Raw genomic sequence first — 48,567 nt, 5'->3', positions numbered from 1 at the left:
AACCATACGAAAAGTGCTCCATTCGAGCCGGGCGAACAAGACTTAGACACTCTCATTCTCCCTGCTCAGGAGCACTTTTCGTCTTACTGACACACCCTCACCCCAAGATCACCGTGAAAAGACAGGGCTAGGTTGTGCTCAGCAAACCAGCGCTCCGGATCGACGTCAGCCCTATCGACGCTCACCTGTCCTGTTGGTGAAGTGATCGTCGTCGCAGCATCGCCGAGTTCGTCGACTGTGATCACGGCCGTCACATCCGGGCGATAGCCCACCGCTCCTCCGATGTCACCTAGCAGAAGTCCGTGCGTGTCTTGTCAGGGAGTGCTCGGCGACCGCACACGGGCCCGGCCTCATGCACCGACCCGAAGCTCGGCGTCGGCTTTCCTGCCGTCGACGAAGGGGGCGACGAACTTCGCCATTTGTGCGGCGAACTTCGGGTACGCCCGCAGTTGCGGCCGTTCCCCATCAGCCAGTCGACAGCGCAGTGTCGACCACGCCGAGTCCGCTGCACCACCGCGACGGGTACCGATCCCGGAGGAAACGGCCGAAGACCTGGACCGATGCCAGGATCGTCGAGTGGCACACCGGCTACGAGACCCGGCTGGCAGCGGCCCGCAAGTGTGCGCCGAACGCGTCCGCATTCAAGTTGTGGCGTGAATACTGCGCGAGCACCTCAACCGGCGAGCCGAGCTTCGCTCCGAACGTGGCAGCGCCTGGACTGAGACGCCGTATGTGTTCACACGCGAGGACGGCTCGATCCTGGATCCGGAGCAGGTTCCGATGCCTTCGAGCGGGGCGGCAGCCGAAGCGGCCGCCGCCAGTGCCGCGGGCACAGCGGAAAACTCGCGGGCTCCATCGGGCTCCTGATCATGAAAGGATCATGATCAGGAATGACAAAGTGGCTGGTCAATTCGCGCCTGACCAGCCACTTTAGTTTGCGCGCCCCGAGGGATTCGAACCCCCAACCTTCTGATCCGTAGTCAGATGCTCTATCCGTTGAGCTAGGGGCGCCCAGTCCGTCTCCGGACCGGTGTCGAGTGTACCGGCCCGCGGCGCAGAGTCGAAATCGGCAGCACATGCACCCCGCTTCGAGTCGTGACTGCCCGGGGCCAAACCGAGCTTGACTGGTACGGACCAAGATACTTCGTGGTCCGGTGAGGTACGGACCAAAGTCCCATTTATACGTATTTTGACGCTGGGTTGTGAGCCTCTTCACCCTCCGCACTGTTCCACGAGCTGAGATTGCCGCCGTACGGTCGAATCAACCTGCGGAAGTTCACCCGCTCCAGAACGGGCTGGATCGGGTGGCTTTCGCTTACCCGCCGTCGGCCGGTGACATCGACGGCAGATCGCCAGTGGAGGGTGAACGACCACCATGACAGCTATCGCCGATCACAGCCTCGCCCAAGATTTCGACCACGCTCCCACCTCACATCCGCGCCTGCTGGCCTGGGTCCGAGAGGTCGCGGAGCTTACCCGCCCGGAGCGGATCCATTGGTGTGATGGCTCCGACGCCGAGTGGGCCATGCTCACCGACGCACTCGTCGATGCCGGAACGCTGGTCCGCCTCAATCCCGAGAAGAAGCCGAACTCTTTCTGGGCCCGCACTGACCCCTCCGATGTGGCCAGGGTCGAAGAACGCACCTTCATCTGCTCGGTCGACGAGGCCGACGCCGGGCCGACCAACAACTGGCGGGACCCGGCAGAGATGAAGGCCGAGATGACCGAGCTCTACCGCGGTTGCATGCAGGGCCGCACCATGTATGTCATCCCGTTCTGCATGGGACCGGTGAACTCCGAAAACCCGATGTTCGGCGTGGAGATCACCGATTCGGCCTATGTGGTCGCCTCCATGCGGATCATGGCCCGGATGGGCGCCCACGTGCTCGAGGCGATGGGTTCCACCGCGGACTTCGTTCCGTGCCTGCACTCGGTGGGCGCGCCGCTGGAACCTGGCCAAGAGGACGTCCCCTGGCCGTGCAATCAGACCAAATACATCACGCAGTTTCCCGAAGAACGCATGATCTGGTCCTACGGATCCGGCTACGGTGGCAACTCGCTGCTCGGCAAGAAGTGCTACTCGCTGCGCATCGCCAGCGTCATGGCGCGCGACGAAGGCTGGCTGGCCGAACACATGCTCATCCTCAAGCTGACCTCGCCGCAGGGCAACGTCCGCTACATCGCTGCCGCGTTCCCCTCCGCCTGCGGCAAAACCAACCTCGCCATGCTCGAACCCACCATTCCCGGTTGGAAGGTCGAGACTCTAGGTGACGACATCGCCTGGATGCGCTTCGGTGAAGACGGCCGCCTCTACGCGTTGAACCCGGAATATGGCTTGTTCGGTGTGGCCCCGGGCACCGGCTGGGACACCAACCCGAACGCCATGCGCACCATCAACAAGGGCAACAGCGTCTTCACCAATGTCGCGCTCACCGACGACGGCGACATCTGGTGGGAGGGCATGACCGACGACCCTCCGGCTCACCTGACCGATTGGAAGGGGCGCAGCTGGCGCCCGGATGTCGAGGGCGCATCGCAGCCGTCGTCGCATCCGAACTCCAGGTTCTGTACCCCGATCACACAATGCCCCATCATCGCGCCGGAGTACGACGACCCCCGCGGCGTGCCGATCTCCGCGATCCTGTTCGGCGGACGCCGGGCGACGACGATCCCCCTGGTCACCGAGGCCCGCGACTGGACGCACGGGGTCTTCATGGGCGCCACCCTCTCCTCCGAGACCACGGCGGCCGCCGCGGGCAAGGTCGGGGTGGTCCGGCGCGACCCGATGGCCATGCTGCCGTTCATCGGCTACAACGGCGGAGACTACTTCGGGCATTGGATCTCCATGGGCAAAGACGCAGACTCCGCGAAGCTGCCCAAGATCTTCTACGTGAACTGGTTCCGCCGTGGTGAGGACGGCGGCTTCATCTGGCCCGGCTTCGGCGAGAACGGTCGCGTACTGAAATGGGTGATCGAGCGCATCGAGGGCACCGCAGCGGCGACGGAAACACCCATCGGGCGCGTTCCTACCGCGGAGGCCATCGACACCAGCGGTCTGGATCTGACTCGCGAACAGCTCGAAGCCTGCCTGCGTGTCGATCCGGCCGAGTGGCGAGCAGAAGTGCCCGGCATCACGCAGTGGTTCGAGAAGTTCGGCGACAAGCTGCCCACCTTGCTCTGGTCGGAGCTCGACGGCCTGAAGACGCGCCTCGGCTGAGGACGCCCGACAACGAGCCGGCTCGCGGTGGCCGGGCTAGCTCAGCAAGCCGAGGGCGCGGGCTCGGACCGTGGCCTCGGTGCGATTCGCGGCGCCAAGCTTGCTCAGGATGTGTGTGACGTGCTTCTTGACGGTGCTCAGCGCCACGAAGAGCTCCTTGGCTATCTCCTGGTTCTGCTTGCCTGCCGCGAGCAGAACCAGGACCTCCAGCTCACGTTCGCTGAGGCCGGTGACGATACCGGCGGTGGACGACGCGGCAGCCCCGGGGGCAGCGTCTCCGGAGCTCCGGGAGAAAGCTCGCGTCAACGTGCCCAGATACTTCACCGGAACCGATGGCTGTCCCGGGTGCTCGTTGGCGATGAACCGGCCGATCAGTTTGTGCATCGCGTCACCTTCGTCCACGAACACCCGGACGTGGCCCTGGGGAACGGCGAGGCTCAGCGACGCACCGAGCACCGAAAGCGCAACCTCGGTGTCGCCCACAGCTGCCCACCCCAGCGCCCGCAACGCCTCGATCTCGATCAGGCTCCCATCGCGACGCTGTGCTGACGCCAGGGTGCGTAGCCGGTCCAGCAGCCGGAGCGCTTCAGGAGCACGCTCCTGAACAAGCAGGAGACGGACCAGCACGAGATACGCGGGTTCTGCCGCATAGGTCGGCTCGTCATCGGCGCCGACGCCCCGGCTGGCCAGCCACTCGGCGGCAGCCGCGGTCTCACCCTGCATGAGCAAGAGCCGTGCCCGCTGCGCAGGGACCGGGTTCAACAGATCGGCAATGACGGGGTCCGAGTGGTTCTCGGCCATCTCCATTGCTCGGCGAGCGCCAGCGGGATCGCCCTGTGCGTGACGGATCCGAGCCAGGAGCGCCAGCCCCCGCGACATGAACTCGGCGAAGGAAAGCTCCCGGCACAGCGACAAACCCTCGTTGACCAGCTCAGCCGCCAGCTCCAACTCATCCCGCTCATAGGCCACCTCGGCCATCTCCACCTGGACGATGCCCGCTGCCGGAGCCAGCGGACGACCCGGCGAAGTCATCGACTGCCGCGCCGTGCGGCACGTCTCCAGTGCGGCGTCGAGCCGCCCTCGGGCGCGGTGGATACGGCCAAGGCCCGATGAGGCCACCATGGCGAGATCGTCGTGACCGGCCGAGCGCCACAGGCCCACACAAAACTCCATACCGTGCTGTGCCTCCGCGACCCAGCCGCGGACCCACACCCCCATGGCCCTGCTCGTATGCGCGAGCCCTTCCAGCATCTGATCGGTGTCGTCGAGTGCCGCCAAAGCCTCGGATGCGTACACCACCGCGGCCTCGCCTTCACCGTGAAGGTGCGCTATGTACGAGCGCCCGACCGCGATCGCCGCCGGAATGTTGACGAATCTGCTCGCGGCCCTGCCGACGGAGGGCTCAAACGGCTCCTGCGCCGCCTCGCCTTCGGCACGCTCGGCGACATCGAGAAACTCCCCGACCACATCCAGCCGGCCTCCGATGAGGTTCAACGCGGCCTGCACCAGATTCAACCGTGGCCGGGAAGCGACCAGGTCAGGTGGTAACGCCGCGATCCACCGCGACGCCGTGGCCGCCTCACTGCTCAGGTAGAGCTCGTCGAAGTATCGCTCGATCAAACGCGCCGCCATGACGTACTCGCCGGCGCTCACCGCATGCCGGACGGCGTGGTCAGGCGGCCCATGCTGTTCATGCCATGCGGCGGCCCGGCGATGCAACTCCTTTGCTCGGTCCGGCCGGGCACCGTCCAACCTGTTGCGGAGCAGGTCAGCGAACAGATGGTGGTAGCGCCACCAACCACGGTTCTCGTCGAGGGGCACGAGAAACAGGTTCGCTCGCTCGATGGCCTCCAACATCTGCTGGCTGTCGGTTCGGCCCGTCACGGCGTCGCACAACGACCCGCAAAGCCGTTCCAGCACCGAGGTTTCCAGAAGGAATCGGCGCATGACATCGGACTGGTGGTCCAGAACTTCCTCGGTCAGGTAGTCGAGCACATAGCGGTGACTGCCGGAGAACGAAGCGACGAACCTGGCGAGATCCGGCTGACTTCGCAGCGACACACTGGCGAGCTGCAAACCGGCCACCCACCCTTCGGTGCGGGAGAGCAGCGTCTCCACCGCCTCGTCCCGAAAGCTCGCATCGAAGGCGCCGCCCAGAAGAGTCCCCGTCTCTTCGAGAGTGAAGCGCAGCTCAGCGCCACGCAACTCGGTGAGCTCGCTGCGTACGCGAAGGCGCGCCAGCGGCAACGGTGGCTCGGTGCGGCTAGCTATCACCACACACAGCTGCGAGGGCCGATGCTCCAGCAGGAATCGCAAAGAAGCGTGCACCTGTTCGGTATCGATCACGTGGTAGTCGTCCAAGACCAGCACGACGAGGTTAGGTTCGGTGGCAAGCTCATTGACAACAGCGGTCACGAGACCGTCGAAGGTCGTCGGCGCAGGAGGTCCCAGCAAGGGGGCGACGCGCTCGACGATCCCTGGGCGGCTCGGCGCCAGCGTGGCCACGGCGTGACGCCAGAACCGGACGGGGTCGTTGTCACCCGAGTCCAGCGCCAGCCATCCGGCACTGCCCCTGTGTCGCCTGCTCAGCTCGGACAACAACGCTGTCTTGCCGGATCCGGCCGGCGCACACACCAGCGTCAGCGCCCCGCGCAGACCTTCCTCGAGCTGGCTCGTCAGACGCGGACGGGAAACGAATCCGGGCGGCGGTGGTGGAATGTAGAGCTTGGTGGCGAGCAGCCCTTCGTGCGGGTCCACCATGGACATCCCGGCCTGCTGACCGGCAAGCTCGCCATTCACGTCTCGGTTCCCCCCGGTGCGTGGCTTGAATGGGTGCCATCGTAACGGCGCCGCTGCTACTCCCCTTCGGTCACGCTTCCACCCCGGGGTCGACCAACGGATGACGACGAAAGCGGTCTCGGCTTCGTAATGTGCCGCAGGACCGAAGTATCGGTCGGCACGTAGACGGAGAAGCAGAGGGCCACATGACCATCTTCAGTTTGCTGCAGGCAGCCAGCCGTTTTCCCCCCATGGACGATGCGCAGGGCCTGCTGGCCACGATCCACCCGAAGCGGGCAGAGACCGTGGGTGCCGACGGCGTCGCACCGTCAGCCAGCCGGGAGATACGCCTGGTGTCGCGGCCAGGTGACCTGAGCCCGGCGAATCTCGAAACAGCCGTCACGTCTACGCCGCGCCCCGGCCCGGGACAGGTCCTCGTGCGAAACACCTGGCTCTCGGTGGACCGGTATGTCCGTGGCCGGATGGACAATGTCCCGGCCCCGGCGCACCCGCCCTACCAGTTGGGTTCCGCCCTGGACGGCGCGGCCGTCGGCGAAGTCGTCACCACCCGATCCGAAGATATACCCGTCGGCACCACCGTCTTGCACTTTCTCGGCTGGCGCGAGTACGCCGTAGTCGACGCCACGGACGCGCTCGTCGTCGACACCGACCTCGCTCCGGCACAGGCGTACCTCGGAGTTCTCGGCATTCCGGGCCTGACGGCCTACGCCGCTCTGACCACCGCTGCAACACTCCAGCCCGGGGACGTCGCGTTCATCGCCAACGCGACGACGCCCGTCGGTAACGCAGCCGGCCAGATCGCCCGCAAGCTCGGGGCATCCGAGGTCATCGGCTCAGCCGGCGGACCGGAGGACACGCTGACTGCGCTCGAGGTCCACGGATACGACCTGGTTGTGGACCACCACGCCGGCTCGATCAGCCGGCAACTCAACCGGCTCGCACCCGATGGGGTCGACGTCTACGTCGGCACAGCCGACGGCCCGCTGCTCGAGGCCGCGATCGAGACTCTGCGGACCGGCGGCCGGGCGGCGCTGGTGAGCCACGGCAATGACTCGTGTTGTCACCACCAGATCCCCGGCCCGCACAACCTGCACAAAATCGTCGACAAGCAGCTCTCCCTACATGGCGTGCAGATCGGCAAGCATCTAGCGGCGTTTCCCGACTACATCCGGCACGCCGCGGGCTGGCTCGCCGAAGGCTCCCTGTATTCACACGAGCTCGTCTATCACGGCCTCGACCAGGCGCCGTCGGCGCTGGTCGCAATGGAACGCGGAACCTCCCACCACGACCGAGTCCTCATCCGCCTGCATCCCTGATCAACACGACTATTTGCCGAAGCGGCACTCGGCCGCTCCTGAGACCAATGAGAGAGTTATCCCTTGTGCGGATATTTCGACGGACTCTCCTCGTGCTTGTCGTGCTGGGCCTACTGTTCGTGGCGGTCGACCGGATCAGCGCCTGGATCGCCGGGCGAGTATTGGCCGACCAGGTGGCCCGGGAGCTGACCAACTACGAGGTCAACGGCGGCCAGCCCGACGTCAGCGTCGGTGGGTTCCCTTTTCTGACTCAGGTTGTGTCGGGCGAGTACGCCGAGGTGACGCTGCACCTACGCGATGTCGGGGCAGACGCGGTCCAGCTGTCTGACGTGGAGATCGTAGCGAGCGACGTCACCGCGCCCATGTCGACGCTGATTGAACGATCCGGCCCGATCCATGCCGGACGCGTCGACGGGACTGCCATAGTCGGGTACGACAGCGTCGCTGCGTTCACCGGCCTCGACGGACTCGAACTGTCCGCCGCGGGCAGAGAAACGGTAGCGGTACGGATGCCGGTGGATGTCCTGGGTACGTCGGTGGCTCTCGCGGGGAGCGCCTCAGTGGGGATCAACGGCAATACGCTCCATATGCGGGTCACTGAGCTCGCCGCTGACAACTCGGTCGATCTCCCGGCCGAAGCTCAAGCGCAGGTGGACCAGCTGGCAAGCGCCGCATCGGTGGACGTGCCACTTCCCGCGCTGCCGTACGACCTCAGCGTCGACTCCGCGCGTGCGGAGTCGACGGGACTCGCCGTCGATCTGAGCGCCAACGACGTGCCTCTCTCCCGGTGATCAATCAGCGGCGTCTGCTGAAGCCCCACTGTCGAGAAGCCGGAACCATACACAGACGACCTCCGTGTCACCACGGATGGACCATTGTGCGTCGCCGAGATGCGCCTGAATCCGCTTGGCCGAGAACCCCTCCCAGAAGCTCCGGTGCTGCGCCCGCCAGTCGTCGATGTCGGTGAAACCTTCGCCTTCGGCGTCGGCGAACTCCCAAGTGACCTGGTCAAATGGGACGACGTCGACCTGCGTCACCTCGATCGTGCCGACGGGCTCGCCATCGTTTCCGAGCACAGCCAGCACTTCTCCGACGCGCTCGAGCCGCTCGCCGTCGACCTCGTACTCGATTCGCAGGCCGGCAGTGGCTCTTTTCTGCCCGCGCAAGACCAGGTCGGTGAGCTGAGTTCGAAGCGCCCCCGGCGAACCGAACTCGATAGTGCGCAGATCATCAACACGTGGCCAGGTCATGCTGCTAGCCAACCACACCGGTCCGTCCGCTGCGGACCCGTCGACACCGCATGAGCCAGCAGCACGTGCCCGTCACGATCGGACTGCTAGCCAGGCGCTCTGGCACAATCGGACGGTGACTCGATCGAAGGCGGCACTGTTCCTACTTCCATTTGCGGTGGTCCTGGCCGTCGCCGTGTGGCGTCCGTGGGAGCCAGCCCTCGATGAGCTTCGCGAAGCGATCAGGGAGGCCGAGCGACTCCCTGGCGTGGTGTCGGTCGACATGCAGCATCGCGAGTCCACCGCCTCCGTCGCGACAACGTTCGGCCCGGAGCCGTCGGAGGTCGACATCCATATGCGCCTGGATGCCACGCTCACTCCCGACGACGCCGCGGCCACTGCGGAGAACGCGCACGCGCTTCTCGTCCCCGCCGCAGACGTCGTGGCCCGCGACGCCGTATCAGTGTTCCTGCGCGTGAGCGCGGGGGAATCAGAGGACGAGAACGGAGTCGCTGCCCTACCCCCGCTCGAGCTGCGGTACACGGCGGCATCAGGTGCGGCCGACATCGCCGACGCGTTCACGATCTGGCAGGCCGGGGCGCGGCAGGTGAGTGTGTACGGAACCGGGTCCCCTCTAGCCGACACCGCAGACGCTGGGTCCGAGCAGGAGGTGACGCCCCCGCCGGCCAGTATCGGGATCACTGCGGCTGACGCTGCCGGAATGGTTCCCTTGGCTGAGCTGGCCGCCGAGCTCGGTCGCTCCGCCGACCTGCACGTCGCCGGCGACAACACCCACTACAACGGCTACGGCGCCCTCCCCGATGCTGACGCGGTGCGGCTCGCCGTGGATGCGGCGTCGCGTCCTGGTGTCGAGTCCGTTTCCTTCAGCGATTCGACCGCTCCTCACATCTCGGTCGGCGCCACCTGGCCCGCCGAGGCCCCCGAGACACAGGAACTCAGCCGATGGCTGGAGGAGCACGATTACGCGACGGATATCGGGCTCCCGGTAGCTTTCACGGTCTCCGAGCCGGGTTACGCCACCCTCACCGAAGGGTGGGTTTCGGCGTTCTCTCCGCCGGAGCCGGAGGCACACTCCCTGCCCCTGCCCGCCGATGTTGAGGCGTGGCCCGACGACCCATCCGCGCCCGCCTGCACCAGTGCGCACCTGGACGTCCGGTACGGCGGCTCCGACGCCGCTACCGGTGCCCGGTACGCGGCGCTGCGCGCTAGTAACGTGTCCGACGGCCCCTGCGCCATCGAAGGAGCTCCGGGCATTCGGTTCGGCAACGCCGACGGGGTGGCTCAGAAGGACATCACGATCGAACCGTACTCACCTGGAGTCATCCCCGCCCGCCTTGTGGTCCCGCCCGGCGAGCAGATCCTGGCGCCGCTGAAGTGGCGCGCCATGTCGACCGCAAACGATCCTGATGTGACGACGACGATCGACGTGACCGCCGTTCCTGATGCCGAGCCCGTGTCGCTCGACGTCACCGAGCACGAAAGCTCGGCCACGGGCCTCGACATTCTCGACGGCGGTGACGTGAGGCTCGGACCTTGGGTCCAAGCACTTGAGGGCTGGTCGTAACACTTCTGACGAGACCTCAAACGCTCACCCGAATGCGTTGCACGTGTCCGCGACCTGTCATGCTTCATTCGGGAGGAATGACGAAACCGGGTCACATACGATCTTCGCAAGCCCACCGATGCAGCCTGGTCCGGATCCCACGCCCGCGATGACTACGAGGTCCACCCCGCCAGCACCTGTGATCGCCGCCGGGACTGTACACAGTACGCCGGCCCCACGGATCGGCGATCCGATCGGCCATGACCGCGTAGTATTCCAGCGACGACCACCAGAAACGTACGACGCAGAGCGCACAAGCCTGCACCGGTGGGCCGACCTCGGACTACGCTCGGAGCATCGGTGCCTGCGCTGTGCGGGTGGCTGGAAGCGAGTGGCGATGGGGAAGCTGCGAGTCGAGGTCCTGGGGCGGCCGTCAGTCAGCCACGGCGGAGTGCCGGTCGACCTCAACGCGAAGGCCACTGCGCTGCTGGGCTACCTGGCGGTCACCGGCAAGCGACACTCCCGCAGGGAGCTTGCCGGGCTGCTGTGGGGTGAGCTGCCCGACCACCGGGCGAGGGCGAATCTGCGCATGCTGCTCCTCGGCCTCCGGCGGACGCTCCGCGCGCATATCGACGTCTCGGCCCGCGACGTCGGTCCGGGCGCCGACTGGCAGGTCGACCTCGACGAGCTGTCTAACCTGCTCACGGCGGGCGATAGATTCTCGGTGGCGAGGCTGCGGACGCTGGTCCGAGCCGACCTGATGGACGGCCTGGACGTGCCCGGTGCTCCCGGATTCGAGACCTGGCTCGCCGGCGAGCGCCGGCGCATCAGGGACGCGACGATCGAAGGGCTGGGGGCATCCGCTCGGGCGATGGCCGGTTGCGATCCCGAGCAGGCGTTGTCGATCGCACGGGATCTACTCGCGCTGGACCCGCTCGACGAAGCCGTTCACCGACTAACGATGGAGCTGCTCGCCGCGACCGGCCGACGGGCCGCGGCTTTGGCCCAGTTCGAAACCTGCCGGCTGGTGCTGGCCGACGAACTCGGCGTCGATCCGTCTGCCGAGACTGTCTTGGTGCGGGACCGCCTGCTGAGGGAGGATCGCACATCCGCTGCCGGCTACCGCGACGCCCGGCCCGCAGCGGACGATGCCGATGCCGACACGCGCCGCCCGGATCCAGACGTCCGGTTCGCGCCCCGTCCCTTCCCCGCGCCCGCGGGACCGCTCGTCGGGCGCGAGAGCGAGACCGCCCGGGTGAAGGCGCTGCTCCTGGACGAGGCTTGTCGGCTGCTCACCCTCGTCGGCCCCGGAGGCGTCGGGAAGACCCGGCTGGCAATCGGCGCGGTGCCCGATATCGCCCACGCGTTCGACGCGGTCGCTTTCGTGTCGCTGGCAGCGCTCCCCAGCAACGCGTCACCGAGCGTTGTGGCCGGTGAGGTCGCGCAGAAGCTCGGCCTGCCGCCATGGAAGGACTCGCCGCTGGACGCCCTCCGACGAGTGGTGGCGCGCCGGAAGATCCTCCTCGTTCTCGACAACGTCGAGCATCTGGACCTCGCAGAGCTCCTCACCGCGCTGCTGGACGGGTCGCCCGGGCTGACCGTGCTCGCGACGTCGCGACAGCGGATCGGGCTCGGCACCGAGTGGCTGTTCGATGTCGCCGGCCTGGCCTACCCGGACAGCGTAAAAGACGGCCTAGAGGACGCGCCGGCCGCAGTGCTGTTGGCCGGCTGCGCCCGTCAGGTACGCCCGGGATTCTCCATCGCGGACGACCCGGAATCGGTTCTGCAGATCTGTCAACTGGTCGGTGGTCTGCCGCTGGCGCTGGAGCTGGCGGCGCAGTGGACACGATCGCTGGCCACCCGTGAGGTGGCGCAGCTGATCGGATCGGATCTCGACGCCCTCGCGACAAACCACGGCATCGTCGCGGATCGCCAGCGCAGCATGCGCTCGGTGCTGGAAGCCACCTGGCGACTGCTCGACCGTTCACAACACCGGATGCTCGCCCGGCTCTCTGTCTTCCGCGGCGGATTCAGCGTCGACGCCGCCCGCGTAGTGGCCGGCGCGTCGCCCGCGGACCTGGCCGGCCTCGTCGACCGCTCCGTCGTGCGGCCGGGTATATCGTCCCGGTTCGACCTTCATGAGCTGCTGCGCCAATTCGCGGCCTCGAAACTCGACGAAGATCCAGGCAACGCCGAGGACGCTCGCTCCCGACACGCCCAGTACTTCGCGAGCAGAGCGGCCGCACACGCCGGCGAACCGACCGAGCAATGGCCGCACACCGGCCAGGACGGTACGGAGCAGGCCCTGGAACCCGACCTCGCGAACATCAGAGCCGCCACCCGATGGCTGGCGGCCCACGGTGGCGAGGACGAGCTCGCTGCATGCGTCCATGTGCTGTGGCACCTCGATCAGCGCAGCGGCCGGTTCGCCGAAGCGCTGGGAATGCTCGACGCGGCGCTGTCCCGTCCCGACATCTCCGCAGCCCGCGCCGCAACTTGGCACCGTTGGGCCGGGACGGCCGCATTCCAGCTCGGGCGGGTCGAACGCACGATCGCAGAGACCGAGGCCGCGTTCGCCGCACTCGGACAGCCGTTGCCCCGCCACCGCCCGGCACTGCGCCTGGCAATCGCGCGGGAGTGCCTCCGCCAGGTGATGCACCGGCTGGTACCGGCGCGACCGCTCCCTCCCGGCGCCCGTGGCAAAGAGGAGGCGATCATTGAGATGCTCAGTGTGCTCGGGAACACCATGTACAACCTCCAGCAGCCGCTGCCGGTCGCCTTCTATACCCTGCGCTCGGCAAACGCGGCCGACCGGTGTCACGACCCCGGGGCGGCCAGTGCCGCGTACGCAGAACTCGGGCACGGTCTGGCCATGCTCGGCTGGCACGGGCTCGGTCGCAGGTACGGCGAGCTCGCTGACGCGCTGGTGGCACGGGCCCGCAACTCGGACCTCGCCTTGCTGGGCCTCGAGACCCGCGCACTCTCGCACGTTGCCAACGCAGCCTGGGCGGACCTCGACGCCCTGGTGGCCAGGGCCACCATCTCGGCGCACAAGCAGGCAGAGCACCGGCTGGCCATCTGGCATGCGCTCGCCGGGGTCGCCGCGCTGTACCAGGGCCGGTTCGCGGACGCGCTGGCGTCGTTCGGCCACGCACTCGGCGGGGCGCAGGCGTTCGGCGACCAATTCGCGACCAACTGGTGCGTGAACGGGCTGACCGACGCCACACTAGGTCTCGGTGGTGATCTCTGCGGCGTCGCGGCCCTCCAGGCCGAGGCTGTCGAGCGCAGCCGCGACCTGGCCCCTCCCGAGATCCTCAAGAGCGCCGCAGTGCTGGCGGCGGTGCGGCTCGCCCAGGGACAGGACCAGGCCGCACTCACCCTCGCCCGGGCGGCCCGATCCACCGTGCCCGATGTCCGGTTCTACCCGGCGTGGGCGATGGAGGCGTACAGCCACCTCGCCCAGGTCTGGCTCGCACTATGGGACATCGCGGCTGAACCACGGCCCGAACTGGTGAGTGGTGCCCGGTTGGCATGCCGGCAACTCGACCGATTCGCGCGCGCCCATCCGGTTGCGAGGCCGCGGGCATTGTGGGCGTCCGGCTGGCTCGCCTGCCTGGGCGGCCGTCCGCGCCGGGCGGTGAAAACGTGGGAGCAGAGCCTCGTCGTCGCCGAGCGGATGGCGATGCCGTACGACCAGGCGCGAGCACACGCCGCCCTGGCTGAGAACGCCGCCGATGCTAGGGCCGACGAGCATCGTGACCGCGCTGACGAAATCGTCGCGTTCCTTCGGGCGCGTCCCGTCTACCTCCGGCTCCGACCAGCCGGCTACACCATCGCAGCCGACTGACGCTCCATTGACGCTCGACTGACACCTCAAGGCCGAGGCTAGCGGTCATCCGAGGCAATAGGAGCGAAGCAGGAGGTAATCATGTCTGTCGCACCGAAGACCGCCCCCCACGCACAGCCAGAGATCATCACGCTCGATGCCGCGCTCGACGCGTCTCACGCCGAGGCGATGCGGTGGTACGCCGAGGCGATCAACCCAACTGCGGTTGCCGAAGCTCGCATCCTCGGCGAGACCGGTGCGGTCGTCCGGGCTCACGGCGCTGTCCTCACCGACGATCAGGGCAATGAGTTCCTCGACTGTCTCGCCGGCTTCGGCTCGGTGAACCTCGGTCACAACCATCCGGAGGTGATCGCCGCCCTCGACGGGGTGGCCGCGCTGCCCGGCTTCCTCCAGATCTGGCCGGGGGCGGTTACCCCCGCGCTGGCCGTGTCGCTTCTGCGGGTGGCACCGGGCGACCTGGGCCGGGTCTTCTTCTGCAACAGCGGAACGGAGGCGATCGAAGCCGCGATCAAGCTGGTCCGCGGCAGCATGGGCCGCACCGGGCTGCTCTCGACGACCAACTCGTTCCACGGCAAGTCGATAGGCGCTCTCTCGGTGTCCGGCCGTCCCGTCTACCAGAAGCCGTTCGGGCCGCTGCTTCCCGGCTGCGAGCGGGTGCCGTACGGCGACCTCGACGCCCTCGAGAAGGCACTCCGGACGAAGGACTTCGGCGGCTTCTTCGTCGAGCCCATCCAGGGCGAGGGTGGGATCGTCCTGCCGCCCGACGGGTATCTCAAAGGCGCCGAGCGGCTGTGCCGCGAGACTGGGACCCTGCTCGTGGTCGACGAGATCCAAACCGGGCTCGGCCGGACCGGCACGCTGTTCGCGTGCGACCGCGACAACGTCGCGCCCGACATCCTGTGTCTCGCCAAGGGGCTCGGCGGCGGATTGTTCCCGCTCGGGGCCTGCCTCGCGCGGGCGGACGTCTGGGACCGGGTGTACGGCAGCCGCGACACCGCGCACCTGCACACGTCCACCTTCGGCGGCGGGTCGAGAGCCTGCGCCGTCGGGCTGAAGACGCTCGAGATCCTGCTGCGCGATCGGCTCCCGGGGCACGCGGACCGCGTGGGCCGGCGGCTTATCGCCAGGCTGCGGGACATCGCCGATCGCTACCCGCTGATCGACGAGGTTCGCGGGCGCGGTCTGCTGATCGGTATCCAGTTCGGCTCACCGCGCATCGGGGCCGGCTTCGCCCGCGAATACGCTGGCGCGGTCGCCGCGGCGCTGCTCCGGCAGGAGCACAACATCATCACGATCAACACGCTGAACAACCCGAACGTGATGCGGATCGAGCCGCCGCTGATCCTCACGGACGCGCAGGCCGACCGGATTGGTGACGCGATGGAATCGATCGCGCGTCGCCACCGCAGCGTGCTCGGCGCCACTGCGAAGATCGGGCTGCGCAATCTCCGCAGCCGGGCCGTTGGCTCGGTGCCCTCCTGAGGCCATCTGGTGACCATCGAGTGATGATCTCCAGCTGGCCAACGGCCCTGACAATGGCGGAGGCGGCGGGATTTGAACCCGCGAGAGGGGTGAACCTCAACCCGCTTAGCAGGCGGGCGCCATAAACCGGACTAGGCGACGCCTCCATGCCGCCGAAACCGGCAGCTTGGTAAGGCTACCCGTCCGAGCCCCGAGAGGGCAAAGTCATAGCATGACGGGGATCAAAATGGGGCCTTGGAGAGATCGCGAGCAGGCCGGCCGGGAACTCGGTCGCGCGCTGCTGGAGAGATTGGGCGGCTCACCCATGCAGCCGCCACTGGTGCTGGGGCTACCACGTGGGGGCGTAGTAGTGGCCGCTGCCGTGACCGAGGTCATCGGTGGCGAATTGGACGTGCTCGTCGTCCGGAAGGTGGGCGTGCCCTGGCACCGTGAGCTGGCGATAGGCGCGGTGACCGCATCCGGGCTGCGGATTCACAACACCGACGTCATTCGTCGATCCCGGCTTCGCGACCAGGATGCCGAGGTCGCCTTCGCCAACGCTCAACGGGAAGCACAGGACCGGGAACGACTCTTCCGGGCCGGACGACCATCTCTCGAATTCGGCGGACGGATGATCGTCGTGGTTGACGACGGCCTGGCCACCGGCGCTACGGCTCTGGCCGCGGTCGAATTACTCGAGAACGCCCGGCCAGCACCCGAGCGGGTGATTCTCGCTGCTCCGGTGGCGCCACCCGATACCGCCGCGCGGCTGGCTTCACACGTGGACGACATGGTGGTGCTCAGGCTACCCGCCGACTTCATGGCCGTCGGCGAATGGTTCGACGACTTCACCCAAGTCGATGACGCCACGGTGAAGCGTCTTCTCGATGGTTCCGCAACCATTTGACCCAGTTGTTCGTCTTAATACTGAGTCAGGAAGAGGCCGCGCAGAATGGGACGCTTGATAGCGAGCGGGGTCGGGCGCCTTGATGGCAAGGCGGAGGAAGGAGTCGCACTGGGTTTGTGCGACGACTGACGACAACGCCGCCAGCCAGGATGCCCGGGCACGCGAGCCAGGCGACTCCCATTCTGCGCGGCCTCTAAGAGGCAACTCTTGAGCGTGCGGCCGTCAGCAGACTCGCCGACCCCTTAGACTGGCTCGCGGTCCGATGATCGTGTATGAGAGGCGAGTGTCGTGAGCAGAGCCGGCGGAGTCCGCGGCGGAACACGCCGTTCCCGGCTCGAATCGCGTCGGCAACAGCGCCGTCAACGCTATGGAAGGTTCATCAGCTGGACCGCCATCGGCGCGTTGATCCCCGGCTCCGGGCTCATCGCGGGCGGCAGGCGCCGCATCGGCACCTTCCTGGTCGTCGTGTTCACGTTGTCGATCCTCGCGCTGCTCGCCACCGTCGTGCTGGTACCCAACCGCCGGCTGATCTCCTACGGTGGAGACCGGCAGATGCTGCTGGTTGTCGGCTCAACGCTGGCGATTGCCGCGCTCGTCTGGCTGATCGTGGCCCTCGCGACGCATCGAGTACTCGAACCGGACGGACTCCCGCCCGGCAAACGCCTCGGTGGCGCACTCGTCGTGGTTCTCGTCACATCACTCATCGTCGGTCCACTCTCCGTGGCGGCGAACAACGCTTTCACCCAGCGTGACCTGATCGGTGCCATCGCGGGCGGCGACAGTCACACGACACCGGACATCGCCAATGTCAGCGACCCGTGGGCCGATATTCCACAGCTCAACCTGCTGCTTCTCGGCAGCGACGCCGGCGACGGCCGGGAGGGCGTGCGCCCCGACACGCTGATCGTCGCGAGTATCGACACTCAGACCGGCGACACCACCATGATCTCGGTCCCACGGAACCTCCAGGGATTCCCGTTCCCTGACGAAAGCCCGCTCGTCCAGCATTATCCGAGTGGATTCCGTGGTGAGGGCGATCAGGGCGAGTGGATGATCAACGCCACTTACCGCAATGTGCCGGCCTTGCATCCCGACGTGTTCGAGGGGATCGGCAACCCTGGTGCGGACGCCACCAAGTGGGCCGTCGAAGGCGCACTCGGCATCGACCTCGACTACTTCGTCATGGTCAACCTCGAGGGATTCCAAGCCATTGTCGACGCACTCGGCGGAGTCACCCTCGACGTCCCGCGCGACATTCCGGTCGGCAACAAGGAGATTCCTGGCACTGGCCGATGCACCCAGGCCCGCCGCTACATCCAAGCCGGAGAAGGCCAGCATCTGAACGGCGCCGACGCACTCTGGTTCGCCCGCTCGAGGTGCGGCTCCGACGACTACGACCGGATGGCCCGCCAGCAGTGCGTGCTCGGCGCCATCGTCGACGAGGTCGACCCCCGGACAGTTCTCACGAAGTACCAGGAGCTGGCTTCGGCCACCCGCGACATCATCCAGACCGACGTCCCGGAGGACCTCTTCCCAGCCCTGATCGAACTCGCACTTGAGGTCCAAGGCGGCACCCTCGAAAGCCTCACCCTCGATCGGGAGTTCTTCAACTCGATGGGCGCGTCGGCGGCCAACCCCGACTATGACCAACTGCACACCCGGATCGGCGAGATCCTCGCCCCCTCCGAGGACGACGACGATTCCCCGGACGACACCACGACGTCGGCGGGTTCATCCGAGGACGACCCGGCCGATGACACGGAGGCCGGTGCCCCTCGTGAGCACGAGACCGACGATGCATCGGACACCCCCGCCAGCGGCGACGTCCCGGAAACGCCGGACAATGGGGTGACCGAAGACGAGCAGAGCACCGATGACGACTCCGGAGCCGAGGAAGAACACGACCCCGATCAGCCCGTCGAGACCGACGAGGTCTGCTGAGGTCTGATCGCCTGGCCCCGGCGGGCCGGTGTCCTCGTTGTCGCCCAGCCGAGACTAGACTGCGGCCCGTATCCCGATCATGTGAGGCACCGTATCCATGAGCAGAGCCGGGGGCCCGTCCAGCGGCCACGGAGGCAGGCGAGCGCTGCGCCACCGGCGTCGTCCTCGCTTCGGGCGGTTCCTGGCCCGCACCGCCATGGGAACGCTGATCCCCGGCGCCGGGTTGATGGCGGCCGGCAGACGGCGCCTGGGCGCCACCATCCTCACGCTGTTCATCGGCTCTGTGCTGGCGATGCTGGCCATCGCGGTTGTCGTCCCCAACCGGCGCCTCGCGTCCTACGGCGGCGATCGTCAGATGCTGATGACCGTGGGTATCGGGTTAGCTGCGGTGGCGGTCGTCTGGCTGATCATCGCGCTCGTCACCCACCGCCTGCTCGAGCCCGAGGGCCTGCCTCCCGGTAAGCGGCTGGCTGGTGCGCTCGTCGTCGTGGTGGTCACATCGCTGATCGTCGCGCCACTCTCCCTGGGGGCCCGCAATGCGTTCGTCCAACGCGATCTGATCGGGGCGATATCCGGTGGCGACAGCCTCACCACACCGGACATCGCCGACGCCAGCGACCCGTGGGCGGATATCCCCCGGTTGAACCTTCTCCTGCTCGGCAGCGACGCCGGGCCGGGCCGGGAAGGCGAGCGGCTCAACTCGATGATCGTGGCCAGCATCGACACCGAGACCGGCGATACAACCATGATCGGCATTCCGCGAAATCTACGCCGGCTGCCGTTCGCACCGGACAGTCCGCTGGCCGAGCTCTACCCGCACGGTTTCGACGGGCCCGGCGACGAGCGGGAGTGGATGGCGATGTCCATCTACAGCAATGCCCCGGCCTTGCACCCGGAGCAGTTCGAAGGCACCGAGAATGCTGGAGCCGACGCCACGAAATGGGCCGTTGAAGGCGCGCTCGCCATCAACATCGACTACTTCATCTTCGTGAACATGGAGGGTTTCCAGGTTCTTGTCGACGCGCTGGGCGGTGTGACCGTCAACGTCCCGCGCGACATCCCCATCGGGAACAAGAACCGGGAAGACGGTCAGGGCTGCACTACTCCACGCGGCTATATCAGGCAGGGCGACAATCAGAAGCTCAACGGCGGCGAGGCGCTCTGGTTCGCGCGATCACGTTGTATGTCCACCGACTACGACCGGATGGCTCGGCAGCAGTGTCTGCTAGGCGCTTTGGCCAACCAAGCCAACCCCTCCACCCTGTTCACCCAGTATCAGAGCGTCGCCTCAGCGGCGAAGGAGATCGTCAAGACCGATCTCCCGGAAGACTTGTTCCCCGCCCTGATCGACCTCGCGTTCGAGGTCAGAGGCGGAACAATGGAAAGTCTCACGCTGGACCGCGAGTTCTTCCAAGCGACCATGGGAACCACGCCGGGGAATCCGGACTACGAACAACTCCAGGCGCATATCGCCGGAGTGCTCGACGGCGCCCCAGAGTCAGGTGACACGGACGACGACGCCGAATCCGGGGACGACACGACACAGGATGCCGAAACCGATCCGGACGACGGGAGCGGCCAGGACAACGACGCCGCCGGAGAAACACCGGAGAACGACACCGAAGAGCCCGGCGCGGATGAAGGCGACCTGGACACCTACGGTGACGCGGAAGACGACGACGGCGTCGCCGTAGACCCGGACCAGCCGGTCGAGACCGACGCGGTCTGCTGACCGGGATCCTCGGGGGCGCTGTAGAGCACTTCAATACCGCCAGGTGGGTTTACCGGCCTTCTGCCACGTTCTACGCCACCTGGCGGTATTGAAGTCGGCCCATAAGAACCGGAGCCGACACCGACTTCACGGGGCACTGGGTGGATCTTCGACGGCAGCCGTACCCAGCGGCTTGTAACCACGGTCGCGATTGAGCCTCGAACGCAGTTCACGGGCGAGAACCCGCGGCTCGACATCCAGCATGCTGGTCCGGATCACGCTCTGTTTGCTGCCCGCCAGGTCGACCGACACCACGGCTCCGTCGGACTGGACCTTGCGGACGTCGCGCCACGCGACTCGGCGCACCCCCGCTCCTGGACCGGTGGCGTTGAGAAAACCGTCGTCGTCGAGCACCAGCCGAGTACGTAGTCCGGTGGCGCGAAGCACCCCGGTGGCAAGGACCGTGCCGGCCGCGACGGCGCACACTGCCAGAACCGTCCAGACGAGCACCGCGAGCACGCCACTGGGACCGGCCGCCAATGTCAGAACAGCACCGACCAGCGCGACGCCGAGCCCGATGGCGCCGATACCGATACCACGCACGCCCAGCGCCAACGGGGCGCGATAAACAATACGACTCACAAACCCAGTGTCGCGTATCGGAGATCCGTGGCCGACCCTGGCGTCACGTCGTCGGCTTATCCTGCCCCTTGCCGGCCGCTCTCCGGACGGTCTTCCCGGCGCCGGTCTTTCACGACAAGCCGGCAGAGCGGGCAGATGTCAAGACCGTTGCGCCAGGTCCAGCCGGACAATCTCGCGCGAAGCTCCGGCGGCGCCGCCCCCACCGCGCCGATGTCGCCGCAATGATCACAAACGATCGCTACCTGCGCGCTCATGAGCAGTTGGCCCCCTGATCTCCCACGACACCTAGCATGCCGTGTGACGCCGCCCCGCGCCAGTTGATCGGGACCCGCAGCCACGGCTGGTCGTTTTTCCGATCAAGGCTGCGCCTGCCCCGGCAGTCTGCTAGAAAAGCTCACTGTTGCGCGCACGTGGGAGCGTGTGCGCCGTCTATCTATCGGCGTGTCCTCGAAAGGTGACTCCCCGGCCGTGATCCCCGACCCGAGTAGCGCCGCGGACGCGGTCATCCTCGTCGACGACTCCGGAGCGGTCACTCTGTTCATCGGTGACGACTCCGAGCCGTACGCCGAAGCCACCACCAACTCGAGGGTCGTCCGTATTCTCATGGACTACGCCGCCCGGACCGACCGCCGCGTCACCGTGGCGACGCGGTATCCGAGCGGTCGCCGGACCCTGCATCGGGTCGAGCCTGACGGCTCGGTGAGCGTCCGGGAGGTGGTGCCGGACCGGGCGGCAGCCCGTATTTCGACCGTCCCGGTGACGGCCTGCTCGGCTGCCCACACCACGCCGGATATCCAGCTGACCGCGGACACCGAGACGCATGCCCGGCGACCCGCGCTCAGGACGTCCACCGCCATCGGCGCCGCCGCCGCTCTCGCCATGGTCTTCACCCTCACCGGCTCTGGTGGTCCGGCTCCAACCAGCAAAGACACGGGCGCCAGATACGCCATGGGACTCGACGGCGGCATCGGCGACCATCACATCCGCGACGAGCACCCCGACCGGGCCGCGGATCCTTCGACCTTGCCGCCAGGTACTCCCGAGCCCGAGCCGGAGCCTGAGTTCACGGAGTCACCGGAGCCGTCCGAGACGCCTGCCGAGCCAGCTACCGGGCCGGAAGACGATCCTGTGGACCAGCCGACTGATGAGACCCCGGGAACCGAGCCGCCCCGGCCCACGGATTCGCCCTCGCCGCCGACGCGGCCCGCAAACCTCGGGGTATCCGAGCGCACCGGCAGTTCTGTCGTGGTCACGTGGCATGCATCAACCGCTGATCTCGGGGTCGAAGGTTATGCCGTGCATGTAGACGGCAGCCGTACGGACACCGTGCCGGGTACCAGCACGACGATCAGCGGACTGCGCTCCGGAGCCTCGTACGTCATCTCGATCGCAGCGATCGACGGCGGCGGCAACGTGGGCGCGCCGGCGTCGGTCACTGCCACGACCCTCGACACGGAGCCGCCGACGACGCCGTCGGACCTCGTCGTCTCTGCCAAAGAAGGCGAAGCGCTAACGCTGACGTGGAGCCCGTCGAGCGACAACGTCGGTGTGACCAGCTATGCCGTGTACGTGGACGGGAAGCGTTCCCGCACGGCAAGCGGTACCACCGCCACCGTCGGCGATCTCACGCCAGCCACCACATACCGGATCTCGGTCGCGGCGATGGACGCGGCGGGAAATGTGAGCGGCAAGGCGTCGACCGAGGCAACCACCGAAGATACGATCGCGCCGACCAAGCCCGGTGACCTGCACGGCAGGTCGAGCATCACAGCGGTCACGCTCGAATGGACCCGTTCCACGGACAACGTCGGTGTGAGTGGGTACGCGGTCTATATGGACGGCCGGCGCGCCGCGACGACGGGTTCGACGACCACGACCATCAATAATCTCGACGGCGCCACCACGTATACGTTCTCGGTGGCCGCCTTCGACGCCGCCGGGAATTACAGCGAACACGCCAGCATCGAGGTGCATACGATGGCGCGTCGAGGCGAGGAGCCGTAACCCGGCGGCAGGCTCCGCCTCATCCCAGCGTGATCAGGGCCCGATCTGCCGACGACGCCGGTCCTTGAGCCGACGACGTTGCGACGGGTCGAGCATGAGGTAACCGACTACGGGCAGACCAAGGATGATCAGGAGCGCCAGCAGAAACGGGATCGGCGACCAAATCAAGATCAGGGCGCCAATGGCGATCCCGCCGACAACGACCGGTGTGTTCCTCGCCATAGCCATTCCTCCGTCGCGCCGATCACGTCCTTCAACCACCAGTCTATGCGCGCCCTGGCGCTTCTCCACCGGCCCGGTCACCGAGCCCCGGCACCACTCGATATCGTCTCCTTAGAAGATCGTCTCTCGCCGCCAACAGCGGTAGAGCGTGGGAGGTTCGACACATGCGTATAGCTGTCAAGCCCTATCGGCCCGCCCGCCAGTCTGTTAGCGTCAATCGGCCATGAGAGTCGCCGTAGTACGAGAAGTCCGCGAGCACGAACGCCGGGTTGCGCTGGTGCCTGAACTGGTGAGCCGGCTCACCGGCGCGGGCTTGGACGTCGTCGTCGAGGAGAACGCTGGCCATTGGGCTTATCACCCCGATGAGGACTATGCGGCAGCGGGCGCGTCGCTGGCCCAGGACGACGCCCTCGACGGCGCCGATGTCGTGCTGGCTGTCCAGCCGCTCGAGCCGGAGCGCGTCGCCAAGCTGAAACCCGGCGCCATCGTCATCTCGTTTCTACCGGTCGCTGCCGAGCTAGACACCATCAGAGCAGCTCGCGAGGCCGGCGTCACGATGTTCGCGATGGAACTCGTACCGCGTATCTCGAGGGCGCAGTCCATGGATGCGCTCACGTCGCAGGCACTCGTCGCCGGCTATCGCGCTGTGCTGGTCGCTGCGGAACGCCTCCCCCGGTTCTTCCCGTTGTCGATGACCGCCGCGGGCACAGTGCCACCGGCCAAGGTCCTAGTGCTCGGCGCCGGAGTGGCCGGTTTGCAGGCCATCGCCACCGCCAAACGATTGGGCGCCCGAGTGGAGGCCTATGACGTCCGCGCGGCGGCAGCCGAAGAGATCCGCAGTCTCGGCGCCCGATTCATCGAACTCGACCTGCCGCCTCTCGAAGGCGCCGGCGGCTACGCCAGGGAGATGACCGAAGAGCGCGCCCAGCTGCAGCGAGATCTGCTCGCGCCGCACGTCTCCGGTGCCGATGTACTCATCACCACCGCCGCGGTTCCGGGCCGCGAGGCGCCCTTGCTGGTCCAGCAGCCGGCGGTGCAGGCGATGCAGCCGGGCAGCGTCGTCATCGATCTGGCCGCCGAGTCCGGCGGCAATGTCGAAGGCAGCGTGCCCGGTGAGGAGCAGACAGTCGGCCAGGCTCTGCTCTGGGGGGCGCGCAACGTCCCCAGCCAGCTCCCGGTTCATGCCAGCCGCCTGTACGCGGCCAATCTCGTGAACCTCCTCCTGCTCATGACCAGCGACGGCGAAGTGTCCGTGAACATGGACGACGAGATCATCGCCGGCGTGTGCGTCACACACGATGGCACCGTACGACACGAGCCCACCCGTGAACTGCTCGGAGAGGAGGGCTGATGGACTCGGAGATCGCGCTGCTGACGATCTTCATCCTGGCGGTGTTCACCGGATACGAGGTTGTCTCGAAAGTCTCTTCTACCCTGCACACACCGTTGATGTCGGGGGCCAACGCCATCCACGGGATCATTCTCGTCGGTGCCGTCCTGGTCACCGGTCACGCGGACAACCCGGCCCAGCTGACCATCGGTGTGCTCGCCACCGTGCTGGCCACGCTCAACCTCGTCGGCGGATTCGTGGTCACCGACCGGATGCTGGAGATGTTCAAGGTGAAGAAGCAACCGGAACGCCGGGCACCCTCCACCGAGCAGCCGTCTGCGGGAGGCGCGGAGTGATTCCTACGTGGGCACAGCTGGCCTACCTGGCCGCTGCGATCTGCTTCGTCCTCGCTCTCAAAGCACTCTCCTCACCGAAGACGGCCCGGGCCGGGAACCTGCTCGGAGCGGCCGCGGCCCTGGCGGCGATGATCATCACTTTCATCGTCTACGAGCTGGACAACCTGCCGTGGATCTTCGGGGCGATCGCCGTGGGGTGTGCCATCGGTGTGCCCGCCGCCCGGAAAGTCGCCATGACCGCCATGCCACAGCTGGTGGCGCTGTTCAACGGTGTCGGCGGTGGTGCGGCCGGGCTCGTGGCCTATCTCGAGCTCAGTGATGCCGAGACTGTCTTCCCGCTACTGGCTGCTGTGCTGACCGTTCCGGTCGGTGCCATCGCCTTCAGCGGATCCGTGGTGACGTTCCTCAAACTGCAGGAGACCATCACCACCCGCCCCGTCACTCCGCCCGGCGGACCGGTGCTCTTCAGCATCGCTCTGGGTGTCACGCTGGTCCTGGTCGTGATCCTCTACGCCGGCGACGGCACCGAGGTCTGGGTGGCAGCCACACTTGGCGCCGTCGCGCTCGTCGTCGGTGTACTACTGGTACTGCCGGTCGGCGGGGCCGACGTGCCCATCGCCATCTCACTGCTCAACGCCGCCACCGGCATGGCGGTCGCGGCCGGCGGCTACATCCTCGGCAACGCGCTGCTGCTCATCGGCGGAACGCTGGTGGGCGCGAGCGGCACCATCCTGACCCGGCTGATGGCGCAGGCGATGGGCCGCTCGGTCAGCTCCATCCTGTTCGGAGCGTTCCGGGGCGGATCTACGGCTGGCAGCACCGCGGAGTCGCAACGCCCGGTCCGTACAGCCAGCGTCGACGACGTCGCCATCATGCTGAACTATGCGCAGAAGGTCATCATCGTGCCCGGCTACGGGCTGGCCGTGGCGCAGGCGCAGCACACCATCCACGAACTCGTGGAATTGCTCGAGCGACGCGGCATCGACGTCGCCTACGCGATCCACCCGGTGGCCGGACGGATGCCCGGGCACATGAACGTGCTCCTCGCCGAAGCCAACGTCCCGTACGAGCAGTTGCTCGAGATGGATACCGCCAACAGCCAGATGCGCACGGCCGACGTCACACTCGTCGTCGGCGCCAATGACGTCGTGAACCCGGCCGCACGCACGTCAGCGGATTCACCCATCTACGGGATGCCGATTCTCGACGTCGACCAGTCGGGTGCTGTGGTCTTCCTCAAGCGTTCCATGCGCCCCGGCTTCGCCGGCATCGAGAACGAGCTGCTCTACGACCCGAAGACCACGCTACTGTTCGGAGACGCCAAGGCATCGCTGACCGGACTGATCAGCGGCGTCAAGAGCCTGTAGATCAGTCCGTCAGGCCGTAGAGGCGGTCTCCCGCGTCGCCGAGCCCCGGGACGATGTATCCGTTCTCATCGAGGCGTTCGTCGACCGCGGCGGTCACGATCGTGATGGGTACACCCAGGTTCTGGGTCTCACGCTCGACCAGCTGCAGACCTTCCGGAGCGGCGAGCAGGCAGACGGCTGTGATGTGGCTGGCGCCGCGGCCGACAAGGTAACCGATGGCCGCGGCCAGCGTGCCGCCAGTGGCGAGCATCGGATCCAGCACGTAGCACTGACGACCGGTGAGATCGTCCGGCAGCCGGTTGGCGTAGGTGGTAGCTTCCAGCGTCTCTTCGTTGCGGATCATGCCGAGGAAGCCGACCTCGGCGGTGGGAAGCAGCCGGGTCATCCCGTCGAGCATGCCCAGACCGGCTCGCAAAATGGGCACCACAATGGGTTTCGGCGCGGTCAGCTTCACGCCGCGCGCCAGCCCTACCGGTGTCTCGAACTCGGTCTCGTCCACGCGGGTGTCCCGGGTGGCCTCGTAGGCCAGCAGGGTGACCAGTTCGTCGGTCAGCAACCGGAACGTGGGCGAATTCGTGTTCTTGTCGCGCAGCACAGTGAGCTTGTGGGCGACGAGCGGGTGATCAACAGCAAGCAGGCGCATGCCGGACAGCATGCCATGAGGAAACGCGCTACCTACAACACGTGCCTGAATGCGCCACAGATGAATCGGCTCTATGCTTCGCGTCATGTCGCCGACGCCACGCCCGAGCGCCGCTCTCGTCCAGCTCTACGCGCCAGCCATGCGATCCGCGCTGAGCGAAGGCCGGCAGGCGCTGAGCACGGCCGATGTGCCAGTCGGAGCCTTGGTGGTTGACACCAGGGGCAACATCATCGCCAGCAACCACAATCGCCGCGAGGCAGACCGCGATCCCACGGCACACGCCGAGATCCTCGCCATCCGGGCCGCCGCGGCCGCCGTCGGCTCGTGGAGGCTGGACGGGCTCACCGTCGTCGTGACACTCGAGCCGTGCACCATGTGTGCCGGAGCGCTTGTGCTCGCCCGGGTGTCCACCGTCGTCTACGGCGCGGCCGATCCCAAAGCCGGCGCGGCCGGATCGCTGTACGACGTCCTCAGAGATCGCCGCCTCAACCATCAGCCTGAGGTCATCGGTGGTGTCCTGGCAGACCGTTGTTCCGACCTTCTTCAGGAGTTCTTCGCCGCCCAGCGAGCCGAATAGCGGTGGCATTTTCGGCCACCGCCGATTTCGTCTCAGGGGCGGCTCTCCGGTACGCTCGACCGCGGTAGCGTGTCCGAGCGGCCTAAGGAGCACGCCTCGAAAGCGTGTGAGGGGGCAACTCCTCCGTGGGTTCAAATCCCACCGCTACCGCCACGGCGAAGCCGCCCCTCCCGCCACGTCTGGGAGCGGGCGGTTTCGCGTCTTCCGGGGTCTGGGGCCTCGCTCGTGACACGCTGGTGCAAGATGGCCCGCCAACGGGGAGGGGTACGCGTGGATGTTCCGTCGCTCAACGCGTTCCTCTTGGTTGGTGGGCTGGTGCTGCTCGCCGGGGTGCTCGCGGTCCGCGCGAGTGTGCGGTTCGGGCTGCCGACCCTGGTGCTGTATCTCCTCATCGGAGTAGCGCTCGGCGAGGCCGGCGTCGGCATCCAGTTCCACGACCCCAACATCGCCCAAGCCATCGCCTACGCGGCGCTCATCGTCATTCTCGCCGAGGGCGGGCTGACCACCCGCTGGAAAGACGTGCGCGGGTCCATGCCGATGGGTGTGTCGCTGGCCACCGTGGGGGTCGGCGTCAGCACCGCGTTGATCGCCGTTTTCGGCCATTACGTGCTTGGCCTGGACTGGGTGCTGGCCATCCTGCTCGGCGCGGTCTTCGCGCCGACCGACGCCGCCGCGGTCTTCTCGACACTGCGCAGGGTTCCCCTCACCAAACGAGTGTCCAGCGCGCTGGAGTCGGAGTCCGGTCTCAACGACGCACCCACCATCGTCCTCGTTGTTCTCGTGAGCACGAGCCAGGCCGGGGAGTACGGCGTCGTCCTCGCGGGCTTGATGATCCTCTACCAGTTGGTGGCCGGCGCCGGCATCGGCCTTCTACTCGGCTGGCTCGGCTCCACCATGCTGCGCCGGGTCGCGCTCCCGGCACCTGGGCTCTACCCGTTGATGATCATGACGATCACGCTGCTCGCCTACGCCCTGGGCGCCACGGCACAGGCCAGCGGGTTCGCGGCGGTCTATGTCGCGGCGCTCTCGCTGGGCAACGCCCATCTGCCACACCGCGCGGCGACCCGATCGTTCGCCGAAGGGCTCGCCTGGCTGGCGCAGATCGGACTGTTCGTCATGCTCGGACTGCTCTCCAGTCCGGCCGAGATGCCCGGAGCGTTCGTGGCTGCGCTGGCAGTTGGCGCGGTGCTCACCTTCGTCGCACGGCCGGTGTCGGTTTTCGTGTCCACCGTCGTGTTCCGGCTGAAAGTGCGCGAGCAACTGTTCCTTTCGTGGGCCGGTCTACGCGGTGCGGTACCGGTTGTACTCGCCACCATTCCGTTGGCCCAAGGCGTCGAGGACGCCGATTGGCTGTTCGCTGTCGTGTTCATCGTCGCCGTGGTCTTCACCCTGCTTCAGGCGCCCGCCCTGCCATTCATGGCGGACAAACTCGGCGTCTCGCCGGGAGTGGACGCACACGACGCTGAGCTCGAGTCCGCGCCCCTTGAACGCGTCGAGGCGGACCTGATCCAGGTCCGTGTACCGGACGGATCGAAGCTGCACGGCGTGACCATCGAGGAACTCCGGCTGCCACCAGGTGTCACTGTCCCACTGCTGGTCCGTGGCAACGAGACCGCTGTGCCAGACACCCGGACTCAGCTGCGCTACGGCGACGAGGTGCTCATCGTGGCGCCGCGAGCCCTGCGCTCGGCCACAGAACGCCGCCTGCGAGCGGTGGGCCGCCGCGGCAGGCTGGCAGGCTGGTTCGGTGAAGACGGCCGGTAGGCCTCCAGAGCACGCCTAGCAGGGCTCGAGGGTTGCCTCGGCATCGGGATCGTCGATGAGTTCGTCGAACTGCTCACCCAGGACCAGATCCACGGCATCCGACGAACGATCATCGGATACCAGGACCGCGTCCGGCACCAGAGCCGCGACCACGCTGGCCGCGACCTCCTGGTCGGCGCTCGATCGGACCTCCGCCGTGCCCTCCACATTGCTGTCGAGGGGGTCGTTGGCCACGTCCAGAATGGTGAAGCCCCGGTCGCTCATCTCCGCCGCCACGTCTCCGGCCAGCCCGCGGCGAGTGGTCGAGTTGTAGATGTTGACCTCGATCGAATCAGGTTCTGGCGCGTCGGTGGCTGTGACCGGCACACACGTCGGCTCAGCCCGGGGCGCGTCTCCTGTGTCGTCGTCGGCCAGCACGACGTTGTTCCAGCTGTACCATGCCGCGCCGACGACGAAGCCGACGAGCACGAGCAGAGTGATCGCGGTACGGACGTGCCGCCAGATATGCCGAGGGGCGTCCTCGTACTCTTCCGCGTATTCGTCCGGTTCCATCGTTCCTCCGCTTCGCTTTCGACCATGAACACTAGCTCGCGACGAGGTGGGCCGCAGGCGCGGTCAGGACATCGGCTGTCGGCGTGTCACGACGGCTGGCTGTCGTGCGGTTCACTGCCCTAGCGTGAGCACGCGGGCATGTATGACCTGCCGCTGCTGCAGCGCTGCCCGAAGCGCCCGGTGCAAACCGTCCTCCAGGTAGTACTCGCCTTCCCACTCGACCACGTGAGGGAACAGATCGCCGAAGAACGTCGAGTCCTGTGCGAGCAGCGTTTCCAGGTCCAGGTTCCGCTTGATGGTGACGAGCTCATCCAGGCGCAGCTGGCGGGGCGGCAACTCTGCCCACTCGCGAAGCGTGGTGTCGTGGTCCGGATACGGACGACGTTCGCCCACGCGCTTGAAGATCACCCACCGCAGTGTATAAAGCTGCGTTGCCGCACCGGGGCAGCACCCCACCTACTCGGCGGCTAATGGTTGAGGATAGGGGATTCGAACCCCTGAGGGATTGCTCCCAACACGCTTTCCAAGCCTGCGACTCCCTATTCCGGCTTGTTCATCAGCGTTCAGCCTCGTGCATATGCCGTAGCCAAGGATGCACGCGGACCCCCGCGACCGACGACGAATGAGACGGAAACTGAGACGGGCCGTGCGTCCGCCAGTGAGGCGACCGGCACGCCTCCAGGCGCTATCTCCGGCCTCGAACTTAGCCACCACAAACGAACGCTAGACGGCCCCGCCGGGAGCTGAACCCTCCACGACGGGGCCTCGACCGAACCTGCATAGGAGGTTCAGCCGTGCATCAGAATCTACACACCTTCTCGTGTACCGCTCGACGTGACGATGATCTCTGGGTTGTCGAGTGTGACCAGCACCCGCACGTCCGCACACGTGGGCGTCTTCTAGCCCAGGCCACCAGACGTCAACGGCACGTGCTTGCCGCCGCCGTGGGGGTGCCGGTGGCCAACCTGACCGTTGACGTTCTTCCGCTGCTGCCCGATGTCGTCAGGGATCACATCGCCCGGGCGTGGAAGCTGCGCGAAACGGCTGCGTGGGCGAATCGTGAGGCTGCCGCCGCTCGCCGCGCCGCCGTGAGTGCACTGGCCGCTGAGGGGTTGTCGCTGCGCGACATCGGCACCATCCTCGGCGTCTCACACCAGCGCGCCCACCAGCTCCTCAACCAACCAGCAGGGATGAGCGGGCGATGACGGTAGAACATGTGGAACCGTTCGACCCTGATCGCGGCGGTCCGGGATATCTGTTCAAGTCGATGGCTGATCACATCGCGGCACGTATCCGCTGCGGTGAACTCTCGCCAGATGCGCGGCTGGCAGGCGAGCGGGCGCTGGCCGAGGAGTACGGCGTTTCGCTCGGCACTGCCCGCCGCGCGGTCGCGGAGCTAGGTGAGCGCGGCCTGGTCGTCGTGCTCCCCGCCAAGGGCACGTACGTGGCCCCAGCCGCAGGGGCCAGGGCTGACTGTGCCCATTCTGAGCCGTTCCCCGCATAGCTGCCATCCGTAGGCCGTAGCGGAGTGGGTCAAGGGTGATCGCAGATCATCACGAAGTGACGCGAGCCTGCGAGCGCCCTTGACCCGCGCCGTGGAGGCCGCAGAATGGCCGCGACGAGGGGAACGGCGGGATGCACTCGGAAGGTCAGGTTGCTGCTCCTTTGTCGCCATCGGGCAGAGGCGCGAAGTCTGTGCCCATCCTGGGCGTAGCAGTTCCCGCCTCGGTTGGTCCCGGCGCTTCGACCGCGATGCGTGGTTTGCTGTACAGCTCCTCTATGTCTAGCGCGTTCGCTTCTGCCAGAACCGCCTTCCCTTGCTCTTCATACGTTGGATTGATTCGCTCCAGTAACGCATGTGCGAGCCGAGCCAACTCGGCCACGTCGTCTGGCATGGCTGACACCCATTTGATTAGGATCTCTGCAATACCTTCAACCTGGCCGGTTGTGGAGTCTGGTTTCGATAGCACTGCCCCGATGTCGACCTTTTCAAAGGGATTGACCGCATGCGCAACATGCTTATTGCGCATATTCATGACCCACTCGTGCAATTCGAGAGCTCCTAGCCCCTCGACATCGGCTACCGAAACGGCCTGTCGTTTGCCAGTGCCAAAGCATCTGGCATATGCGACCACTGCGGCCGACCAGAGAGCCTGAATCACCAACCCGTCAGCTTGGTCTCGATTGAGCTCCGCGTGCAGTCGTTCGCAACACGAAACGACGAACTGTAAATCGGCAATCACCGAGATCGTGTCGGCGTACGCTTCTGCGCTGGGTAATCGGATCCGAACTATCGGCATGTCTTCGCCCGTATCCGGTTGAGGTCCTTGTGGGTTTATGGACATGGATCTCCCTGTGCACTCTTCACGACTGTCGGCCGCTGCGGCTGAGCGTAGCGGGGCTATCGGTCGTCATTAACCCGCGTGAGGTGTGAACATGTAGATCGCACTGGCCCGCATTAGCTGGTGACCGGTCGGCCGCGCCCGGAACGGCCGCTAGGCCGCATGCCCGGCGCCAGGCCGGGCGGTGCGGCGCGCTAGCGCCGCCTTGATCTCGAAGAGGTCAACTCGGCAAATTGGTCGCGTGGGATCGATGAGCTGGAAGCGGCAGAGAGAAGATCGGTAGACTGTGGCTATGACGGTGCCTGCGTTCGGTGACCCTGCGATCGAGGTGGCGGCTAGCCCTGCCGACGCTGGGCGTGAGCGTGCGGGCTGGCGGGAATGGTGGATGGCTCTTCCGAGCGTGGACCGTGATCGGCCGGCGGCTGACGTGCTCGCCGAGATCCGCGACGACGGATAATGCCGGACCGCTACGTACTCGACGCCTCGGCTGGCGTCGAGATCCTCAACCGCACTCCGACCGGGCTGGCGCTGGCCAAGCGGACAATGGCACGCAACGCCGAAGAGTGGACCGTCGAGCACTTCCACGTGGAGGTTGCCAAAGTGGTCCGCCGCGACACCTTACGTGGCCAGATCACAGACGAGCATGCGGGCACGCTGGTCGATGGCCTTGTCAGGTGGCCGTTGCATGTCACCCGGGTGGCACCGCTCCTACGCGAGGCATGGACCATGCGGAACAACATCACCCTTCATGACGCGTTGTACGTTGCCCTTGCTCGGCACCTGAACGCCACGCTGCTGACGGGAGACGCGAAGCTAGCCAAGGCACCTGGCCTGAACGTCGCCGTTATCCAGCGCTAATCCGTTGCGACCAGGCTCACGCCCGCAGGCAGGCCATGGACCTGGCTTCCCGGGTGTGCTAGAACAGTGGCGTGCAGCTACTTCATAGGGGCAAGGTTCGTGACGTCTACACGGATCGCCCGGGCGAGTTGATCTTGGTGGCTTCGGATCGGGTGTCGGTGTATGACGTGGTGTTGCCGACGCCGATTCCGGACAAGGGCAAGATGCTGACGGCGTTGTCGTTGTGGTGGTTCGATCAGCTCTCAGATGTGGTGCCGAATCATGTGATCTCGGCGGAGGATGTGCCGGACGAGTGGGCTGGCCGGGCGATCCGGTGTCGTCAGGTCGACATTGTTCAGGTGGAGTGCATCGCCCGTGGCTATTTGGCTGGCCTGGGGTGGGAGGCGTATTCGTCGTCGGGGACCATTTCCGGTGTTGAGATCCCGCCTGGTTTGGTGGAGGGTGACCGGCTTCCGGAGCCGGTGTTCACCCCGACCACGAAGACTGCCCCGGAGGATGGGCATGACGAGCCGATGACGTTCGCTGAGGTTGCGAACCAGGTCGGTGAGGAGCTTGCCGAACGGCTTAGGTCGACCACGTTGGAGTTGTACCGGCGGGGCGCGCAGATCGCCGAGGAACGCGGCGTGATTCTGGTGGATACGAAGTTCGAGTTCGGTGTCACGCCGGATGGTGAGCTGATCTTGGCTGATGAGGTCATGACGTCGGATTCGTCGCGGTACTGGCGGGTGGAGGACTGGAAGCCAGGCGGGCGGCAGGTCGGATATGACAAGCAGTACGTCCGTGATTGGGCGCGCGATCTCGGCACGTGGGACAAGACCCCGCCTGGTCCGGAGATCCCGCCGGATGTGGTCGAAGAGGCCCGCCGGCGATATGCGGTGATGTTCGAGCGCATTACCGGCATGGCGTGGGAGTGACACTCGTGGCGACGTGGGAGGAGATCGAGGCGGCCAGGCTGGCGGAGGTGCTTGAGCGCCAGGCGCTGCATCGCCGGTTGGCGTCCGTGCGACAGGCCGGGATGACGCCTGAGGTGGATGATGTGTTGGCCGCGATTGATGAGCATGCCTCGCCGTATCGGGACTTTGATCGGATCAACGCCCGCGACGACTACTGAGACGTGCGGGATTCCGCTCGTCGGTGCGGCGGGCTATATTAACTGGTGTACTAGAACACTTATCGGAGCTGACTGTCATGCCACGCAAGCTAGAGCGCCCGGCCGCGCCGTATCGGCAGATCGCCGAGGAGATCCGTGCGCGGATCCTCGAGGGTGATTTGCAGCCGGGTGATGTGGTGCCCTCGGTGCGCGCGGTGTCGCGTGAGTATGGGGTGGCGATGGCAACGGCTCACCGGGCGCTGAGCCTGTTGCAGGCCGAGGGTTACGCGCGTCCGGAACGCGGCATCGGCAGTGTCGTCACCACGGACGAGGAACGCGGCTGGAGCGCCAGCGCCCGGCTGGAGAAGTCCCAGCGCACAGGCAAGGTCTACCCTTCGGGGCAACATGCGCGCATCGTGGCCGCTGCCCTCGATGAGGCCCCGGATCAGGTCGCCAAGGCGCTCGGCGTCGAGCCAGGCTCGGAAGTGATCCGCCGGCTCAGAATCACCTATCGCGGCGATCGTGTCGTCTCCCGCTCGACCTCATGGTTCCCGGCTGCGGTATCCGAGTCGGCGCCGCTGCTATTAACGACGGAGCGGATACCGGAAGGCACGTTCGCCTACGTCGCTCACGCCCTTGGCCGCCAACTCGGCTCATGGCAAGACCAATACGACCCCGCCGTGGCCGACGCCGACGAGGCAGCCACCTTGGACGTGGCCGAAGGCACGCCCATCTTCCGAGGTCAGAACTGGATCTACGACGACAACGGCGACGTGCTGGAGTACGGCGAAAGCATCGCGGCCGCCCGCATCTCCTACCGCGGCAACATCAGCGACTAAGACCCGAACGCAAGAACACCCTTGACACCTGACCAAGGTGTTCTAGTATCGGTACTAGAACACCTACGTTTGGAGGAGTCATGGCGTTGCAGGGAGCTATCCCGGTGGAGTTCGGTGCGGTGTTTCCGCATGGTGCGTTTGTGATCGGTGAGGTCACACCCGAAGCCGACTTCGATCAGTCGACGAAGGACAACCGGGTGCAGAAGCGAGACAAGACCACGGGCTTGCCGGTGTGGCAGGTGCCGGTAATGGATGCCGACCCGGACGCGCGTAAGGGGCAGCGTGAGTTGACGGTGAAGATCGCGGCTGAGGTTCAGCCGGTGCCGCCGGAGATCTTGAACGGGACACCGTTTCGTCCGGTGGAGTTTGAGGGGTTGACGGTGACGCCGTATGTGGACACCAACGGCCCACGTGCACGGCAGGCATTCAGCTTCCGCGCGTCGGGGATGCGCAAACCCGGCAACAAGGCGGTCTCGGGTGGCAAGGATGCGGCTGCGCGGGATGCGGCCTGACACACATAGACCGGCGCGGGGATCAGACCGGCTACCAACCTTTGATCCCCGCGCCTTCCAACACCCCCAGCTTGGAGGGATCGGCATGTCCAACCCTACCCACCAACACCACGCACATCTGCGGACCGAACCGGGCGGTGAGGCGTGATGGGTGCCCACTACGCCAACGACCCGGCGCACGGGGATGAGTACTACACCCCGCGCCGTCCGGGTGATGACGACCCGCTGCTGGTCTCGGTGGTCAAGCTCGTGTTCATGCTCGCGGCGGTACCGTTCGTGCTGCTGTGGCGCCACCCGGTCGCGACCCCGGTGATCGCGGTCGGGCTGTGGTTGTTGTTCTTCCACGGAGTGGCATTCACCATCCTGACCCTGGGCCTGATCGCTGGGCTCGTGGTCTGGTACTGGCGCGCCCCGGACAGCTTCGAACGGTTCGTGGTGCACCCGGCACGGGCGCGGTGGCGACGCTGGCGGGTCTACGGTCGGGGCTGGTCGTCGGCGATGCACATGTGTGGCCTGGCCAAAGGCTGGGGCTCCCGGCACTACGCCCCCCACGTGATCCGTGTGGTCTGTGATCCGCATACGGATCACGTCCGGGTGAAGCTCCTCCCGGGGCAGACCACGGACGATTTCGCCGCCCGTGCGGACGCGTTGGCGGCGACCTTCGGCGCGCTCGCCTGCCGGGTCGAGGAGAAGCCAGGCGTGGTGTGGTTGCGGTTCGTCCACGCCGACGCGCTGCACGAACCCGTGCCGCCGTTGGAGCCGGATGAACCGGTCGCCTTGGATGCGCTCACCCTCGGCACCACCGACACCGGTACCCCGTGGCAGTTGGGCTTGCCCGGCACTCATGTCCTGGTGGCGGGTGCGACCAACTCGGGGAAGGGGTCGGTGATCTGGTCCACCATCTGCGCACTCGCCCCCGCGATCCGCGACGGGTGCGTGCAGGTATGGGCGGTTGACCCGAAAGGCGGCATCGAACTGGCCCCCGGCGCGGGGATGTTCGCTCGCTTCGCCCACGAACCCGAACCCATGGTTCAACTCATCGAGGAGGCGGCGGGGTTGATCCGGACCCGCGCCGATGCCATGCGGGGCGTATCCCGGCAGCACACGCCGACCACGGCTGATCCGTTCGTGGTGCTGATCGTGGACGAGTTGGCGTTCCTGACCGCGTATATGCCGGACCGGGCGTTGACGAGGCGGCTCGCGTCGGCGCTGTCGGTGGTGTTGTCCCAGGGCCGTGCTGCCGGGTTGTGCGTGTTGGCGGCGGTGCAGGACCCACGTAAGGAGATCGTGAACATGCGGGACCTGTTCCCCACCCGCATCGCACTCAGGCTGACTGAGGCGGATCAGGTGGACATGGTCCTCGGGGATGGCACCCACCACCGCGGCGCGCACTGTGAACGCATCCATGATCGTTCCCCCGGTGTCGGGTACGTCGTCCTCGATGGGCGGGCCGAACCGGTCCGAGTACGCGCGGCCTACCTGGCCGATGAGGACATCGCCACCCTGTGTGAACGCTTCGCACCCCACCCCGCCACCAGGGCATCTGGTGGTCAGGTGGTGCGGGCCATCTCGACCGAGGCAGAGGCGGCGTGATGAGCATCCACATCGACCACGACCACATGATCAGCCGCGCGAGCACGCACCACGCGCGCCGTGTCCACGGGCACGACTGGGAAGTGTCCTGGCTACCCGAGCAACAGCTCACCCGCAACGACGCGATCACCGCCATGACCCTCGCGGAGATCGTCGCGACCAAGACCGCCGCTGGTGGGCTGTCCTGTGATGACCCCGACTGGTCCCTCATCGACGCTCTCGCTAGCGAGCTCGGGCTCACCGGTCCCGCCGCCGTGACCCGGCTCGGAGTGTGACCCCATGGCCACGCCACCACTGGATGACGACACCATACGCGGGCTCGCTGTCGCGGAGCGGGTGTGTGTGCGCCCGATCCTGTCGCGGCTGACCGATACCGAAACCGGCGACACCCGAACGGTGCTGATCCCGTGCGGCGCCACCCGCGAAACCGTGTGCCCGTCCTGCGCCGACCGCGCGCGGCGACTGCGCATGCAGCAATGCCGGGAAGGGTGGCACCTCACCCAAGAACCCCCCACCAACCCAGACGAAAGCCAGGACAACGGCGACACGGACGAGGTCCAAGACGACGGCGACGGCGATGGGGCGGGGGAAGGTGGTGTTCGTCGGGTCCGTTCCACCCGCCGCCGCGATGACGCCGACGACCTACCCCGCCCACCGCGCCAGCACACCACCCTCGGCCGGGTCTTCGACACACCAGACGGTAAGCAGTATCGCCCGTCGATGTTCCTCACGATGACGATGCCTTCGTATGGGCGGGTGACCCGTGACGGGGTGCCGGTGGACCCTGCCACGTATGACTATCGGCGGGCGGCGTTGGATGCGCTGCACTTCCCGAAACTCATTGACCGGTTCTGGCAGAACCTGCGCCGCGCTACCGGTGTCCCGGTGCAGTACTTCGCCACCGTCGAACCACAGAAAAGGCTGGCCCCGCACCTGCACGCCGCCGTACGGGGGACCTTCCCGCGTGCTTTGATCCGGCAAGTCGTGGCCGCGACCTACCACCAACTGTGGTGGCCCTCGTTCGATGAGCCGGCCTACGTGGACCGGCTACCGGTCTGGGACGAGCACACAGGCGGCTACTGCGACTCAGACACGGGCGAGCTGCTGCCGACCTGGGACGAAGCACTCGACCAGCTCGACGCCGACCCCGACGCCGAACCCGCCCATGTGGTCAGGTTCGGTACCCAGATCGACATGCAAGGCATCCTCGCCGGAACCCCAGCCGCTGACCGCCGCGTCGGGTACCTCACCAAATACCTCACCAAGAACATCTCCGACGACCTCAACGACGATGGCGACGTGTCTGCGGCCCGGCAAGCACACATTGACCGGATCGCCGACGAAGTGCGCTGGCTGCCGTGCGCCCCGACGTGCGCGAACTGGCTCCGATTCGGCATCCAACCCAAGAACACCCGCCCCGGCCTGGTGCCAGGGTTGTGCCGCTCGAAAGCGCATGACCGGGACCATCTCGGCCTCGGTGGTCGCCGTGTCCTGGTCTCGCGCAAGTGGACCGGTAAGACGCTGACCGAGCACAAAGCCGACCGGGCCGCCATCGTCCGGACCGTCCTCGAAGACGCCGGAATCGAGATGGACGACCACGGCGAGTTTTCGGCAACCGCCACCCGGCCAGACGGCCTACCCCGCTACGTCTGGTCAACCGTCAAACCCGGCGAGGCAGACGCGCCCTCGTACCTGCGGCTCATCGCCCACGCCATCACCCGCCGAAAACGCTGGCGCGAGCAATACGAACAGGCCAAACAACGCGCCGGACCACCCGGCCCGAATCTTTCGGCAACCATCCCCGGAGCCGCCACAGCGGCATGATCGAAAGGAAGTGATCGCGATGGAAGCCCAAGTGTCAGAGCGCGACCCGCAAGGGCTGCTGTTGACCATCGAGGAAGCCGCCCGCATGCTGCGCATCGGCCGAACCAAGATGTGCGAACTATTGGCAACCGCACAGGTGGAGTCAGTCCAGATCGGACGACTACGCCGCGTCCCTTTTGAGTGCCTGCAAGGCTACATCGCTGACCTGCTCGACTCCGGCGACGCCGAGAAAGCGGCGTAGGGGTCACGATGGGACGCAGACCTAATGGAGCATCGAGCATCTACCTGGGCGCGGACGGCAACTGGCACGGCCGCGTCACAGTCGGAATCAAGGACGACGGCAAGCCGGATCGTCGTCACGTTCAGGCGAAGACAGAGGCAGCGGTTATCAGAAGGGTCCGGGCGCTCGAGAAAGAACGTGACTCGGGCCGAGTTCGCAAGGCTGGGCAGCGTTGGACCGTTGAGAAGTGGCTTACCCACTGGATCGAGAACATCGCCGTGCCACCGGCGATCTCTGGCTACACACACGACGGTTACAAGGTAGACATCGTTCACTACCTCGTCCCAGGTATCGGGGCGCACAAGCTCGACAAACTGACACCAGAACACCTGGAGCGGCTGTACGCCAAGATGCTGGATCAAAGTAGAGCGGCTGGTACGGCTCACCACGTGCACCGTACTATCCGGGCTGCGCTCAACGAGGCCATGCGGCGGGGCCACTTGACCACGAATCCGGCGACGCTGGCCAAGGCTCCGACACCGGATGAGCACGAAGTAGAGCCATACGAGGTCGATGAGATCAGGCGGATTCTGAAGGTCGCGGGTGAGCGGCGCAACAGTGCCCGGTGGGCTATCGCGCTTGCTCTCGGTTTACGCCAGGGCGAGGCTCTTGGCCTGCGGTGGACCGACGTTGACTTGACGGGCGCCGTCTTGCGCGTGCGCCGTAGCCGCTTGCGCCCTAAGTACGGACACGGTTGCGGTGAAACGTGCGGCAAGAAGCCTGGGTATTGCCCGCAGCGTGTGCAGGTGAACCGAGACACGAAAGACACGAAGTCTCGAGCGGGCAAGCGCGCGATAGGGCTGCCTGGTGAAATCGTCGCCCTCCTGCGGGAGCACAAGGAAAGGCAGGACGTGGATCGGGTCGCGGCGGGCGATCTCTGGTGTGACGAAGGATGGGTCTTCGCGATGCCGGACGGCCGGGCGCTGTCCCCGAACACTGACTATCGAGAGTGGAAGGCGTTGCTGAAGGCAGCGGGCGTCAATGACGGACGGCTTCACGATGCGAGGCACACGTCTGCGACGGTCCTCCTGCTGCTGGGGGGTCCCTGAACGGACCGTCATGGCGATTATGGGCTGGTCGTCTACTTCGATGGCTGCTCGCTATCAGCACGTTACGGACCCGATCCGTCGTCAAGTCGCCGACCGGGTAGATGGCCTCATCTGGCCAGCCGAGAATGACCCGATCCACGGCGACACAGCAGGCCGGAGGGACTACGAATGAGACGGAAACTGAGACGGGACGAACGCCGGGCGTTGCCCGTGTCAGGCTGTGCCCGGCGTTTGCCCTGGCCATCGGTGGCGGAGGATAGGGGATTCGAACCCCTGAGGGATTGCTCCCAACACGCTTTCCAAGCGTGCGCCCTAGGCCACTAGGCGAATCCTCCGCCGGAGAGCGTATCCGACGACCCCGGCCTGGCTGAAATCGGAGGGTCCGGAGTGTGATTCGGCGGCTGTCATCCCCCGGTCAGAGAGGCCGCATCGAAACTCGGCCAGGTATGGGTACACTTGGTCACCGACCCCTCGTGCGGCGGTATTCCTGCCGAACTCCCCCAGGGCCGGAAGGCAGCAAGGGTAAGCGGGCCCTGCCGGGTGCACGAGGGGTCCTTTCATACCCCGGTGCACAGGCTCGTAGTCGATGGATGCGCGGTAGGCATGCGGCCTACTAAGGTTCCAGGGGTGTCGTCTCTCGCGTTGTACCGCACCTACCGGCCAGGGCAGTTCGCCGACGTCGTCGGCCAGGAACATGTCACGGTGCCGCTGATGCGCGCGCTGGAAAATGACCGGATCCACCACGCGTACCTCTTCTCCGGCCCGCGCGGCTGCGGCAAGACGTCGTCGGCGCGGATTCTGGCCCGCTCGCTCAACTGCGAGCAGGGACCGACCTCGCGACCGTGTGGTACGTGCCACTCCTGCATCGCGCTTGCCCCGAACGGCTCCGGCAGCATGGACGTCGTCGAACTCGACGCCGCCACGCACGGCCTGGTCGACGACGCCCGCGAGCTGCGCGAGAAGGCCCACTTCGCCCCGGTATCCTCACGCTTCAAGATCTATGTGATCGACGAGGCGCACCAGCTCGGTCCGGGCGCGGCCAATGCTCTGCTCAAACTGATCGAAGAGCCACCGGCCCATCTGAAGTTCATCTTCGCCACCACCGCACCGGACAAGATCCTCGGCACCATCAGGTCGCGCACACATCACTACCCCTTCCGGCTCATCCCCAGCAAGACGCTTCAGCAGAACCTGGCGTGGATCTGCGAGCAGGAAGGTGTCGCCATCGAGCCGGGCGCCCTCGCCCTGGTCGCCCGGGCCGGCGCGGGGTCCGCGCGAGACGCGCAGTCGGTGCTCGGCCAGCTGATCGCCGGTGCCGGCGACGAAGGCGTCACCTATGAGCTCGCATCCCAGTTGCTCGGCTTCACCGACGCCGCATTACTCGACGAAGTTGTCGACGCCATCGCCAGCAACGACTCCGCGACCATGTTCTCCGCAGTGGACCGGGTCATGGATTCAGGACACGACCCCAGGCGCTTCCTCACCGACGTGCTGGAGAGATTCCGCGATCTGGTGGTCGTCCGGGCCGCACCCGAAGCTGCCACTCACGGCCTGATCGACGCACCGGAAGACCAGGCGGATCGGATGACCGCGCAGGCCGCCCGTTTCGGCGCCTCCGACCTGATTCGGCTGGCCGACGTCGTCGACGACGGCATCACCGCGATGAAGGGCGCCACCCCCACCCGCCTGCAGCTCGAGCTCGTGTGTGCACGGCTGATGCTGCCCGGTGCCGACCACTCCACATCCGGCATTCAGGCCCGCCTCGACCGGCTCGAGCGCCGCCTCGCTGGTGGCGACGGATCGATGCCGGTTGCTGCCCCGGCCCGCATGGCCGCGGTGACAGAACCGGAGCCGACCGATCCCAGGTCCCCCAAGCCACCGCGTCCGGTCGATCCGCAACCGGCGCCCGGCGAGCCGGCGCCGCCACGAGACCCCATACCGCCGCCCAGCGAACCCGTTCCGCCCGCGGAGCCATCGCCGCCCCGCGAGCCGGTGCCACCGGTCGAGCCGCCATCGCCACGTGAACCGGTCCCGCCAGTCGAGCCGCCTGAGCCGGGAGAGCCGGCGCCCCCGCGCGTCACACCGGCTGTCCCCGCGCCGGCCGCGGCCACACCGGCTGCCCCCGCGCCGGCCGGCGGGCCGGGCATCGCCGACGTCAGACGCATGTGGCCGGAGGTCATGGTCCGGCTTCGTGAGATCAAACGCACCCCGTGGAGCCTGATCTCTCAAGAGTCGGCGGTCACCGACATCGCCGATGGGGTATTGACGCTGGCCTTCCGGCAGCCAACTCTGCGTGACACGTTCGCCCGGCGTGAGGACTTCCAGGCGAATCTCCGGCAGGCGATCAAGGACGTGCTCCTGGTCGATGTGCGGATCGAAGCGATCGTCGACCCGTCAGCCGATCCCACCTCAACGTCCGGCGGCGGCGCCGTCGCCGCACGAACTCCAGCGCCCGCTGGACCGCAAGCCGTGCCCGAGCCGGCCGGTGTCCAGCCGGCTCCTGCCAGCACCGAAGCACCCGCTGAGACCCCGTCCAGCGCGGCGCAGGCCGCCGCGCGGGCGGCGATTCAACAGCACCGCGCCAGGCAGGCCGACCCGGCCGTGGCAGAGAAGACGGCGCTTGCCGAGAAGGCCGAGCCCGATGACGCCGGCGACCACGGTGCCGACCTCGACGACGACAATCTCGACAACTCGGGCGAGTCCGAGCAGGAATTACTGGCCCGCACTCTCGGCGCCACCGTGATCTCGGAGTCCGAGAGCACCTGACGCGCAGAAGACCCCTTACTGTGCCGTAGGCTCGACTCACCGAACTTGACCCGTCTCTAGGAGTTCCCGCAGTGTTTCCGCCCGGTGGTTCCGAAGGTTTCGACATGAGTCAGTTGCTCGAGCAGGCTCAGCGTATGCAGGAGCAGCTGATGGCCGCCCAGCAAGATCTCGCCGAGAGCGAGGTCACCGGCACGGCGGGCGGGGGCCTCGTCCGCGCGACCATGACCGGCGGTGGCGAGCTCACCGACCTCCAGCTCGATCCGTCTGTGGTCGACCCCGAAGACATCGACACCTTGACCGACCTCATTGTCGCCGCCGTACGCGACGCCCATGCCGAGATTCAGCGGCAGGCCAGCGAACAGCTGGGCTCCATCGGCGGTGGCGTTGAAGGGCTACTGGGCGGTGGCGGCGGCGAAGGACTGTTCGGTGGCGCGTCGTCCATCCCCGGCGCTGTTACACAGGGTGACGAGTCGCCCGAGTCCGACCCGCGCCGCGACAACGACGCTTAAAGAAGGCCGGGACCGGGCATGTACGAAGGCGTCGTTCAGAGTCTCATAGACGAGCTCGGCCGGCTTCCCGGCGTCGGCCCCAAGAGCGCGCAACGTATCGCCTTCCATGTTCTCGCCGCCGAACCCGACGACGTCCGACGCCTTGCCGAGGCACTGACCGAGGTCAAGGAGAAGGTGCGGTTCTGCGCCACGTGCGGAAACGTGGCCGAGGCCGAGCAATGCCAGATCTGCCGTGACCCGCGCCGTGACCGGTCCGTCCTCTGCGTCGTCGAAGAACCCAAAGACGTGGTCGCCATTGAGCGCACCCGCGAGTTCCGCGGCCGCTATCACGTACTGGGCGGCGCCATCAGCCCAATCGAGGGCGTCGGCCCAGATGAACTTCGGGTGAAAGAACTGATGACCCGCCTGGCCGACGGAACCATTACCGAGCTGATCATCGCCACCGACCCAAACCTCGAAGGAGAGGCGACCGCCACTTATCTCGCGAGGTTGGTCAAACCGATGGGCCTACGTGTGACACGCTTGGCTAGTGGCCTCCCGGTGGGAGGTGACCTCGAGTACGCCGACGAGGTCACCCTGGGCCGCGCATTCGAGGGCAGGAGGCAGCTTGATGTCTGAGGAAACAGCAACCATGACCAAACCCGGTGACGAGTACTCCGAGTTCGGAGCCGAGATCGCCGACCAGGTGGAGAGCTTCCTGCTCGCACTGCGTGAGATCGCCCGCGGTGAAGACCCGGCCAGCACGCTGTCGCTGCTGCTGCTCGAGGTCAGCCAGCTTTCTCTGGCTGGTGGCCGGCTGGGTGCGATCAGCGACGTCGTTCCACACGGCCGCTTCGAACCCGACACCGGACCGGACGCCGACGTCGACGAACTCCGGGAGCGGCTGGCGAAGCTGCTTGACCCGATTGATCCGTATGTCGAGGTCATCGATCCCATTGATCCCGAGCGTGGCGTCACTGGCTTCCGCCTCTCTGACGACCTCGCCAGCATTGCCGCTGACCTCTTGCATGGGCTGTCGCACTATCGCGACGGACGCACCGTGGAGGCGCTGTGGTGGTGGCAGTTCTCCTACATGTCGTCCTGGGGGTCCACCTGTGGCGCGGCCATGCGGGCGCTGCACTCGCTCATCGCGCACACTCGCCTCGACCACGAACGCGACGACGCCACCGGCGCCGAAGAGCGCTCGCTGCTGGACCAGGTCGACAGCTGACAGTTCCCGGAGCGTTCCGCGATCCGGACAGTCGCCGGTCAGGGCGGTGCCTCGCATAGACTGCCATGGCACGAATTACGCTGACTCTAGGAGCACGCCGTGGGCCTGGTCGTCCAGAAGTACGGCGGATCGTCCGTCTCCGACGCCGCGGCCATCAAGCGGGTGGCGCGGCGCATCGTCGACACCAAAAAAGCCGGCCACGAGGTCGTCGTCATCGTGTCGGCCATGGGTGACACCACGGATGAACTGATCGATCTCGCCAAAGAAGTTTCCCCGGTTCCGGCCGGGCGAGAGCTCGACATGTTGCTGACCGCAGGTGAGAGAATCTCCATGGCGGTACTCGCCATGGCCATTGGCGACCTCGGCCACGAAGCCAGGTCCTTCACCGGCAGTCAGGCCGGTGTCATCACCGACTCATCGCATGGCAAGGCCCGCATCATCGACGTCACGCCGGGGAGAATCCGGCAAGCACTCGACGGCGGCGCCATCGCCATCGTCGCCGGCTTCCAGGGCGTCAGCCAGGACAGCAAGGACATCACCACGCTGGGCCGCGGCGGCTCGGACACGACGGCCGTGGCGCTCGCGGCGGCGCTCGATGCCAGTGTCTGCGAGATCTACACCGACGTCGACGGCATATTTACCGCTGATCCACGTATCGTTGCGGCCGCCCGCCGGGTTCCGCGGATCAGCTACGAAGAGACGCTAGAGATGGCCGCGTGTGGAGCGAAGATCCTCCATCTGCGCTGCGTCGAGTACGCCCGCCGCTACGGCATTCCCATCCACGTGCGCTCCAGCTTCTCCACGCTGGACGGCACCTGGGTGTCAGACAAGAGTGAAGGAAGTGACCACACCGACATGGAGCAGCCGATCATCTCCGGGGTCGCACACGACCGCAGCGAGGCGAAGATCACCGTCGTGGGTGTACCCGACAAGGTCGGCGAGGCCGCGACCATCTTCCGCTCCGTGGCCGCCGCCGACGTGAACATCGACATGATCGTGCAGAATGTCTCGGCCGCGGATACCAACCGCACCGACATCTCCTTCACCTTGCCGGCCACGGACGGCCCGGCCGCAATGGAGGCGCTGACGGCCGTACAGGACCAGGTCGGCTTCGAGGCACTGCGCTACGACGACGGCATCGGCAAGGTGTCACTCATCGGCGCAGGCATGCGCAGTCATCCCGGCGTGAGCGCCAAGTTCTTCGGTTCGCTCGCCGATTCCGGGGTGAACATCGAGATGATCTCTACGTCCGAGATCCGCATCTCGGTGGTGGTGCGCGGCGAGGACGTAGACACCGCTGTGGGGGCCATCCACCGGGCTTTCGACCTCGACGTAGCCGAGGTCGAAGCTGTTGTGTACGGAGGGACCGGCCGATGAGCAATCACGATCTTCCTACGCTCGCGATTGTCGGTGCCACCGGAGCGGTGGGCACCGTGATGCGCCAGATCCTCTCGACCCGGCAGAACGTGTGGGGTGAGATCCGACTGATCGCCTCACCACGCTCCGCCGGACGCCTGTTGTCCGTGCGCGGAGAGGACGTCGAAGTCCAGGCGCTGGCACCCGAGGTGTTCGACGACGTCGACGTCGCCATGTTCGACGTACCCGACGAGGTCTCGGCCGAATGGGCGCCAGTAGCGGCCGCGCGCGGAGCCGTCGCCGTCGACAACTCCGGCGCTTTCCGGATGGACTCCGACGTGCCGCTGGTCGTGCCCGAGGTCAACGCGCCGGCCGCACGAAACCGGCCGAAAGGCATCATCGCGAATCCGAACTGCACCACGCTGTCCATGATCGTGGTGCTGGGTGCGCTGCACGCTGAACTCGAGCTGACCCAGGTCTTCGCCGCCTCGTACCAGGCCGCTTCGGGTGCCGGACAGGGCGGCATCGACACGCTGCACGACCAGCTCAGCAAGGTCGCCGGTAACCGCGACGTGGGCTCGCAGCCCGGCGACGTCCGCCGGGTTGTCGGCGACGACCTCGGTCCGTTTCCCGCGCCGCTGGCGATGAACGTCGTCCCCTGGGCCGGTTCCCTCAAGGACGGCGGCTGGAGCTCCGAAGAGCTCAAAATCCGCAACGAGTCCCGCAAGATCCTCGATCTACCCGACCTCAAGGTCTCAGCTACCTGCGTCCGAGTGCCAGTGGTCACCACCCACTCGGTAGCCATGCACGCCACCTTCGACCGTGAAGTCAGCACCGAGCTTGCTTGGGAGATCCTGCGAGACGCGCCGGGCGTCGTGCTGTACGACGACGCCGCGCGCGGCGAGTTCCCCACACCCGCCGACGTCGTCGGCACCGACCCCACCTGGGTCGGCCGGGTCCGGCGCTCCTTGGACGACACCCACTCCCTCGACCTGTTCGTCTGCGGCGACAACCTACGCAAAGGCGCGGCCCTGAATACCGCCCAGATCGCCGAGCTGGTCGCGGCCGAGCTGACCGGGAGTCACAAATAGTCAGGGTTGAACGTCGCATAGATCAAGACCACCGGTAAGCTTCGCGGGTGCCGAGAGCGAGTGAGGACGCGAGACGTCAGCAGGTGGTGAAGTACGGCGGCATGGCGGCCGTACTGATCGCTGCCGCCGGGACCTTGTGGTGGATCAACTCCGGCGACGACGACGCTCCGCCCGAACCGTTGAGCGTCGAATGTACGGGCCCGGGGCTACCCGAGGACCACGAGGTCCACGAGCCTCAGGTGGCCCGAGTACCGGAGGCGGTACTCGAGGAGCCGGTCACATCCGGTCGGCGCAGCACATACCGGGAGCTCGATTACGTGACACCCATGCGGCAAGGCAGCGGGTCGCCGCATGGGTTCGTTATCGATGTTGACGCCGCGACGGTCACCTTCATCGGCGACACCGTCATGGACGGCGAGCCTTCGCTCAGCCATCAACTGGCCGACAGCCCCCTGTACATCGTGGCGACGGTGGCAGGCTTTCCCGGTGATCGTGCGCTCGCTCAGGTCTTCGCTCGGGTCCCCGAAGACAACTCCGCGCTCGCGGTGTTGCTGGACGACGAGGAAGTCCTGCTCAGCTGTGCGGCTTACGGTGTGCCAGTCCATGACGACGTCGGCGGTCCGACTTTTTCACGTGCCGCCGACGTCCTGCTGGTCCAGAGCCTCGACGAAGACCGGCACGTGTGGCTGCACGCCCACGCCACTACCACCGGCGAGCATCTATGGTCGGCGCCGGCGGTGTCGTTCACGGTCGACGCCGAACGAGCCTATGCCGCCACCGGCGAGAAGATTTCGGCGATCGGGCTCGCATCCGGAGAGACGGAATGGGAGACAGATACGGTTACGCGCTGGCCGGACCGGCCGCGGTCTCACGGCGGATCCCGCCCAGAAGATGACTCCTGGCGGCTGGCCGTCGTCGGCGACGAGTTATACGCGTACCGCGACGGAGGCATCAGGCTACTGACATTCGACACCAGCGACGGTCAGCTCACGTGGGACCTGGTAACCGGCGACGACGCCGCCAGCTACGTACATGTCACACAGGTGGACGAGGACCACGCCGCCCTGCTGAATTTCGGAACCGACATAGCGGTGCGCAGCGTCGAGCGCCGCCAATGGTCGTGGCTGCGCCGCGGCATCGGTTCGGCCCGCATCGACTACGCACTGGCTCCGCGTTCGCCCCGGGAGCCCGCCCTGATCGGGATCTCGCCGCATGACTCCGACCTGCCGGCCCGGATCTTCTCAGCGACGGGTGACCAACTGTTCGAGCTCCCTGGCCCACGCGAGGAGCACACATACGCGCTGGCTGAGTCGACCGTCTACGTCCTGAACCGGGTTGACGGGACGGTCACCGGCTACGACCTCGACCGCGATGATCATCAATTGTGGATGGTTTCAGTCCCATCCGACGGCGATTTCGAAGCGCAGTTCCTGACTTCGTACAACGGCGGGTTCCGTGTCCACAGTGCGGATGGTGAGTACATCAGCTTCCGTGAGGAAAGCGACGACTCCTGAACACATCAGGTTGTGAGCCGCTGCTTGACAGCATCCGCGACGACGCGGCCTTCGGCCCGGCCGGCCACCTTCGGTTGCAGGACCTTCATGACCTTGCCCATGTCGCGTGGTGACTCAGCCCCGGCCTCTGCCACGGCCTGATCAACCAGCTGGGCCAACTCTTCGCCGGACAGTTGTGCGGGGAGATACTCGGAGATGATGGCAGCCTCCGCCTCTTCGCGCTGAGCGCTGTCGGCGCGCCCGCCCGCACGGAACGCTTCGGCGGCCTCCCGACGGCGTTTGACC

44 protein-coding genes, 5 tRNA genes, 1 other RNA gene and 1 pseudogene (1 of these 51 cut by a window edge) are annotated in these 48,567 nt (G+C 66.6%); 37 read left to right on the top strand and 14 right to left on the bottom strand.

From position 1 onward, the window contains the following. Positions 1-938 precede the first annotated feature (938 nt). Positions 939-1,011, bottom strand: a tRNA-Arg gene (locus F7O44_RS28590). Between the two features lie 364 nt (positions 1,012-1,375). On the opposite strand from F7O44_RS28590, the gene F7O44_RS28585 reads away from it, so the two are divergent. Then, positions 1,376-3,217 (top strand): phosphoenolpyruvate carboxykinase (GTP), encoded by a 1,842-nt coding sequence (locus tag F7O44_RS28585; RefSeq protein WP_162453739.1) that lies wholly within the window; start codon positions 1,376-1,378, stop codon positions 3,215-3,217. Positions 3,218-3,253: 36 nt separating this feature from the next. Here the strand turns inward: F7O44_RS28585 and F7O44_RS32190 are convergent, their stop codons facing one another. Then, on the bottom strand, positions 3,254-6,016 hold the full coding sequence (locus F7O44_RS32190; RefSeq protein WP_162453738.1) for a winged helix-turn-helix domain-containing protein: 2,763 nt from the start codon (positions 6,014-6,016) through the stop codon (positions 3,254-3,256). Positions 6,017-6,201: 185 nt separating this feature from the next. On the opposite strand from F7O44_RS32190, the gene F7O44_RS28575 reads away from it, so the two are divergent. Together F7O44_RS28575 and F7O44_RS28570 are read left to right on the top strand one after the other, a co-directional pair. Next, positions 6,202-7,332 carry an MDR family NADP-dependent oxidoreductase gene (locus F7O44_RS28575; RefSeq protein WP_222851793.1) on the top strand — a complete coding sequence of 377 codons (1,131 nt, stop codon included), beginning with the start codon at positions 6,202-6,204 and terminating at the stop codon, positions 7,330-7,332. Positions 7,333-7,424: 92 nt separating this feature from the next. Beyond that, positions 7,425-8,123 (top strand): LmeA family phospholipid-binding protein, encoded by a 699-nt coding sequence (locus F7O44_RS28570; RefSeq protein WP_162453737.1) that lies wholly within the window; start codon positions 7,425-7,427, stop codon positions 8,121-8,123. On the opposite strand, the gene F7O44_RS28565 is transcribed toward F7O44_RS28570, so the two are convergent. After that, complete coding sequence (locus F7O44_RS28565; protein WP_222851792.1) at positions 8,124-8,582, bottom strand: ASCH domain-containing protein; 459 nt, start codon at positions 8,580-8,582, stop codon at positions 8,124-8,126. 115 nt (positions 8,583-8,697) lie between these two features. Between F7O44_RS28565 and F7O44_RS32185 the strand changes: the two genes are divergently transcribed. From F7O44_RS32185 to F7O44_RS28550, 3 genes are all read left to right on the top strand, one after another. Continuing rightward, complete coding sequence (locus F7O44_RS32185) at positions 8,698-10,146, top strand: DUF4232 domain-containing protein (protein WP_162453736.1); 1,449 nt, start codon at positions 8,698-8,700, stop codon at positions 10,144-10,146. A gap of 376 nt (positions 10,147-10,522) precedes the next feature. Further along, the gene (locus tag F7O44_RS28555) at positions 10,523-13,972 is read left to right on the top strand and encodes an AfsR/SARP family transcriptional regulator (protein ID WP_162453735.1); all 3,450 of its coding nucleotides are present in this window, start codon (positions 10,523-10,525) and stop codon (positions 13,970-13,972) included. An 81-nt stretch (positions 13,973-14,053) separates the two neighbouring features. Further along, entirely contained in the window at positions 14,054-15,454 is a 1,401-nt protein-coding gene (locus F7O44_RS28550; RefSeq protein WP_162453734.1) for an aspartate aminotransferase family protein, read from the top strand. Between the two features lie 54 nt (positions 15,455-15,508). Here the strand turns inward: F7O44_RS28550 and F7O44_RS28545 are convergent. Further along, positions 15,509-15,600: transfer RNA gene (locus tag F7O44_RS28545), tRNA-Ser, on the bottom strand. 65 nt (positions 15,601-15,665) lie between these two features. On the opposite strand from F7O44_RS28545, the gene F7O44_RS28540 reads away from it, so the two are divergent. The 3 genes from F7O44_RS28540 to F7O44_RS28530 all read left to right on the top strand — a co-directional run bounded on the left by F7O44_RS28540 (position 15,666) and on the right by F7O44_RS28530 (position 20,013). After that, positions 15,666-16,340, top strand: a complete 675-nt coding sequence (locus F7O44_RS28540) for a phosphoribosyltransferase (RefSeq protein WP_162453733.1) — start codon at positions 15,666-15,668, stop codon at positions 16,338-16,340. A gap of 288 nt (positions 16,341-16,628) precedes the next feature. Next, positions 16,629-18,281, top strand: a complete 1,653-nt coding sequence (locus F7O44_RS30805) for an LCP family glycopolymer transferase (protein WP_162453732.1) — start codon at positions 16,629-16,631, stop codon at positions 18,279-18,281. A 97-nt stretch (positions 18,282-18,378) separates the two neighbouring features. Next, positions 18,379-20,013, top strand: a complete 1,635-nt coding sequence (locus tag F7O44_RS28530) for an LCP family glycopolymer transferase (RefSeq protein WP_162453731.1) — start codon at positions 18,379-18,381, stop codon at positions 20,011-20,013. Positions 20,014-20,139: 126 nt separating this feature from the next. Here F7O44_RS28530 and F7O44_RS28525 read toward each other — a convergent pair whose 3' ends face one another. Further along, positions 20,140-20,634 (bottom strand): hypothetical protein, encoded by a 495-nt coding sequence (locus F7O44_RS28525; protein WP_162453730.1) that lies wholly within the window; start codon positions 20,632-20,634, stop codon positions 20,140-20,142. A 56-nt stretch (positions 20,635-20,690) separates the two neighbouring features. Further along, positions 20,691-20,888 carry a hypothetical protein gene (locus tag F7O44_RS28520; protein ID WP_162453729.1) on the bottom strand — a complete coding sequence of 66 codons (198 nt, stop codon included), beginning with the start codon at positions 20,886-20,888 and terminating at the stop codon, positions 20,691-20,693. 214 nt (positions 20,889-21,102) lie between these two features. Between F7O44_RS28520 and F7O44_RS28515 the strand changes: the two genes are divergently transcribed. After that, positions 21,103-22,638 (top strand): fibronectin type III domain-containing protein, encoded by a 1,536-nt coding sequence (locus tag F7O44_RS28515; RefSeq protein WP_162453728.1) that lies wholly within the window; start codon positions 21,103-21,105, stop codon positions 22,636-22,638. 33 nt (positions 22,639-22,671) lie between these two features. Here the strand turns inward: F7O44_RS28515 and F7O44_RS28510 are convergent, their stop codons facing one another. Then, a complete protein-coding gene (locus F7O44_RS28510; protein ID WP_162453727.1) occupies positions 22,672-22,860 on the bottom strand; it encodes a hypothetical protein in 189 nt (62 codons plus the stop codon). A gap of 223 nt (positions 22,861-23,083) precedes the next feature. Here F7O44_RS28510 and F7O44_RS28505 point away from each other — a divergent pair, with 223 nt between their 5' ends. From F7O44_RS28505 to F7O44_RS28495, 3 genes are read left to right on the top strand one after another with little or no spacing between them, the layout of a single operon-like run. Then, on the top strand, positions 23,084-24,211 hold the full coding sequence (locus F7O44_RS28505) for a Re/Si-specific NAD(P)(+) transhydrogenase subunit alpha (protein WP_162453726.1): 1,128 nt from the start codon (positions 23,084-23,086) through the stop codon (positions 24,209-24,211). Next, positions 24,211-24,546 (top strand): NAD(P) transhydrogenase subunit alpha part 2, encoded by a 336-nt coding sequence (locus tag F7O44_RS28500; RefSeq protein WP_162453725.1) that lies wholly within the window; start codon positions 24,211-24,213, stop codon positions 24,544-24,546. Before F7O44_RS28505 ends, F7O44_RS28500 begins: the two co-directional genes overlap by 1 nt. Further along, the gene (locus F7O44_RS28495) at positions 24,543-25,913 is read left to right on the top strand and encodes an NAD(P)(+) transhydrogenase (Re/Si-specific) subunit beta (protein WP_162453724.1); all 1,371 of its coding nucleotides are present in this window, start codon (positions 24,543-24,545) and stop codon (positions 25,911-25,913) included. The genes F7O44_RS28500 and F7O44_RS28495 overlap by 4 nt, the downstream gene beginning before the upstream one ends. Before the next feature lies 1 nt (position 25,914). Here F7O44_RS28495 and upp read toward each other — a convergent pair whose 3' ends face one another. Further along, entirely contained in the window at positions 25,915-26,556 is a 642-nt protein-coding gene (gene upp, locus F7O44_RS28490; RefSeq protein ID WP_162453723.1) for a uracil phosphoribosyltransferase, read from the bottom strand. Positions 26,557-26,641: 85 nt separating this feature from the next. Here upp and tadA point away from each other — a divergent pair, with 85 nt between their 5' ends. The 3 genes from tadA (at position 26,642) to F7O44_RS28475 (ending at position 28,897) form a co-directional block, all read left to right on the top strand. Then, the gene (gene tadA, locus F7O44_RS28485) at positions 26,642-27,133 is read left to right on the top strand and encodes a tRNA adenosine(34) deaminase TadA (RefSeq protein WP_222851791.1); all 492 of its coding nucleotides are present in this window, start codon (positions 26,642-26,644) and stop codon (positions 27,131-27,133) included. Between the two features lie 63 nt (positions 27,134-27,196). Next, positions 27,197-27,286 (top strand) — tRNA-Ser (locus F7O44_RS28480). A 117-nt stretch (positions 27,287-27,403) separates the two neighbouring features. Beyond that, entirely contained in the window at positions 27,404-28,897 is a 1,494-nt protein-coding gene (locus F7O44_RS28475) for a potassium/proton antiporter (protein WP_162453722.1), read from the top strand. Positions 28,898-28,912: 15 nt separating this feature from the next. On the opposite strand, the gene F7O44_RS28470 is transcribed toward F7O44_RS28475, so the two are convergent. The 3 genes from F7O44_RS28470 to F7O44_RS28460 form a co-directional block, all read right to left on the bottom strand. Beyond that, the gene (locus F7O44_RS28470) at positions 28,913-29,449 is read right to left on the bottom strand and encodes a LytR C-terminal domain-containing protein (protein ID WP_162453721.1); all 537 of its coding nucleotides are present in this window, start codon (positions 29,447-29,449) and stop codon (positions 28,913-28,915) included. A 111-nt stretch (positions 29,450-29,560) separates the two neighbouring features. Further along, positions 29,561-29,857, bottom strand: a complete 297-nt coding sequence (locus tag F7O44_RS28465; protein WP_162453720.1) for a type II toxin-antitoxin system VapB family antitoxin — start codon at positions 29,855-29,857, stop codon at positions 29,561-29,563. A gap of 63 nt (positions 29,858-29,920) precedes the next feature. Beyond that, positions 29,921-30,021: transfer RNA gene (locus F7O44_RS28460), tRNA-Ser, on the bottom strand. A gap of 222 nt (positions 30,022-30,243) precedes the next feature. On the opposite strand from F7O44_RS28460, the gene F7O44_RS28455 reads away from it, so the two are divergent. Then, entirely contained in the window at positions 30,244-30,654 is a 411-nt protein-coding gene (locus F7O44_RS28455; RefSeq protein WP_162453719.1) for a hypothetical protein, read from the top strand. Further along, positions 30,651-30,953, top strand: a complete 303-nt coding sequence (locus tag F7O44_RS28450; RefSeq protein ID WP_162453718.1) for a winged helix-turn-helix domain-containing protein — start codon at positions 30,651-30,653, stop codon at positions 30,951-30,953. Before F7O44_RS28455 ends, F7O44_RS28450 begins: the two co-directional genes overlap by 4 nt. Positions 30,954-31,098: 145 nt before the next feature. On the opposite strand, the gene F7O44_RS28445 is transcribed toward F7O44_RS28450, so the two are convergent. After that, positions 31,099-31,794 (bottom strand): hypothetical protein, encoded by a 696-nt coding sequence (locus tag F7O44_RS28445; RefSeq protein WP_162453717.1) that lies wholly within the window; start codon positions 31,792-31,794, stop codon positions 31,099-31,101. A gap of 289 nt (positions 31,795-32,083) precedes the next feature. Between F7O44_RS28445 and F7O44_RS28440 the strand changes: the two genes are divergently transcribed. The 11 genes and pseudogenes from F7O44_RS28440 to F7O44_RS28390 all read left to right on the top strand — a co-directional run bounded on the left by F7O44_RS28440 (position 32,084) and on the right by F7O44_RS28390 (position 40,008). Then, positions 32,084-32,248 carry a hypothetical protein gene (locus tag F7O44_RS28440; protein WP_162453716.1) on the top strand — a complete coding sequence of 55 codons (165 nt, stop codon included), beginning with the start codon at positions 32,084-32,086 and terminating at the stop codon, positions 32,246-32,248. Continuing rightward, entirely contained in the window at positions 32,248-32,649 is a 402-nt protein-coding gene (locus tag F7O44_RS28435) for a type II toxin-antitoxin system VapC family toxin (protein ID WP_162453715.1), read from the top strand. Before F7O44_RS28440 ends, F7O44_RS28435 begins: the two co-directional genes overlap by 1 nt. Positions 32,650-32,720: 71 nt before the next feature. After that, positions 32,721-33,563 carry a phosphoribosylaminoimidazolesuccinocarboxamide synthase gene (locus F7O44_RS28430; protein ID WP_162453714.1) on the top strand — a complete coding sequence of 281 codons (843 nt, stop codon included), beginning with the start codon at positions 32,721-32,723 and terminating at the stop codon, positions 33,561-33,563. Next, positions 33,554-33,760 (top strand): hypothetical protein, encoded by a 207-nt coding sequence (locus F7O44_RS28425; RefSeq protein ID WP_162453713.1) that lies wholly within the window; start codon positions 33,554-33,556, stop codon positions 33,758-33,760. The genes F7O44_RS28430 and F7O44_RS28425 overlap by 10 nt, the downstream gene beginning before the upstream one ends. 77 nt (positions 33,761-33,837) lie before the next feature. After that, complete coding sequence (locus tag F7O44_RS28420) at positions 33,838-34,578, top strand: GntR family transcriptional regulator (protein ID WP_162453712.1); 741 nt, start codon at positions 33,838-33,840, stop codon at positions 34,576-34,578. An 80-nt stretch (positions 34,579-34,658) separates the two neighbouring features. Further along, positions 34,659-35,090 (top strand): plasmid replication, integration and excision activator, encoded by a 432-nt coding sequence (locus F7O44_RS28415; protein WP_162453711.1) that lies wholly within the window; start codon positions 34,659-34,661, stop codon positions 35,088-35,090. Between the two features lie 147 nt (positions 35,091-35,237). Then, on the top strand, positions 35,238-36,683 hold the full coding sequence (locus tag F7O44_RS28410) for an FtsK/SpoIIIE domain-containing protein (RefSeq protein WP_162453710.1): 1,446 nt from the start codon (positions 35,238-35,240) through the stop codon (positions 36,681-36,683). Then, positions 36,683-36,958 (top strand): hypothetical protein, encoded by a 276-nt coding sequence (locus tag F7O44_RS28405; protein ID WP_162453709.1) that lies wholly within the window; start codon positions 36,683-36,685, stop codon positions 36,956-36,958. The genes F7O44_RS28410 and F7O44_RS28405 overlap by 1 nt, the downstream gene beginning before the upstream one ends. A gap of 4 nt (positions 36,959-36,962) precedes the next feature. Further along, positions 36,963-38,507 (top strand): replication initiator, encoded by a 1,545-nt coding sequence (locus tag F7O44_RS28400; protein ID WP_162453708.1) that lies wholly within the window; start codon positions 36,963-36,965, stop codon positions 38,505-38,507. A 19-nt stretch (positions 38,508-38,526) separates the two neighbouring features. Beyond that, positions 38,527-38,748, top strand: coding sequence for an excisionase family DNA-binding protein (locus F7O44_RS28395; RefSeq protein WP_162453707.1), 222 nt, complete (start codon positions 38,527-38,529; stop codon positions 38,746-38,748). A gap of 8 nt (positions 38,749-38,756) precedes the next feature. Then, positions 38,757-40,008 (top strand): annotated as a pseudogene (locus F7O44_RS28390) (tyrosine-type recombinase/integrase). Between the two features lie 75 nt (positions 40,009-40,083). Here the strand turns inward: F7O44_RS28390 and F7O44_RS28385 are convergent. After that, positions 40,084-40,171: transfer RNA gene (locus F7O44_RS28385), tRNA-Ser, on the bottom strand. 127 nt (positions 40,172-40,298) lie between these two features. On the opposite strand from F7O44_RS28385, the gene ffs reads away from it, so the two are divergent. The 8 genes from ffs to F7O44_RS28345 all read left to right on the top strand — a co-directional run bounded on the left by ffs (position 40,299) and on the right by F7O44_RS28345 (position 48,282). Beyond that, positions 40,299-40,396: signal recognition particle sRNA small type (ffs, locus tag F7O44_RS28380), an RNA gene on the top strand. A gap of 67 nt (positions 40,397-40,463) precedes the next feature. Continuing rightward, positions 40,464-42,602, top strand: coding sequence for a DNA polymerase III subunit gamma and tau (locus F7O44_RS28375; RefSeq protein WP_174256005.1), 2,139 nt, complete (start codon positions 40,464-40,466; stop codon positions 42,600-42,602). Between the two features lie 104 nt (positions 42,603-42,706). Continuing rightward, positions 42,707-43,111 (top strand): YbaB/EbfC family nucleoid-associated protein, encoded by a 405-nt coding sequence (locus F7O44_RS28370; RefSeq protein WP_162453705.1) that lies wholly within the window; start codon positions 42,707-42,709, stop codon positions 43,109-43,111. An 18-nt stretch (positions 43,112-43,129) separates the two neighbouring features. Further along, positions 43,130-43,729, top strand: a complete 600-nt coding sequence (gene recR / locus F7O44_RS28365) for a recombination mediator RecR (protein WP_162453704.1) — start codon at positions 43,130-43,132, stop codon at positions 43,727-43,729. Then, positions 43,722-44,321: a DUF5063 domain-containing protein gene (locus tag F7O44_RS28360; protein WP_162453703.1), complete on the top strand. Its 600-nt coding sequence runs from the start codon at positions 43,722-43,724 to the stop codon at positions 44,319-44,321. The genes recR and F7O44_RS28360 overlap by 8 nt, the downstream gene beginning before the upstream one ends. 99 nt (positions 44,322-44,420) lie before the next feature. Beyond that, positions 44,421-45,698 carry an aspartate kinase gene (locus F7O44_RS28355; RefSeq protein WP_162453702.1) on the top strand — a complete coding sequence of 426 codons (1,278 nt, stop codon included), beginning with the start codon at positions 44,421-44,423 and terminating at the stop codon, positions 45,696-45,698. Continuing rightward, positions 45,695-46,768 carry an aspartate-semialdehyde dehydrogenase gene (locus F7O44_RS28350; protein WP_162453701.1) on the top strand — a complete coding sequence of 358 codons (1,074 nt, stop codon included), beginning with the start codon at positions 45,695-45,697 and terminating at the stop codon, positions 46,766-46,768. The genes F7O44_RS28355 and F7O44_RS28350 overlap by 4 nt, the downstream gene beginning before the upstream one ends. 47 nt (positions 46,769-46,815) lie before the next feature. Next, positions 46,816-48,282: a PQQ-binding-like beta-propeller repeat protein gene (locus F7O44_RS28345; protein WP_162453700.1), complete on the top strand. Its 1,467-nt coding sequence runs from the start codon at positions 46,816-46,818 to the stop codon at positions 48,280-48,282. Positions 48,283-48,287: 5 nt separating this feature from the next. On the opposite strand, the gene F7O44_RS28340 is transcribed toward F7O44_RS28345, so the two are convergent. Beyond that, positions 48,288-48,567 carry the 3' portion of a GatB/YqeY domain-containing protein gene (locus tag F7O44_RS28340; protein ID WP_162453699.1) on the bottom strand. The gene runs 176 nt beyond the window's last position, so 280 of the gene's 456 nt are visible here — the last part of the coding sequence; the start codon falls outside the window, past its right edge; it ends in the stop codon at positions 48,288-48,290.

The organism is Phytoactinopolyspora mesophila (assembly GCF_010122465.1).
Lineage (GTDB): Bacteria > Actinomycetota > Actinomycetes > Jiangellales > Jiangellaceae > Phytoactinopolyspora > Phytoactinopolyspora mesophila.
This window is presented reverse-complemented; position numbering and strand designations above follow the sequence as displayed.

Coding starts and splice junctions, on each gene's coding strand:
- F7O44_RS28585 (WP_162453739.1), top strand. CDS start 1,376: ATGACAGCTATCGCCGATCACAGCCTCGCCCAAGATTTCGACCACGCT.
- F7O44_RS28575 (WP_222851793.1), top strand. CDS start 6,202: ATGACCATCTTCAGTTTGCTGCAGGCAGCCAGCCGTTTTCCCCCCATG.
- F7O44_RS28565 (WP_222851792.1), bottom strand. CDS start 8,582: ATGACCTGGCCACGTGTTGATGATCTGCGCACTATCGAGTTCGGTTCG.
- F7O44_RS28555 (WP_162453735.1), top strand. CDS start 10,523: ATGGGGAAGCTGCGAGTCGAGGTCCTGGGGCGGCCGTCAGTCAGCCAC.
- F7O44_RS28550 (WP_162453734.1), top strand. CDS start 14,054: ATGTCTGTCGCACCGAAGACCGCCCCCCACGCACAGCCAGAGATCATC.
- F7O44_RS28540 (WP_162453733.1), top strand. CDS start 15,666: ATGACGGGGATCAAAATGGGGCCTTGGAGAGATCGCGAGCAGGCCGGC.
- F7O44_RS28530 (WP_162453731.1), top strand. CDS start 18,379: ATGAGCAGAGCCGGGGGCCCGTCCAGCGGCCACGGAGGCAGGCGAGCG.
- F7O44_RS28520 (WP_162453729.1), bottom strand. CDS start 20,888: ATGAGCGCGCAGGTAGCGATCGTTTGTGATCATTGCGGCGACATCGGC.
- F7O44_RS28510 (WP_162453727.1), bottom strand. CDS start 22,860: ATGGCGAGGAACACACCGGTCGTTGTCGGCGGGATCGCCATTGGCGCC.
- F7O44_RS28505 (WP_162453726.1), top strand. CDS start 23,084: ATGAGAGTCGCCGTAGTACGAGAAGTCCGCGAGCACGAACGCCGGGTT.
- F7O44_RS28500 (WP_162453725.1), top strand. CDS start 24,211: ATGGACTCGGAGATCGCGCTGCTGACGATCTTCATCCTGGCGGTGTTC.
- upp (WP_162453723.1), bottom strand. CDS start 26,556: ATGCGCCTGCTTGCTGTTGATCACCCGCTCGTCGCCCACAAGCTCACT.
- tadA (WP_222851791.1), top strand. CDS start 26,642: ATGTCGCCGACGCCACGCCCGAGCGCCGCTCTCGTCCAGCTCTACGCG.
- F7O44_RS28470 (WP_162453721.1), bottom strand. CDS start 29,449: ATGGAACCGGACGAATACGCGGAAGAGTACGAGGACGCCCCTCGGCAT.
- F7O44_RS28450 (WP_162453718.1), top strand. CDS start 30,651: ATGACGGTAGAACATGTGGAACCGTTCGACCCTGATCGCGGCGGTCCG.
- F7O44_RS28445 (WP_162453717.1), bottom strand. CDS start 31,794: ATGTCCATAAACCCACAAGGACCTCAACCGGATACGGGCGAAGACATG.
- F7O44_RS28440 (WP_162453716.1), top strand. CDS start 32,084: ATGACGGTGCCTGCGTTCGGTGACCCTGCGATCGAGGTGGCGGCTAGC.
- F7O44_RS28435 (WP_162453715.1), top strand. CDS start 32,248: ATGCCGGACCGCTACGTACTCGACGCCTCGGCTGGCGTCGAGATCCTC.
- F7O44_RS28420 (WP_162453712.1), top strand. CDS start 33,838: ATGCCACGCAAGCTAGAGCGCCCGGCCGCGCCGTATCGGCAGATCGCC.
- F7O44_RS28415 (WP_162453711.1), top strand. CDS start 34,659: ATGGCGTTGCAGGGAGCTATCCCGGTGGAGTTCGGTGCGGTGTTTCCG.
- F7O44_RS28410 (WP_162453710.1), top strand. CDS start 35,238: ATGGGTGCCCACTACGCCAACGACCCGGCGCACGGGGATGAGTACTAC.
- F7O44_RS28405 (WP_162453709.1), top strand. CDS start 36,683: ATGAGCATCCACATCGACCACGACCACATGATCAGCCGCGCGAGCACG.
- F7O44_RS28400 (WP_162453708.1), top strand. CDS start 36,963: ATGGCCACGCCACCACTGGATGACGACACCATACGCGGGCTCGCTGTC.
- F7O44_RS28395 (WP_162453707.1), top strand. CDS start 38,527: ATGGAAGCCCAAGTGTCAGAGCGCGACCCGCAAGGGCTGCTGTTGACC.
- F7O44_RS28370 (WP_162453705.1), top strand. CDS start 42,707: ATGAGTCAGTTGCTCGAGCAGGCTCAGCGTATGCAGGAGCAGCTGATG.
- recR (WP_162453704.1), top strand. CDS start 43,130: ATGTACGAAGGCGTCGTTCAGAGTCTCATAGACGAGCTCGGCCGGCTT.
- F7O44_RS28360 (WP_162453703.1), top strand. CDS start 43,722: ATGTCTGAGGAAACAGCAACCATGACCAAACCCGGTGACGAGTACTCC.
- F7O44_RS28350 (WP_162453701.1), top strand. CDS start 45,695: ATGAGCAATCACGATCTTCCTACGCTCGCGATTGTCGGTGCCACCGGA.